We start from the raw sequence: 53857 nt of genomic DNA, 5'->3' as shown, positions 1-53857 counted from the left end.
GGCGAGCCGACCAGGTCGCCCGGGCGGGTCAGCTCCGCCGAGCCCTCGTACGTCGCGATCCCGAAGTCCAGCAGCACCGCCCGCCCGGTCCCGTGCTCCAGCAGCACGTTGGCCGGCTTCACGTCCCGGTGCAGCACGCCCAGCTGGTGGCCCCGGTGCAGCGCGGCCAGCACCTGGCCGCCCACCTCGGCGGCGGCGCGCGGCGGCAGCGTGCCGTCCTGGCTGATCACGTCGGCCAGCGAACGGCCGTCGACCAGCTCCATGACGATCCACGGCCGGCCGTCCTGCTCCAGCACGTCGTGCACGGTGATCACCCCGGGATGCTTGATCCGGGCGGCCGCGGAGGCCTCCCGCTTCATCCGGGCGTGCAGGATCTCCAGCTCCTCCTCCGGGAGGTGGCTGACGGTCAGCTCCTTGACGGCGACCTCGCGGTCCAGCATCCGGTCCCGGGCCCGCCACACGGTGCCCATCCCGCCGCGGCCCAGCCGCTCACCCAGCTCGTAGCGCCCGGCCAGTAGCCGCTCCGCCTCGGCCGAATCCGGCCGGTCCTGCGCGCCCATCCGCGACGCTCCCCCTCATCCACCTGCCGTCACCGCGACGGAGGGCCCGGCGCAGACCACTCGGTGCAGACCACTGAATCGAACAATCCCACGGACACATTAGGCGCCCCGGGCTCCCCCCGGTAATCTCCCCCACCCGCCACGGTGGCCGCCACCGTTCCACCGGCCCCGTCAGCCTGCGAACAGCACCACGGCCGCCACCCCGAGGAGCAGCAGCAGGAACACGCCGCCGACCAGCAGCGGGCCCAGCATCGCCGGCGGGATCCGCGGCGGCCGGGCCGGCCCGGACTGCTCCGCCCGCCCCGCGCCCGCCGCACCGCGGCGCTCCGCCGCACCGCGCTTCCCGGCCGCACCGCGCCTGCCGGCCGGGCGCCGTGGCTCCGGCAGCGGCGCCACCGGCTCGCCGGCCACCGGCTCCGGCGCGCCCGCCAGCAGCTCCGCCAGCTCCGCGCGGACCTCCGCCGCCGTCGGCCGCCGCGCCGGATCGGGCTGCACCAGCCGCTCCACCAGCGGCCCCAGCGGACCGCACGCCTCCGACGGCACCCGCCGGCCCTCCCGCACCGCCGTCACCAGCTCCGGCACCCCGCTCTCCGGGTACGGCGCGCGGCCGGTCGCCATCCGGTGCAGCAGCACCCCGAGCGCCCAGCAGTCACCGGCCGGGCCGCCGTCCAGCGGCCAGCGCTCCGCCACCGCGCCGACCAGCTCGGCCCGGATCTCGTAGCGGCGCCGCCCACCGGGGCCGCCCAGCTCCTCGGCCAGCACCTCCTCGGCCACCCCCGGGAGCAGCCCGCCCAGCAGCGCCGCGCCGTCCTCGCAGACCAGCACCGACCCGGCGGTCAGGTTCCCGTGCGCCAGCCCCGCGTCGTGCAGCGCCCGCAACGCCGCGGCGAGGTCCGCCGCGACCTCGGCGGCCCGGTACGGCGGCAGCGGGCCCTCCGCCAGCAGCGCTTCCAGCGGCCGGCCGGCCGGCCGCTCCTCGACGGTCCAGAGCAGCTCGCCCTCGACGAACGCCCCGGCGCCCTGCAACAGCCGCGGGTGCCGCGGCGCGGCGGCGCCGACCGCCGCCACCCGGCGCACCAGCCGCTCGCCCTGCACCGGTTCCCCGGCGTCCGGATCCCGCCCCCCGGTCAGCGCCGCGGGCAGCTCCCACCCGCGCAGCCGGACGACGTCCCCGCTCCCTTCGTCCACGGCGAACGCGTCCGGCGTCTCCGGACGGTCCGTCAGCCGGTAACGCCCCGCCAGCACCTGCCCCGGGCCCGCTCGCATGCGTGTTCCTCTCCGCTCACCGTCGCCAAGCCTAGGGCCTGGGCGCGGCCGACACGGCGTACGTGCCCCGGATTACCCTCGGTCCCATGGACTGGACCGATCTGATCGACGCGGCCTTCGACGTGGCCGGCAACAGCAGCAGTGACAACCGGGCGGCGGCCCTGCGCACCGTCGAGGCGAACGTCGCCGCCGACGAGAAGCCCGTCGCCTCCACGGCCGGACGCCACCCCGACCACTTCCGCAAGGGCGTCCTGGTCCTGACCACCCGTCGGCTGCTCTTCCTCAAGGACGGCAAGCCCCCGGTTCCGGTTCCGCTGGACGCGGTCACCGACGCGACCGTCACCCGGACCAGGATCAACGGCGAGGTGCTGCTGGTGGTCGCACTGACCGGCTCGCACCGCTTCGAGGACGTGGTCAAGGCCGAGGTCTTCGCCGAGCAGGTGCGCGCCACCGCCCGGCTGGTCCGCGAGGCCGCCTCCCGGCAGGCCCTCGCCGCCCCGGCGCCCGCCGGCCCCGCCCCCGCGGCCTCCTCCGGCGCCGAGCTGCTGGACCAGCTGGAGCGGCTGACCGCCCTGCACACCGCCGGCGCCCTCACCGACGAGGAGTTCACCCGGGCGAAGCAACGCCTCATCGGCTGACGGCCCGCCGTCCCGTTCGTCAGCCCGCGGGCTGGAAGGTGTCGAACGCGATCTGCCGGGCCTCGGCGTTCTGCGGCGCGGCCCAGTCCGCGTCCGGCGTCGTCCAGTAGATGGCGTAGCCGTACTTGGCCGGGGAGCCGGTGACGAAGCCGCGGTTCAGCGAGTGCGTCCGCGAGCTGCCGCTGATCCACTCCCAGTCGGCCGCGTTGGTCCACTCCCGGTAGGCGACGGACTGCAGCTGCACCCGCTGGTAGTTGGTCACCTGGCCGCGCAACCCGGGCTCGGCCTCCTGCCAGTCGGCGAGCGCGCTCGCGCCCGGTGTGGTCGTCCACTCGATCCGCAGGGTGCTGCCGTTGCCCTTGAAGGTCCGGCGGATCGACTCCGAGCCCGACGGCTGCAGCCAGTCGGGCAGCACGATCGAGAAGCCGGCCGGGTCCTTGTACTCGTGGTACCCGGCCGGCACGACCGTCCCGGTGGCCGTCGGCGCCGGGGTGGTGGGCGTGGGGGTCGGGGTCGGCGTCGGGGTGGGCGTCGGCGTCGGGGTCGGGGCGGGCTCGGGGGCGGCGCTCTCCGCCGGGGCGGAGGTCTCCGGGGCCGTCTCCGGGGCCGTCTCCGGAGCCGTCTGCGGGCCGGTCTCCGGCGCCGCGCCGCCCGCGGCGGTGTCCGTGACCGCCACCACCGGAGCGGTGCCGCCCGCGCCGGAGGCCGTGCCGTCCCCGGAGCCGCCCAGCGCCTGGACCAGCGCGACCACGCCCGCGATCAGCAGCAGCACCACCACGACCGTCGCCACCGCCAGCCGCCGCCGTCCGGTGCGCGGGTCCGCCCCGGCCGCCTGGGTGGCGCCCAGCGTCCATTCACTGGTCACCGGGCGGGCCGCCTCGGTCTCCTCGCCCGGCGCCCCCGACGGCGCCGACGGCGCCGCCGCACCGGACGCCCCGGACGGCTTCGCGGACGCCGCCGCCCCCTCGGGCCCCGGCACCGCCGGCGCCGCCGGCGACTCGCCGCTGCCGGCGTCCCCGGCCAGGCTGCCCACCCGGACCGTCCCGAGCAGCCCGCCGACCGGCGGCTTCCCACCGCGCTCCGCGACCGGCACCGCCTGCTCGGTGGTCGACTCGGCCCGCGCGGTCGCCTCCGCGACCACCCGCTTCAGCATCGACCGGGTCTGCGAGGCGGTCAGCCGCTGCGCCGGGTCCTTGGCCAGCAGCCCCTCGATCACCGGCAGCAACGGCCCGGCGTTCGCCGGGGCGGCCAGCTCCTCCGTCATCACCGCGGTCAGGGTGGCCAGCGCCGAGCCCCGGTCGTACGGGGGACGTCCCTCGACCATCGCGTACAGCGTGCCGCCCAGCGACCACAGGTCGGCCGGCGGCCCGGGCTTCTGCCCCTGGGCCCGCTCCGGGGAGATGTAGGAGGGCGCGCCGACCAGCATGCCGGTGGAGGTCACCGAGGTGTCGCCCTCCACGCTGGCGATGCCGAAGTCGGTGAGCACCACCCGGCCGTCCTCGCCGATCAGCACGTTGGACGGCTTGACGTCACGGTGCAGGATGCCGAGCGCGTGCGCGGCGCTCAGCACGCCGAGGACGTCCAGCGCGATCTCCGCCGCCCGGGCCGGCGCCAGCGGGCCGTCCTCGCGGACCACGTCGGCCAGCGACCGGGACTCGACCAGCTCCATGACGATCCACGGCCGGTCGTCCTCCTCGACCACGTCGAAGACGGTGACCGCCGAGTTGTGCCGGATCCGCGCCGTCGCCTTGGCCTCGCGCAGGGTGCGGACAATGAGCCGGTGCTTCTCGTCCTCGTCCACGCTGGCGTTCATCCGCAGTTCCTTGACCGCGACCGTCCGGCCCAGCATCTCGTCCTCGGCGCGCCAGACGGTGCCCATGCCGCCGCGCCCGAGCACCGCGTTCAGCCGGTAGCGTCCGGCCAGGAGGCGGCCGGTGGAACCCTGCGCCTGGGTCATTCGGAACGTTCCCCCATGTGCTGCGGCGGTCGTGGTGACGGCACGTCGGACCGGCGTCGGGCCCGAACGCCCAAGCCTCCATCATCCCCTGTCACGCGCGCCCCCGACCACCCGGCCCCCGGCCACCCTGGCACGCCCCCCGGCCGGGGGCGGCGCTCCGTGCCCGATCTGTGATCGAAAACTCTGTCGGCCCCGCTCCGGACCCTGCTACCGTGCGGCAGCTCACCGTCTTTCCGGGGGGAACACGACGTCCATGACCGCATCCGCACCGGGCGCTGACGGCCAGTCGGGCCGCCCGCCCACGGCCCCGCACTTCTCGGTCGCGCCGGAACCGGAGACCCCGGAGGGGTACGTGGCCCCCGGCATGCCCGGTGCCCCGGTGGCCGGTTACCGCCCCGCCGCCCCGGGAGAGCGCCGCCGCCGGAACCGGACGGGTGCGGCCGTCGCGCTGGCCGTCCTCGCGATGCTGGCCGGCGCCGCGGCGTTCGGCTGCGCTCCGGCCCGCGCCGAGCCCACCGTCGGCTGGCTGGCCATCGCCCCCGCGGCGGCGGTCGCCCTGCCGCTGGGACGGCTCGGCGGTCCGGGCCGGCTGCTGCCGCCGCTGGGCGCCGTGCTGGCGGCCGGCGCGCTGTTCCTCGGCCAGCTGCTCGGGCAGCTCCGCCGGCTGCACCACCTGGCCGGCACCGGGTACGGAGAGCTGCTGCGCGACGCCCTCCCGCTGTGGCGCGACGACCGCCGCCCGCTGGACCTGGTCTTCTACGGCATCGCGCTGATCGGCGGCTTCCTGCTGACCCGCCGCGCCGCCGCCCGGCAGTAGCCCGGGTACGGCGCGGGCCCCCGTCGCGGCGCGCGACGGGGGCCCGGGGCGGGCGGCGGCCGGGACGGCTCAGCGGTGGTTGAGCGCCGGGTTGACGGTCACCTCGACCCGCTGGAACTCCTTGAGCTCGGTGTAGCCGGTGGTCGCCATCGCCCGGCGCAGCGCGCCGAACAGGTTCATGGTGCCGTCGGGGGTGTGCGACGGGCCGGCGAGGATCTCCTCGGTGGTGCCGACGGTGCCGAGGTCGACCCGCTTGCCGCGCGGCAGCTCCTCGTGGACGGCCTCCATGCCCCAGTGGTAGCCCTTGCCGGGCGCGTCGGTGGCACGGGCCAGCGCGGCACCGATCATCACCGCGTCGGCGCCGCAGGCGACCGCCTTCGGGATGTCGCCGCTGTAGCCGACGCCACCGTCCGCGATGACGTGCACGTAGCGGCCGCCGGACTCGTCCATGTAGTCGCGGCGGGCGGCGGCCACGTCGGCGACGGCGGTGGCCATCGGCACCTGGATGCCGAGCACGTTGCGGGTGGTGTGCGCGGCGCCGCCGCCGAAGCCGACCAGCACGCCGGCCGCACCGGTGCGCATGAGGTGCAGCGCGGCGGTGTAGGTGGCGCAGCCGCCGACGATGACCGGGACATCCAGCTCGTAGATGAACTGCTTCAGGTTGAGCGGCTCGGCCGCGCCGGAGACGTGCTCGGCGGAGACGGTGGTGCCGCGGATGACGAAGACGTCGACCCCGGCGTCCACGACGGCCTTGGAGAACTCGGCGGTGCGCTGCGGCGAGAGCGCGGCGGCGGTGACCACGCCGGAGTCGCGGACCTCCTGGATCCGCTGCTTGATCAGCTCGGCCTTGATCGGCTCGGCGTAGATCTGCTGCAGGCGGCGGGTCGCGGCGGCCTCGTCGGAGATCGCGGCGATCTCGTCGAGCAGCGGCTGCGGGTCCTCGTAGCGGGTCCAGAGGCCTTCCAGGTTCAGCACGCCCAGGCCGCCGAGGCGGCCGATGGTGATGGCCTGCTGCGGGGAGACCACGCTGTCCATCGGCGCGGCCAGGAACGGCAGCTCGAAGCGGTAGGCGTCGATCTGCCAGGCGATCGAGACCTCCTTCGGGTCACGCGTACGGCGGCTGGGGACGACGGCGATGTCGTCGAAGGAGTACGCCCGGCGGCCGCGCTTGCCTCGCCCGATCTCGATCTCAGTCACTTCGAGCCCTTCTGGTGGTGTTGCTCATGCCCGCCGGGTCACCCCGGCCGCCCCCCAGTATCCCGCACCCGCCCGCCGTCGCACGGCGCCGCCCGCCCGCGCTCCCCCGGCGGGCGGGCGCCGGACAGCCCGCGGGGCCCGCCACCGAGGGTGACGGGCCCCGCGACCGGGTGCCGGGATCAGCGGCGGGCGCTGTAGTTCGGCGCCTCGACGGTCATCTGGATGTCGTGCGGGTGGCTCTCCTTGAGGCCCGCCGAGGTGATCCGGACGAACCGGCCCTTGCTCTCCATCTCGGCGACGCTGGCGGCGCCGACGTAGCCCATGGTCTGGCGCAGGCCGCCGACCAGCTGGTGCAGCACCGCGGCGAGCGGGCCGCGGTAGGGCACCTGGCCCTCGATGCCCTCGGGGACCAGCTTGTCGTCCGAGGCGACCTCGGCCTGGAAGTAGCGGTCCTTGGAGTAGGAGCGGCCCTGGCCGCGGGACTGCATGGCGCCCAGCGAGCCCATGCCGCGGTAGGACTTGTACTGCTTGCCGTTGATGAACAGCAGCTCGCCCGGGGACTCCTCGCAGCCGGCCAGCAGCGAGCCCAGCATCACGGTGTCGGCACCGGCGGCGAGCGCCTTGCCGATGTCGCCCGAGTACTGCAGGCCGCCGTCGCCGATGACCGGCACGCCGGCCGCCTGACAGGCCAGCGCAGCCTCGTAGATCGCGGTGACCTGCGGGACGCCGATGCCGGCGACCACGCGGGTGGTGCAGATGGAGCCCGGGCCGACGCCGACCTTGACGCCGTCCACGCCGGCGTCGATCAGCGCCTGGGCGCCGTCACGGGTGGCGACGTTGCCGCCGACCACGTCGACCTTCACGGCCGACTTGATCTTCTCGATCCAGGCCAGCGCGTTGTGGCTGTGGCCGTGCGAGGTGTCGACGACCAGGAAGTCCACGCCCGCCTCGACCAGGGCCTGGGCGCGGTCGAACGCCTCGGCGCTGGCGCCGACGGCCGCGCCGACCAGCAGCCGGCCCTCGGCGTCCTTGGCGGCGTTCGGGTACTGCTCGGCCTTGACGAAGTCCTTGACCGTGATGAGGCCCTTGATCCGGCCGTCGTCGTCGACCAGCGGCAGCTTCTCGATCTTGTGGCGGCGCAGCAGCGCCATCGCGTCGACGCCGGAGATGCCGACCTTGCCGGTGATCAGCGGCATCGGGGTCATGATCTCGCGGACCTGGCGGGTGCGGTCCGTCTCGAAGGCCATGTCACGGTTGGTGACGATGCCGAGCAGCTTGCCGCTCTCGTCGGCGATCGGCACGCCGGAGATCCGGAACTTGGCGCAGAGCGCGTCGGCCTCCGCGAGGGTGGTCTGCGGGCCGACCGTGATCGGGTCGGTGACCATGCCGGACTCGGAGCGCTTCACCAGGTCGACCTGGTTGGCCTGGTCCTCGACCGACAGGTTGCGGTGCAGGACGCCGACGCCGCCCTGACGGGCCATCGCGATCGCCATCCGCGACTCGGTGACCTTGTCCATCGCCGCGGAGAGCAGCGGGATGTTGACGCGCACGTTGCGGGAGACCCGCGAGGAGGTGTCGACCTGGTTCGGCAGCACCTCGGACGCCCCCGGCAGCAGCAGGACGTCGTCGTACGTGAGTCCGAGCATCGCGAACTTCTCGGGTACGCCTGCGGCGTTGTAAGACATTTCGGGGGTACCTTCCGTGGCCGGCTCGATCAGCTCGCGCCCTGGGGGTGAGGGGCGCTGTCATCGGCTCACTCGCTCGGACCGCCTAAAGCGCGGTGGCTTTTCGGAGGATCCTCCAGGGGATCCCCGCGCACACCGTCGAATCTTTGGCGACCCGCCCAGGCGCCGATACCCCATGGTACTGGCACCGCGAATGCGCTCTCGTGTGCCCTTGACAACACAGCCCGGCCGTGGCCCATTCCGGGTTCTAGGACGACTCCTCCGCGAGCGCCCGCAGCCGGCTGAGCGCACGGTGCTGGGCGACCCGGACGGCCCCCGGCGACATCCCCAGCACCTCGCCGGTCTCCTCCGCGGAGAGCCCGGCGGCCACCCGCAGCAGCACCAGCTCGCGCTGCCGGGCCGGCAGGTTGGAGAGCAGTTCCTTGGCCCAGGCCGCGTCGCTGCTGAGCAGCGCGCGCTCCTCCGGGCCGAGCGCGTCGTCCGGCACCTCCGGCAGGTCGTCCTGCGGGATCACCGTCGAGCCGGGTCCGCGCATCGCGGCCCGCTGCAGATCGGCGATCTTGTGCGCGGCGATCCCGTAGACGAAGGCTTCGAAGGGGCGGCCCTGGTCCTTGTACCGGGGAAGCGCGCAGAGGACCGCCACGCAGACCTCCTGCGCGATGTCGTCCACGTGGTGCCGGGCACCGCCGGGCAGCCGGACCAGCCGGCCGCGGCAGTACCGCAGGGCCAGCGGGTGGACGTGGGCGAGCAGCGCGTCGATCGCGGGTCCCTCGCCGCGGACGGCGGCCGCGACCAGTTCGGCGAGCGCGCCGGGTCCGCCGTCCGGTTCCGCGTACGCCGGGCCGGGCCCGGGCGCGGAGGGCTCGGCCTCCACCGGGTCCGCCTCACCGGGAGCCCCGGTCACGTCGTCACGCATCGGTCCATGGTGCCTGGTCGCGCGGGAAAACGCGGCACCGCGTCCGGAGTTGTGCACCGGAACGTTATGCGGTGCCGTACCGGTCCGCACCACCGGCCCCTCCTGCACCGTCCCGCCTCCCGCCCCGCCGCTCCGGGCGGTCCCGTCCGCGGCGCCGTCCGCCGAGTCTCCTGCGGCTGCGTGGTTCGCCGCAGTTCCTGCCCGCTGGTCCCCGAGGTGCTCCACTCCTCCATGGTGCAACCTCGGGACCGTAACGTCACACGCCCCGGCACGGACAATCGCGCGGAGCGTGCCGGAACCGGCGACGCCGGCGGCGGTCAGCGGACCAGGCCCCAGCGGAAGCCCAGCGCCACCGCGTGCGCGCGGTCCGAGGCACCGAGCTTCTTGAACAGCCGTCGGGCGTGGGTCTTGACGGTGTCCTCGGAGAGGAACAGCTCACGGCCGATCTCGGCGTTGCTGCGGCCGTGGCTCATGCCTTCGAGCACCTGGATCTCACGCGCCGTCAGGGTCGGCGCCGCGCCCATGTCCGGGCTGCGCAGCCGGCGCGGGGCGAGCCGCCAGGTCGGGTCGGCGAGGGCCTGGGTGACGGTGGCCCGCAGTTCGGCGCGCGAGGCGTCCTTGTGCAGGTACCCGCGGGCGCCCGCGGCGACCGCGAGGGCGACGCCGTCGAGGTCCTCGGCGACGGTGAGCATGATGATCCGCGCGCCGGGGTCGGCGGAGAGCAGTCGCCGGACCGTCTCCACCCCGCCGAGGCCGGGCATCCGGACGTCCATCAGGACGAGATCGGAGCGGTCGGCCACCCAGCGGCGGAGGACCTCCTCCCCGTTCGTCGCGGTGGTGACCCGGTCGACACCGGGTACGGTCGCGACCGCGCGGCGAAGCGCCTCGCGGGCGAGCGGGGAATCGTCGCAAACGAGAACGGAAGTCATGACCGTCGTCCTCCGCAGCTGATCCGCGTCACGTTGAGCCTCCTGGCTGGTACGAACCTCTTCGACACGGCCGATCGGCGTCAGACTCCGTGCTGATCGCCTGAGATTCCCCGCGATCGTTCCCGACGTCCGGCGTCCGCTAACCGCCTCCGCACTTCCAACGACCGTCACCCGAATGAGTTACGGCCTTCGGAGCCATCTCCACCACTGTACGTGGCCGACCCGTTACCGATCAGCCGCATCGCGGTGCACACGCCGCACTTTTGCGCAGCTCGCGCGCGGTCGGCGTACAACCCGCACACCCGCGCGGGTCCGCGCGCGCCCGTCGGCCACCCGATTGCCCCATCCGCGCCCGGCGGTCGCCGACCGGGACGCCACGCCCACTTTGCCCGTTTTTAGAGCTTTTGTATGGTCATTGACTGTTGTGCCACTCTGTGGGTGACTTGTCCATGGAGTTGCCGTAAGTCATATTTCCAGGTGTCCACACCGCGCCGGACGCCCCGCCGTGCCGCCGCCGACGCAACCCGCCGGCGACCGGCCCGCGGTCGACGACCTCTGAAGGGAATGAGCCATGGCAGATTTCTCCCGACTCCCCGGCCCCAACGCGGACCTCTGGGACTGGCAGCTCTCCGCGGCCTGCCGCGGCGTGGACAGCTCGCTCTTCTTCCACCCCGAGGGCGAGCGCGGCGCGGCCCGCAGCTCGCGCGAGGCGAGCGCCAAGGAGGTCTGCATGCGCTGCCCCGTGCGCACCGAGTGCGCCGCCCACGCGCTCGCGGTCCGTGAGCCGTACGGCGTCTGGGGAGGCCTGACCGAGGACGAGCGCGAGGAGATGATGGGCCGTTCGCGTCACCGCCTGGTGGAGGTGCCGCTCGCCGCACCGGGCGCGGCCCAGCAGTAGCACGGCGACTCCGCCTCCCGGGAAGAAACGTTTCTTCTCGGCATGAGGCCTGCCCGGGGCCGCCACCACCCCGGGGCCACCACCGGCCCGCGCCGGCCGGTCAGCGCCCGGCCGCGGCCCCCGCCAGCCGCTCCAGCATCAGCGCCACCGCCGGCACCTCGGCGAGGTCCGGCAGGGTCAGCGCGACCACCTGCCGCACCGCCGGCGCCCCCGACACGGCGTGCACCGCCACCGGCACCACCCCGTCCGGGCGCACCGACTCCAGCGCCAGCCCGGGCAGCACCGCCACCCCGAGCCCGGCGGCCACCAGCCCGACCACCGCCGGGTAGTCGTCCGTCGCGAAGTCGATCCGCGGCTCGAAGCCGGCACCCGCACAGAGCTCCACCAGGTGCCCGCGGCACTGCGGGCAGCCCGCGATCCACTGCTCCCCCGCCAGCTCGCCCAGCTCCACCGGCCCGCCGCGCCCGGCCAGCCGGTGCCCGACGGGCAGCAGCCCGACCAGCGGGTCGTCCAGCAGCGGGGTGGCCACCAGATCGGACCAGTCGGCCCCCGCGCTCAGCTGCTGGGCCTCCAGATTGGCCTCGGCGCGCGCCTCCCTGGGGGTGCCGTGCGCGGGCGCCGGCGCCGGCGCGAGGGCGGATCCGGGGGCCTGCGGGTAGCGGAAGGCGAGCGCGATCTCGCACTCGCCGCCGCGCAGCATCGCCAGCGACTCCGGCGGCTCCGCCTCGACCAGCGACACGCGCACGCCCGGATGGCTGTCCCGCAGCCGGGCGACCGCCGGCGGCACCAGGGTCGAGCTGGCGGTCGGGAAGGACACCAGCCGGACCCGTCCGGCCCGCAGTCCGGCGATCGCCGCCACCTCCTCCTCGGCGGCGGAGAGCCCGGCGAGGATCCCGGTGGCATGCTTGAGCAGGACCCGGCCGGCCTCGCTCAGCTGCATCCCGCGGCCCGAGCGGACCACCAGCGGGGTGTCCACGGACTTCTCCAGGGCCTTCATCTGCTGGCTGATGGCGGGCTGGGTGCAGCCCAGCTCGCGGGCGGCCGCGGAGAAGGAGCCGGTGCGGGCGACGGCACGCAGGACGCGCAGGTGGCGGGCCTCGATCATGCCTTCAAGATATAAGGGATTCTTTGCTGCATGCAAAATTCAACTGATAGTTGAAGTCTGGAGCACGCCGCAGGCCCGGCCCGCCACCCCTCGCGGGGCGCGGACCGGGCCTGCGGTCATCAGTGCCTGCGGCCTCAGTGCGAGTGGCCGTGACCGCCGTGCGAGTGGCCGTTGTCGGCCTCCTCTTCCTTCTTCTCCACCACGAGGGTCTCGGTGGTGAGCAGCAGGGAGGCGATCGAGGCGGCGTTCTCCAGGGCGGAGCGGGTGACCTTGACCGGGTCGATGACGCCGGCCTTCACCAGGTCGCCGTACTCGCCGGTGGCGGCGTTGTAGCCCTGGCCCTGCTCCAGCTCGGCGACCTTGGAGGTGATGACGTAGCCCTCCAGGCCGGCGTTCTGGGCGATCCAGCGCAGCGGCTCGTGCAGCGCCTTGCGGACGACCGCGACACCGGTGGCCTCGTCGCCGGACAGGCCCAGGCCGTCGTTCAGCACCTTGGCGGCGTGGACCAGGGAGGCGCCACCACCGGCGACGATGCCCTCCTCGACCGCGGCGCGGGTCGCCGAGATGGCGTCCTCCAGGCGGTGCTTGCGCTCCTTGAGCTCCACCTCGGTGGCGGCACCGACGCGGATGACGCAGACGCCGCCGGCCAGCTTGGCCAGGCGCTCCTGCAGCTTCTCGCGGTCCCAGTCCGAGTCGGTGTTGGCGATCTCGCCCTTGATCTGGGCGACGCGGCCGGCCACGGCCTCCGACTCGCCGGCACCGTCGACGACGATCGTCTCGTCCTTGGTGACGGTCACGCGGCGGGCCGAGCCCAGCACGTCCAGACCGGCCTGGTCGAGCTTGAGGCCGACCTCCTCGGAGATCACGGTGCCGCCGGTCAGGACGGCCAGGTCGCCGAGGATCGCCTTGCGGCGGTCGCCGAAGCCCGGGGCCTTGACGGCCACCGCGTTGAAGGTGCCGCGGATCTTGTTCACCACGAGGGTGGACAGCGCCTCGCCGTCGACGTCCTCGGCGATGATCAGCAGCGGGCGGGAGGAGCCGCCCTGCAGGATCTTCTCCAGCAGCGGCAGCAGCTCCTGGATGGAGGAGATCTTGCCCTGGTTGATCAGGATGTACGGGTCCTCCAGGACCGCCTCCTGCCGCTCCGCGTCGGTGACGAAGTACGGCGACAGGTAGCCCTTGTCGAACTGCATGCCCTCGGTGAAGTCCAGCTCCACGCCGAAGGTGTTCGACTCCTCGACGGTGATGACACCGTCCTTGCCGACCTTGTCGATCGCCTCGGCGATCAGCTCGCCGACCTGGGCGTCCTGCGCGGACAGGGTGGCGACGGCGGCGACGTCGTCCTTGCCCTCGATCTCACGGGCGACCGACAGCAGGTGCTCGGAGACGGCGGCGACGGCCTTGTCGATGCCCTTCTTCAGGGCGGCCGGGCCGGCGCCGGCGGCGACGTTGCGCAGACCCTCGTTGACCAGGGCCTGGGCCAGCACGGTGGCGGTGGTGGTGCCGTCACCCGCGACGTCGTTGGTCTTGGTGGCGACCTCCTTGACGAGCTGCGCGCCAAGGTTCTCGTACGGGTCGTCGAGCTCGACCTCACGGGCGATGGTGACGCCGTCGTTGGTGATGGTCGGGGCGCCGAACTTCTTGTCGATGACGACGTTGCGGCCCTTGGGGCCGATGGTCACCTTGACGGTGTCGGCCAGCTTGTTGACACCGCGCTCCAGCGAGCGGCGGGCGTCCTCGTCGAACTGCAGGATCTTCGCCATGTTCCCTATTCCCTCGGGGGTGCGGCCGTCGCGGCGGCCGCCGACTACGTGAACCAACAGCCACGCCCCGGTCCCCTGTCGCTAGGGACACGGATCCGGGGCGTGGCTGGACGCTTTACTTCTCGATGATGGCGAGAACGTCGCGGGCGGAGAGCACCAGGTACTCCTCGCCCTGGTACTTCACCTCGGTGCCGCCGTACTTCGAGTACAGGACGATGTCACCGACGGCGACGTCGAGCGGCAGACGCTGGCCGTCCTCGAAGCGGCCCGGGCCGACGGCCAGGACGACGCCCTCCTGGGGCTTCTCCTTGGCGGTGTCCGGGATAACCAGGCCGGAGGCCGTGGTGGTCTCGGCGTCGAGCGGCTGGACCACGATGCGGTCCTCGAGCGGCTTGATGGCAACCTTGCTGCTGGTGGTCACGTCCGAGCTCCCCTTCGGAGATTACGGGGCTTTCTAACGGGTAGGGGCGAGCTCGCGCATCTGCCGTCGCGGGGGTCAGACACGCACTGTCGCGTTAGCACTCCCCCGGTGGGGAGTGCTAGTGACGACCATAGGCCGCGGTTAGCACTCAGTCAACCAGAGTGCCAACGACGCGCCCGTCGGTCCCACGCCGCGGACGCGCGACCGCACGCGTGTGCGAGCCGGCCGGTCCGGCCGGCCCTCCCGTGACCGGTGAGAATGGGCCCGTGGAGAACGACGACCTGCGGCCCCTGCTGACCGACCGGGGCCAGGCCCTGCTCGCCGAACTGCGCGACTTCGCGCCCGGGGAGGAACTGGCGCTGGCCACCCGGCTGCGCAGGGAGCACCCGGCCGAGCTGGTGTCGGCGGCCTTCGGGCAGGCCCGGCTGCGGCAGCGGGCCCGGGCCAAGTTCGGCGCCGACGCCGACCTCATGTACTTCACGCCCAACGGCGTCGAGCAGTCCACCCGGCGCGAGGTCGCCGAGTGGCGGGCACGGCGGTTCGCGGACCTCGGCGTGAAGCGGCTGGCCGACCTCTGCTGCGGGATCGGCGGCGACGTGCTGGCGCTGGCCCGGGCCGGCGTCGAGGTGCTCGCCGTCGACAAGGACCCGGCCGCCTGCGCCGCCACCGCCGCCAACGCGGCCGCCCTGGGCCTGGCCGACCTGGTCGAGGTGCGCTGCGCGGACGTCGCCGACGTCGACGTCACCGGCTTCGACGCGGTCTTCACCGACCCGGCCCGGCGCACCTCGCGCGGCCGGGTCTTCGACCCCGAGGCCTACGCGCCGCCGCTGTCCTGGGCGATCGAGGCCGGCCGGCGCACCCCGGTCGGCGCGCTCAAGGTGGCCCCCGGCATCCCGCACGAGGCGGTGCCGGCCGACGCGGAGGCCGAGTGGGTCTCCGACCACGGCGACGTCAAGGAGGCGGTGCTCTGGTTCGGCACCCGGGCGGAGCACCCGCACCGCGCCACCCTGCTGCCGCAGCGGGCCAGCCTCGGCGGCGGGGACCTGCCCGACCCGCCGGCCGGCCCGGTCGGCCGCTACCTCTACGAGCCGGACGGCGCGGTGATCCGCGCCCACCTGGTCGCCGAGGTGGCGCAGCGGGTGAACGGGCGGCTGATCGACCCCAAGATCGCCTACGTGACCTCGGACGAGCTGGTCGACACCCCCTACGCGCACGGCTTCGAGCTGACCGACGTGCTGCCGTTCCACATCAAGAAGCTGAAGGCGCTGCTGCGCGAGCGCGGCGTCGGCACGGTGGTGATCAAGAAGCGCGGGATGGCGATCACCCCGGAGGAGCTGCGCCGTCAGCTCAAGCCGGCCGGCCCGAACACCGTGACGGTGATCCTCAGCCGCACCGACCACGGGCCGCTGATGATGCTCGGCCGGCCGGTGACCGGCCCGGCCGCGGCCGTTCAGGCGGCCGGCACCTCGATGTAGTCCTCCAGCCGGGCCACCGTGAAGCCCTGCTCCTGGATCCGGGCCAGCAGTTCGCCGAACATCTGCGTCATCGTCTCGCCCTTGAGGTCCTTCGGGCCGCGGAAGTGCGCGAGCACGATGTCGCCGGGCCGCAGCTTCTTGTCCGCCGCCTGGTACTGCATGTCGTGGATCTGCATCGACTCGCGCCACAGCACGATCGCCCGCGGCCCGCACTGCTGCACCGCGGAGTTGACCGCCGGGGTGTTGGCGCCGTCGCCGTACGGCGGGCGGAACAGCAGCGGCGGGGTGCCGTACTGCTGGGTGAGCGCGGCCTGGGCGTCGCAGATCTCGGACTTCTGCTTCTCCGGCGCCGCCCTGCTCAGCTGGGCGTGGTCCACGGTGTGGTTGTGGACGTGGTTGCCGAGCGCCTGGAGCCGCTTGAAGTAGCCGTAGTCGTCCTTGACGATGTCGCGGGTCAGGAACATCGAGACCGGCACCTTGAGGTCGGTCAGCATCTCGACGAAGGCCGGGTCCTTCTCGGCGCCGTCGTCGATGGTGACGAAGACGACCTTGTCGGTGGTCCGCACCTCGCTGAACACCGGGACCGGGCCGGTCCGCTGGAGCTTCACCGGCTTGTCGGCGGGCGCCCGGGGCGCCGGCGGCAGCGGGGTCAGGTGCCACTTCGCCCAGGCGGCGGCGTCGCCGGCGGCCGGGGCGGGGGGCGCGGGCGGCGCGGTGGCCGTGTCCCGTCCGGGCGGCGCGGCGGACCCGGCCGGGGCGGTGGTGGTGCTCGGCGCCACCAGGGCGGCGGACGCGGCGCCGCTGTCGCCCCCGCCCGCGCACCCGGTGGCGGCGGCCAGCAGGACCACCGCCCCCGCCGCGTACGCCGTCGTCCTGCTCCACCCGTGCCTGTTCACCGCGCCGTGCTCCCCGTTCCCGTTCAGCGATCTCGCTCGCTAGCACGGTAACGGTCGGACGTTCGGTTCCCGGTCGGGCGTGCGAACGGCTGCCGGGGGCTACTCCACGTGCTCGCTGGTGAAGGACCAGCGGTGCACCGGACGGCCCAGCAGCGCGGCGGGCGGCTCGGCCACCGGCACCGGCTCGCCGGACCACCAGGTGATCAGCAGCACGCGCTCGCCGGGAGCGGCGAACAGCTCGCTGCGCAGCAGCCCGGGACGGCCGCGCAGCGCGGGCAGCGCGCTCTCCCGCACCCACGCGGAGAGCTCGGCGCCGCGCCCGTCGGCGGCCCGGGCCTCCCACATCGCGGCGGTGGTGGTCACCGCCCGCCGCCCAGCGCCCGGTAGGCCTCGCCGTGGACGTCGGTGTGCGGAACGTGGACCTCGGTGACGGGCAGCGAGGAGTCCGCCGACAGGTCGAAGGAGGACGGCGCGCGGTCGCGCCAGACCATCTCGGAGCCGAGCGCGGCGACCATCGCGCCGTTGTCGGTGCACAGGCCCGGACGCGGCACCCGCAGCCGGATGCCGGCCCGGTCGCAGCGCTGCTGGGCCATCTCGCGCAGCCGGGAGTTGGCCGCCACGCCGCCGCCGATCATCAGGTGGTCGACGCCGTTGTCCTTGCAGGCCTTGACCGCCTTGCGGGTCAGCACGTCGGTGACCGCCTCCTGGAAGGACGCCGCGACGTCGGCGACCGGCACGTCCTCGCCGGCCCGTCGCTTCGCCTCCACCCAGCGGGCGACGGCGGTCTTCAGGCCGGAGAAGGAGAAGTCGTACTCCGGGTCCTTGGGGCCGGTCAGGCCGCGCGGGAAGGCGATCGCCTTGCGGTCGCCCTCGCGGGCGGTGCGGTCCACCACCGGGCCGCCGGGGAAGCCCAGCCCGAGCACCCGGGCCACCTTGTCGAAGGCCTCGCCGGCCGCGTCGTCGATGGTGGCGCCGAGCGGGCGGACGTCGCTGGTGATGTCCTCGCTGAGCAGCAGCGAGGAGTGCCCGCCGGAGACCAGCAGGGCCATCGTCGGGGACGGCAGGCGGCCGTGCTCCAGCTGGTCCACGCAGATGTGCGAGGCGAGGTGGTTGACGCCGTACAGCGGCTTGTCCAGGGCCCACGCGTACGCCTTGGCGGCGCTCACGCCGACCAGCAGCGCGCCGGCCAGGCCGGGGCCCGCGGTGACGGCGATGCCGTCCAGGTCGCCCGCCTTGACGCCCGCGGTGTCCAGGGCGCGCTGGATGGTGGGGACCATCGCCTCCAGGTGCGCGCGGCTGGCGATCTCGGGGACGACGCCGCCGAAGCGGGCGTGGTCGTTGACGCTGGACGCCACCGCGTCGGCGAGCAGCGTGGTGCCGCGCACGATGCCGACGCCGGTCTCGTCGCAGGAGGTCTCGATGCCGAGGACGAGCGGTTCGTCAGCCATGGGGGGTGTCCTTCTTCACGTCCGGTCGCGGGTGGCCCGCGGGTTCGTCGAGGTCTTCGGGGGCGGCGGCGCCGTCGACGGCGGCGGCCGCGAGGTCGAGGCGCATCACCAGCGCGTCGATGCCGGCGGGCTGGTAGTAGCCGCGCCGGATGCCGACCGGCTCGAAACCGAAGCGCTCGTAGAGCCGCTGGGCGCGGGCGTTGTCCACCCGCACCTCCAGCAGCAGGTCCGCGCAGCCGCGCCGGGCGGCCTCCCGGACCAGGTCGGCGAGCAGCGCCGCGCCGAGTCCGGTGCCCTGGTGGCGGCCGTCGACGGCGATGGTCTGGACGTCGCCCTCGCCGGCCACCGCCATCAGCCCGGCGTAGCCGACGAGCGTGCCGTCCGGGGTGACGGCGACGGTGTAGTGGCGGGTGCCGCCGGGGCGGGCCTCGGCCAGCTCGGACCAGAACATGCCGGCGGACCAGGCGTCCTCGGGGAACAGCTCCTGTTCCAGCGCCAGCACCGGGGCGAGGTCCCACCAGCGCATCGGGCGCAGGGCGGCGGCGGGGACGCCGGTGCGCACGGCCCCGTCGGTGCTCGGGCCGGTCACGCCGGGAGCACCGCCTTGTAGCCGGCCGGCACCTGGGCGTCCGGGCGGCGCAGGTAGAGCGGGGCGTTGGGCAGCAGGGCCCGGCCGGCGGCCAGCTCGGCGGCGGCGAAGTCGGCGAGCGCGCCGGCCGAGACGTGCTCGGGGCCGTGCGCGCCGGGGAAGGCGTCCGGGTAGAGCAGCGCACCGGCGCCGACCGAGCGCGCCGGCGGCGTCAGGTCGCCCGGGCGGTCCACCGAGGGGCCCTCGGTCCGGCGGCCCTCGGCGTCGTAGGCGGCCCAGTAGACCTCCTTGCGGCGCGCGTCGGTGGCCACCGTGAACGGCTCGCCGGCCAGGCCCTCGGCGCGGGCCCGGTGGGCGATCGCGTCCAGGGTGCAGACGCCGTGCACCGGCAGGTCCAGGGCGTGGCCCAGCGCGGCGGCGGTCACCAGGCCGACCCGCAGGCCGGTGTACGGGCCCGGGCCGACGCCCACGGCGATGCCGGTCAGCCGGTGCTTGTCGACACCGGCCGCCCGCAGCACCTGGTCGATCGCGGGCAACAGGAGTTCGCCGTGGCGCCTGGCGTCGACCTGGTCGGTCTCGGCGAGGACGGCCGTGCCGTCGTGGACGGCGGCGGTGACGGCGGGGGTAGCGGTGTCGAACGCGAGCAGCAGCACGGGTCAAGGTTAGACCGGTCGGGCGGTGACCGGTCCTGCGGCGACCGGCGGGGCGCGCTCCCGCCCCGCCGCCGGTGTGCGCCGCACGACCGAAAACCCGCAGCATGGCGGAACACACGTCCGACGAGATGCGGACCGGACGGGCGAACCTGGCACGATGGGGCCGACGGTTTCAGGGACGGCGGTGGGAGCACACGTGGCGAAGATGGGTCCTGGAGTGGTGGTCACGGGGCTGACCCTGGGGGCCCTGGCGGTGGTGAGCCTGCTGGCCTTCCAGGCCAACGGCGCGCAGGACCGCGCGGTCGCCGCCGATCCCGGCGCGAGCACCTCCGCCCCGTCCACCGGGCCGGCCGCCTCGGCCACCCCGACCACCACGCCGACGCCGACCGCCCCGGCGCTGCCCACCGCGGGCACCGGCACCGGCCTGCGGGTCGTCTACTCGGTCAGCGGGCACTACGTCTGGCTGATCGACCCGAAGAAGACCCCCCAGGTGGTGGCCGCCTTCCCGGTCACCCCGGGCACCGTGGAGCCGGCCCCCGGCAGCTACCCCGTCTACAGCCGCACCCAGTCCGGCACCGGCACCGACGGCAAGCAGATCGAGCACGTGGTGCGGTTCGCCCAGCAGAACGGCGTGGTGTTCGGCTTCAGCGCGGCCGTCGACGGTGCCACCGGCACGCCGGCCGCCGCCCCGACCGCGTCCGCGTCCGCGTCGGGAACGCCCTCCGCGATCGGGGGCGGCGACTCGAAGGCCAAGACCGGCGGCATCCGCAGCAGCCGGGCCGACGGCCAGCTGCTCTGGGACTTCGCGCCGAAGGACACCAAGGTCGTCGTGATCGCCTGACCCCGGCCGGGGGGGCGGGCGGGCGCTGCGGTGGCTACGCGGCGCGGCGGGTGTCGTGCGCGCCGCCGTCCGCCGGTTCCCCGGGCCGCGGGCTCCCCGCCGGGCGGCGTCCGGGCGGGGTGGAAACCGCTTCCGCCGCCGCACAGGCGGCCAGCAGGGCCCGCATCGGCTCGCCCTCGGCACGTCGGTCGGGCCCCTCGGCCCCGGTCCCGCGCGGTTCGCGCTCCGGGGCGGGCGTGGTGCTCGGCATGGCGCCTCCTAGTTAGGCAGACCTAACCTCAGAACCCATCCCACCACGCCCGGGACCCCGACCGCAACATCTTCCCGACGGACTGTCGGCAAACCGTGACCCGGGCCGGGCGGCTCCCTCAGGCCAGCACCGACAGGTCGACGCCGGCCCAGCGCGGGCCGATGCCGGTCAGCCGGACCCGGCGCGGGTCCAGGTCGCCCTCCGCCGCCGCCTCGGCGCCGACGGCCCGCTCGATCCGGACCTCCAGGCGGTCCTCCGAGAGCCGCTCGACCTTGCCCTCGCCCCACTCGACCACCACCACCGACTCGGGCAGCGAGACGTCGAGGTCGAGGTCCTCCATCTCGTCGAGGTCCCCGCCCAGCCGGTAGGCGTCGACGTGCACCAGCGCCGGGCCGCCGACCAGCGACGGGTGCACCCGGGCGATCACGAAGGTCGGCGAGGTGACCGCGCCGCGCACCCGGAGCCCCTCGCCGAGGCCCCGGGTCAGCGTGGTCTTCCCCGCGCCCAGCTCGCCGGAGAGCAGCACCAGGTCCCCCGGGCGCAGCAGCGCGGCCAGCTCCCGGCCGAGCCGGCCCATCCGGTCGGGGGTGGCGGCGGTGAGAGTGGCGTGCGAGCCCATGCGTGAATCAAGCCCTTCGGTCCGTACGGCGGCGCACCGGCTCTCGGGCGCCCCCGCTACCGTGCCACATCGCCGGCCCCGGCCGCGCCGGGCGTCCGCCGGCCGCCGCCCGCCGGGCGCGCTACGGCTCGCCGACCGCCGGGGGCGCCGGCGGGACGACGGCACCGCGGAAGCGGGCGGCCCGTTCGAACAGCGCGGCCAGCCGGCCGTCGACCGCGTCGGGGCGCTCCAGCATCACCAGGTGCCCGGCGTCCTCGACCAGGACCAGTTCGGCGCCCGGCAGCTGTTCGGCCATCACCTCGCCGTGGCCGGGCGGGGTGAGCAGGTCCTTGGTGCCGGTCAGCACCAGCACCGGGATGCCGCGCAGCGCGGCGAGGGCCGCGGTCTTCTCGTGCGCCGAGAACACCGGGTAGAACTCGGCCACCACGTCGATCGGGGTGGCGTCCAGCATCTGCTCGGCGAACCGGGCCACGCCCGGGTCGACGTCCTTCGCGCCGAAGGAGAACCGCCGGTAGAAGACGGCGCTGACGTCCGAGCCCAGCCGGCGGGTGGCCTCCACCAGGTCCGTCTGACGGCCGAGCAGCTTCATCATGCCCGGCGCGACCCGGCGGAACAGCCGGGCACCCGCCTGGGGCAGGCCGAAGGTGACGGCGTCCCAGTTCCCGGCCAGGGTGCCGATCAGCGCCACGCCGGCGACCCGCTCGCGGAACAGCTCGGGGTGCTGGTCGGCCAGCGCCATCACCGTCATGCCGCCCATCGAGTGGCCGACCAGGACCAGCGGGCCGGTCGGCGCGACGGCGTCGATCACCGCCTTGAGGTCACCGCCCAGCTGGTCGATGCCGGCGGGCTCGCCGGCCAGGAAGGAGCGGGAGCGCTCGGAGCGGCCGTGGCTGCGCTGGTCCCAGAAGACCAGGCGCGGACCGTCGCGGAAGGCGGCGCGCTGGAAGTGCCAGCTGTCCTGGTTGAGGCAGTAGCCGTGGCAGAAGACCACGGTCAGCGGCTCGGGCGCACCCGCCGCACCGGCTCCGTCCGGCTCCGGTCCGTCCAGCTCGACGTACAGCTCGGTGCCGTCCGCGGCGGCGACGGTGCGGGGGCGGCCGCGCAGCGAGCCGTACGGGGCCTTGGCGTCCAGCTCGGCGCGGGCCCGGCGGCGCATCGTCCGCCCGACCGTCAGCCGTTCGATCGCCACGCCCGCGGCGGCGCCGGCCGCGAGCACACCGACCGAGATGCCGATCAGACCGGCCCGGCTCACCCCGGTGGCCGTCCCGGCCGCCTTGACGGCGCGGGCCACGCCGCCGACCGCCCCGGCCGCATCGGCTCCGGGCTGCCCGCTCATCCGAGCGGGTCCTCGTCCAGGCCGCCGACGTAGCGGCGCGGCACCCGGGAGCCGATCCGGGTCACGATCTCGTAGGAGATGGTGCCGCAGGCGCGGCCCCAGTCCTCGGCGGTCGGCTCGCCGCGGTCGCCGTTGCCGAAGACGAGCACCTCGTCGCCGATCTCCGGGGTGTCGCCGCCGAGGTCGACGACGAACTGGTCCATCGCCACCCGGCCGGCCACGGTGCGCCACTTGCCGTCGATCTGCACCGGGCCGATGCCGCTGGCGTGCCGGGGGACGCCGTCGCCGTAGCCGAGCGGGACGAGGCCCAGCGTGGTCGGGCCGGGGGTGGTGTAGTGGTGGCCGTAGCTGACGCCGTGGCCGCCGGGGACGTGCTTGACCAGGGCCAGCCGGGCGGTCAGCGACATCACCGGGCGCAGGCCGAAGTCGGCCGGCGAGCCGACCTCCGGGACCGGCGAGAGCCCGTACATCGCGAGGCCGGTGCGGACCATGTCGAAGTGCGACTGCGGGAGCAGCAGGGTGGCGGGCGAGTTGGCCAGGTGCCGCACCTCGGGCCGCAGGCCGGCCGCCTCGGCGGTGGCCAGGGCGGCGCGGTAGGCGTCCAGCTGGGCCTGGATGGAGGGGTGGCCGGGCTCGTCGGCGGCGGCGAAGTGCGACCAGACGCCGACCACGGTGAGCAGGCCGTCCAGCTCGGCGCGGCGGGCGGCGGCGACCAGCTCGGGCCAGTCGTGCGGCTGGCAGCCGTTGCGGCCGAGGCCGGTGTCGGCCTTGAGGTGGACCCGGGCCGGGATGCCGGTGGCGCGCACGGCGGCGAGCAGTTCGGTGAGCGCCCACCGGCCGCTGACCGAGATGTCGAGGTCGGCGAAGAGGGCCTCGCGCCAGGGGCCGCCGGGGGTCCACAGCCAGCACAGGATGCGGGCCCGGTCCGGCCCGATGCCGGCGGCGCGCAGCGCGAGCGCCTCCTCCGGCGTCGCGGTGCCCAGCCAGCGGACCCCTGCCGCGACCGCCTCCCGGGCGCACCGGACGGCGCCGTGCCCGTAGGCGTCCGCCTTGACCGCGGCCATCACCGAGGCGCCGCCGACCCGCTCGCGCAGCGCGTCGAGGTTGCCGCGCAGGGCGGCGAGGTCGATGGTCGCCTCGGCCCGCGCGCCTTCGGTGAGCGTGGGCATCACGGTCGTCTTCGCAGTTGTCATCAGGGTCAGTCTCCCAGACGTCCCAGGGTCCTCGCCGAACGGCCCGTCGGCGCACCGCTCCCCCCGCAACCCCCACCCCCCTCCGGACGCCCACGCGTCACCCCCGGTTCCCTCCCGGGCCCGGCCCCGCCCGCCATGTACGGACCGGTCCGGCGCCCCGCCCCGGGACGTCCCGGGCGGACGGCTCCGGCGCCGCCGTGCGGACGTCGTTCCAGGCGGCGGGGAGGGCGGCCGCCACGTCGAGGGCGGTCACGGGGGCGCCGGGAGCGGCCGCGGCGCGGCGGGCGGCGAGGCCGTGCAGGTAGGCGGCCACCGAGGCGGCGTCCAGCGGGGACAGGCCCGCGGCGAGCAGCGAGCCGGCCAGGCCGGCCAGGACGTCCCCGCTGCCGGCCGTCGCCAGCCAGGAGGTGCCGGTCGGGTTCACCCGCACGGCGCCGCCCGGATCGGCGACCACCGTGGTCGAGCCCTTCAGCAGCACCGTCGCCCGGTACGCCGCCGCGAGCCGCCGCGCCGTGGCCAGCCGGGCGGCCGCCAGCTCCTCGGCGGCCGGCGGCCGGGCGGCGCCCCCGCCGCCCCCGCCGTCCGCCCCGGCGAGCAGCCGGGCGGCCTCGCCCGTGTGCGGGGTCAGCAGCGTCGGCGCCGTCCGCCCCGCCAGCGCGTCCGGCCCGAGCCGGGCCAGCTCGGTCAGCCCGTCCGCGTCCACCAGCACCGGCACGTCGGCCGCCAGCGCCTCCGCGAGCGCCCGCCCGGCCCCCTCGCCGCCGCCCGGCCCGACCACCCAGGCCTGCACCCGCCCCGCCCCGGCCGGCCCGCCCTCGGTGACCAGCGCCTCCGGGAAGCGCCGCACCACCTCCTCGGCAGCCGTCCCCACGTACCGCACCGCGCCCGCGCCGCCGCGCAGCGCCCCGGCGACCGCCAGCAGCGCCGCCCCCGGGTAGCGCGCCGACCCGGCCGCCACCCCGACCACCCCGCGCCGGTACTTGTCGCTCTCCGCCCCCGGCACCGGCAGCAGTGCGGCCACGTCCGCGTGCTGCGGCGCCAGGACCTCCGCCGCCGGCAGCTCCAGCCCGATCCCCACCAGCTGCACCGCCCCGGCGTACGAGGCCCCCGGATCGATCAGCAGCCCGGGCTTGTACGTACCGAAGCAGACCGTCACGTCAGCCCGCAGCGCCACGCCCGCGACCTCGCCGGTGTCGGCGTCCACCCCGCTGGGCACGTCGACGGCCACCACCGCCCCGGACCGCACGGCCCGCGCGTACGGCTGGGCCTCCGGCCGCAGCCCGCCCTTCCCCCCGATGCCGACGATGCCGTCCAGCACCAGGTCCGCGCGCGAGAAGTCGGCCAGGCCGGCCTCCTGCTCCGCGACCACCCGCCCGCCGGCCGCCCGCAGCGCCGCGAGCCCGGCGGCGTGCGCCCGCGCCGGGGCGAGCAGCACCGCCGACACCCGCGCCCCGCGCCGCGCCAGCGCCGCACCCGCGTACAGTGCGTCACCCCCGTTGTCCCCGCTGCCCGCCAGCACCACCACCCGGCTGCCGTACACCCGCCCACGACGGCCGGTCAGCAGCCGCGCGCAGGTCGCGGCGAGCCCGACGGCGGCCCGCTGCATCAGCGTCCCTGCGGGAAGCCTGGCCATCGCCGCGGCCTCGGCGGCCCGGACGACTTCGACGCGATGGGCGTGACGCATGCGGGGACTCCTTCAGCGGTCGGCTACCGCCGACGCTAGGTCCTCTCGTCCGGATCACGCCAGGCGGCCGCCGCCGGAGCACGCACCTCGCCGGCTGGTCGTCGGCCGCCGACGGCCCCCGGCCCGGCGGCCGGGAGGCACCCCCACCGGTCCGGGCCGCCCGGCCTGCCCGCGCCGTTCGCGTTCACGCCCGACACGGCGCCCCTGCGCCGGCACGCAGCCACCGCAGGGGCACCGGGCGGACTACTCGACGGTGACCGACTTCGCGAGGTTGCGCGGCTGGTCGACCTCGTGGCCCTTGGCCGTGGCGAGCTCGCAGGCGAAGACCTGCAGCGGCACGGTGGAGACCAGCGGCTGCAGCAGGGTCGGCGTGACCGGGATGCGGATCAGGTGGTCGGCGTACGGGACGACCGCCTCGTCGCCCTCCTCCGCGATCACGATGGTCCGCGCACCGCGGGCCCGGATCTCCTGGATGTTGGAGACGATCTTGTCATGCAGGATCGAACGGCCGCGCGGCGACGGCACGACGACCACGACCGGCAGCCCCTCCTCGATCAGCGCAATGGGCCCGTGCTTCAGCTCGCCGGCCGCGAAGCCCTCGGCGTGCATGTAGGCGAGCTCCTTGAGCTTGAGCGCGCCCTCCAGGGCCACCGGGAAGCCGACGTGCCGGCCCAGGAACAGCACCGAGCGCGCGTCCGCCAGGGAGCGGGCCAGCTCGCGCACCGGCTCCATGGTCTCCAGCACCTGCTCGACCTGCTTCGGCGCGTCGCCGAGCTCCTTGATGACGGCGAGGATCTCGTCGCCCCACTTGGTGCCGCGCACCTGGCCCAGGTACAGCGCCACCAGGTAGCAGGCCACCAGCTGGGTCAGGAACGCCTTCGTGGAGGCGACGGCCACCTCGGGACCGGCGTGGGTGTACAGCACCGCGTCCGACTCGCGCGGGATGGTCGAGCCGTTGGTGTTGCAGATCGCCAGCACCTTGGCGCCCTGCTCGCGCGCGTGCCGCAGCGCCATCAGGGTGTCCATGGTCTCGCCGGACTGCGAGATGGCGATGACCAGCGTGCCCGGCCCCATGATCGGGTCGCGGTAGCGGAACTCGGAGGCGACCTCCACCTCGCACGGGATCCGGGTCCAGTGCTCGATCGCGTACTTGGCGATCATGCCCGCGTGGAAGGCGGTGCCGCAGGCGACGATGACGACCTTGTCGACCGAACGCAGGTCGGTGTCGGACATCCGCAGCTCGTCGAGGGTGAGCCGGCCGTCGGTGCCGATCCGGCCGAGCAGGGTGTCGGCGACGGCCTTCGGCTGCTCGGCGATCTCCTTGAGCATGAAGTAGTCGTAGCCGCCCTTCTCGGCGGCCGAGGCGTCCCAGTCGACGTGGTACTCGCGCACGTCGGCGGGGGTGCCGTCGAAGTTGGTCACCGTCACGCCGTCCCGGCGCAGCTCGACGACCTGGTCCTGGCCCAGCTCGACCGCCTCGCGGGTGTGCGCGATGAACGCGGCGACGTCGGAGGCGAGGAAGTTCTCGCCCTCGCCGCGCCCGACCACCAGCGGCGAGTTGCGACGGGCGCCGACCACCACGTCCGGGGCGTCGGCGTGCGCCGCGACCAGGGTGAAGGCGCCCTCCAGCCGGCGGCAGACCGCCCGCATGGCCTCCGCCAGGTCGCCCCGGAACTCCTCGCCGAGCAGGTGCGCGACGACCTCGGTGTCGGTCTCCGAGCGCAGCGTGTGGCCGCGCTCGGCCAGCTCGGCGCGGAGCTGGGCGAAGTTCTCGATGATGCCGTTGTGGACGACCGCCACCCGGGCGGCGTCGTCCAGGTGGGGGTGGGCGTTGGCGTCCGTCGGACCGCCGTGGGTGGCCCAGCGGGTGTGGCCGATGCCGGTGGTGCCGCCGGGAAGAGGGGTCTCGGCGAGCGACTTCTCCAGGTTCGCGAGCTTGCCGGCCCGCTTGTCGGTGGCGAGGCTCCACTGCCCGTCGGAGCCCTGCACCTGCACCGCGACACCGGCCGAGTCGTAACCCCGGTACTCCAGTCGCTGCAGGCCTGCGATTACTACGTCAAGGGCGGGCTGGGAGCCCACGTATCCAACAATTCCGCACATGCGTGCCAGCATAAGGGCGCCCCGTGCGCCCGTTTCGCACGGTTCGCCCGCGGGCCGTGACCGACACCACAACCACCCCGAACGGCGCTACGGCCCACAATGGAGCATGTGCTGACCGAACTCTGTACGCGGGGCGACACCACGCCCGGCCCTTCGCCGTCCCCCTACGTGGACCTCAGCCGGGCCGAGTGGAGCGCACTGCGCGAGCGTACGCCGCTGCCGCTGACCGCCGAGGAGGTGGAGCGGCTGCGCGGTCTCGGCACCGCCCTCGACCTCGACGAGGTCCGGGACGTCTACCTGCCGCTGTCGCGGCTGCTGAACCTCTACATCCACGCCACGCACGAGCTGCGCGGCGCACTGGGCACCTTCCTGGACACCCCGGACACCGAGCGCACCCGCACGCCGTTCATCATCGGCGTGGCCGGCTCGGTCGCGGTCGGCAAGTCCACCACCGCCCGCCTGCTGCAGGCCCTGCTGGCCCGCTGGCCGGAGCACCCCCGGGTCGAGCTGGTCACCACCGACGGCTTCCTGCTGCCCAACGCCGAGCTGCGCCGGCGCGGCCTGATGGCCCGCAAGGGGTTCCCCGAGTCCTACGACCGCCGGGCGCTGATGCGCTTCGTCGCGGACGTGAAGGCCGGCAAGGAGCGGGTCACCGCGCCGGTCTACTCCCACCTGGTGTACGACATCGTGCCGGACCGCCGGCTCACCGTGGAGCGCCCGGACATCCTCATCGTCGAGGGCCTGAACGTGCTCCAGCCGGCCCTGCCCGGCACCGACGGCCGCACCCGCCTCGCGGTGGCCGACTACTTCGACTTCTCCATCTACGTCGACGCCCGCACCGACGACATCGAGAGCTGGTACCTGGACCGCTTCCGCAAGCTGCGGCAGACCGCCTTCCAGGACCCGAACTCCTACTTCCGCCGCTTCACGGAGGTGCCGGAGGAGGAGGCGATGGAGTACGGCCGTCAGGTCTGGCGCACCATCAACCGGCCCAACCTGCTGGAGAACGTGCTGCCGACCCGCGGCCGGGCCACCCTGATCCTGCAGAAGGGCGCGGACCACAAGGTCCGCCGCGCGCTGCTGCGCAAGCTCTGAGCGGACGACGGCAGGGCCCCCGCCGCGCGCGTGCGCGGCGGGGGCCCTGCCGTTGCGGGACCGGTCAGCCCAGGTAGGTGCGGACCGCGGTGGCCAGCGTCTGCGCGACGGACTGCGCCTGCACCTCGTCGGCCGCCTCGACCATCACCCGGACGAGCGGCTCGGTGCCCGAGGGGCGCAGCAGGACCCGGCCGGTGGCGCCCAGCTCGGCCTCGGCCGCCGAGACCGCGGCGGACAGCTCCACGCAGGTCGCGACCCGGGCCTTGTCGACGCCCTTGACGTTGATCAGCACCTGCGGCAGCCGGGTCATCACGGCGGCCAGGTCGGCCAGCGGCTGCTTGGTCGCCGCCAGCCGGGCACCCAGCATCAGGCCGGTCAGGGTGCCGTCGCCGGTGGTCGCGTGGTCCAGCAGGATGACGTGGCCGGACTGCTCGCCGCCCAGCGCGAAGCCGTGCTCCTTCATCGCCTCCAGCACGTACCGGTCGCCGACGGCGGTCTCCACGAGTTCGACGCCCTCGCGCTCCATGGCCAGCTTGAAGCCCAGGTTGGACATCACGGTGGCAACCGCGGTGTTGCGGCGCAGCGTGCCGGCCTCCTTCATGGCGACGGCCAGGATCGCGATGATCTGGTCGCCGTCGACCTCGTTGCCGTCCGCGTCGGCGGCCAGGCAGCGGTCGGCGTCGCCGTCCAGCGCGATGCCGAGGTCGGCCGCGTGCTCGCGCATGGCGACGCGCAGCCGGTCCAGGTGGGTGGAGCCGACGCCGTCGTTGATGTTGAGGCCGGTGGGCTCGGCGCCCAGGGTGTGCACGACCTCGGCGCCGGCCCGGGCGAAGGCCTCGGGGGCGACGTACGCGGCCGCGCCGTGCGCGCCGTCGATGACGACCCGGATGCCGTCCAGGCGGTTGGGCAGCACGCCGATGAGGTGGGCGACGTACTTGTCGAAGCCCTCGGTGTACTCCCGGACCCGGCCGACGGCCGCGCCGGTCGGGCGGTTCCACTCCTCGCCGCCCGCCGCGTGCTTGTGGTAGTGGGCCTCGATGGCGTCCTCGATCCGGTCGTCCAGCTTGTGGCCGCCGCGGGCGAGGAACTTGATGCCGTTGTCCGGCATGGCGTTGTGGCTGGCGGAGAGCATCACGCCGAAGTCGGCGCCGAGCGCGCCGGTGAGGTACGCCACCGCCGGGGTGGGCAGCACACCGACCCGCAGGACGTCGACACCCGCGCTGGCCAGGCCGGCGATGACCGCGGCCTCCAGGAACTCGCCCGAGGCGCGCGGATCGCGGCCGACCACCGCGACCGGCCGGTGACCGTCGAAGGCCCCCGCCTCGCCGAGCACGTGCGCCGCCGCGACGGACAGGCCGAGCGCCAGCTCCGCCGTCAGTCCCTCGTTGGCCACACCGCGTACGCCGTCCGTACCGAAGAGTCGTCCCACTGTCCCGTCCTCCATCGCCGCAATGCCTTGCAGTGAATCCGATCGAATCCCCGGGCTCCGCACAATGGCCGGGGAACACGACGCCCCGGAGTACACGGGGTACTCCGGGGCGTGTAGAGCGCATCCAGGGGCGTGCACCACCAGGGCGGTACGCACCCCCGGGGGCGCAATTAGCGCTTGCTGTACTGCGGCGCCTTGCGGGCCTTCTTCAGACCGGCCTTCTTGCGCTCGACGGCGCGGGCGTCACGGGTCAGGAAGCCGGCCTTCTTGAGGGCGCCGCGGTTGTTGTCCACGTCGGCCTCGTTCAGGGCACGGGCCACGCCGAGGCGCAGCGCGTAGGCCTGGCCGGACACGCCGCCGCCGGTGATGCGGGCGACGACGTCGTAACGGCCGTCCAGCTCCAGGAGCTTGAAGGGCTCGTTCACGGTCTGCTGGTGCACCTTGTTGGGGAAGTAGTTCTCCAGGGTGCGACCGTTGATCTTCCACTGCCCGGTGCCCGGGACGATGCGCACGCGGGCGATCGCCTCCTTGCGACGGCCGAGGCCGGCGCCGGGGACGGCCTCGCCGAAGCGGCCGGCCAGGGACTCGGAGGTGTAGCTCTCCTCGGAGGTGTACTCGCCCTCGACGACGGTCTCGTCGAAGTCGACCTCAAGGGTTTCGGTGGTCTCGGCCACGGTGTTCCTCAGCTCTTTTCAGTGATGGGGGGCTTGGTGGCCGGAATTACTGCGCGACCTGGGTGATCTCGAACGGCACCGGCTGCTGGGCAGCGTGCGGGTGCTGGTCGCCCGAGTAGACCTTCAGCTTCGAGAGCATCTGACGGCCCAGGCTGTTCTTGGGGATCATGCCCTTGATGGCCTTCTCGACGGCCTTCTCCGGGTTGTTGGCCAGGAGGTCGTCGTAGCGGACCGAGCGGAGACCGCCCGGGAACCCGCTGTGGCGGTACGCCAGCTTCTGGGTCTTCTTGTTACCCGACAGGTGCACCTTGTCCGCGTTGATGATGATGACGAAGTCACCAGTGTCAACGTGCGGCGCGTAGATCGCCTTGTGCTTGCCCCGGAGGAGGTTGGCGGCCTGGGAGGCCAGGCGGCCGAGCACGACGTCGGTCGCGTCGATGACGTGCCACTGACGCTGGACGTCGCCGGGCTTGGGGCTGTACGTACGCACGGTCGTAGCCTTCGCTTTTCAGTGAGTGAGTCCTGACAGGAGCACCTGGAGGAGGGATCAGCCTGGCCGCCTTGGACGCAATTCAAGGGGGAGCCGCTGGTCGTCGACCCGATGTCTCCGGCGTACCGACCTCTCACGTGAGATAGAGCGAGCCAATACGCACATCAAGCGCCCAGGTTACCGGCAGGCGAGGGGAGGGTCAAAATTCCTCAGCGATCCCGCTCGACCCGGGTGACGTCCCAGACCGGCTCGGCCGACTCGTAGACCCGCCCGTCGGCGCCGAACACCAGGAACCGGTCGAAGGTCTTCGCGAACCAGCGGTCGTGGGTGACGCACATCACCGTGCCGTCGAAGGCCTCCAGACCGGCCTGCAGCGCCTCGGCGCTCTCCAGGTCCAGGTTGTCGGTCGGCTCGTCGAGCAGCAGCGCGGTGACACCGGACAGCTCCAGTTTGAGGATCATCAGCCGGGCCTGCTGGCCGCCGGAGAGCGACTCGAACTTCTGCTCCTCCTGCCGGTCCAGCTCGTAGCGGCGCAGCGCGCCCATCGCGGCGCCGCGGCTGAGCGCGTGCTCCTCCTCGACGATCGAGCGCACGGTGCGGCCGAGCAGCTCGGGGTGGGCGTGGGTCTGCCGGAAGTGACCGGGCACCACGCGGGCGCCGAGCTTCCAGCTGCCGGTGTGCGCGACCGTCTCGTCGCCGGAGAGCAGCCGCAGCAGGTGCGACTTGCCGGCGCCGTTGGCACCGAGCACACCGATCCGCTCGCCGTAGAAGACCTCCAGGTCGAAGGGCTGCATCAGGCCGGTGAGCTCCAGCCGCTCCATGGTGAAGGCGCGCACCCCGGTGCGCCCGCCCTTGAGCCGCATGGTGATGTTCTGCTCGCGCGGCGGCGCCTCCGGCGGGCCGGCGTCCTCGAACTTCTTGAGCCTGGTCTGCGCGGCCGCGTACCGGGAGGCCATCTCGTGGCTCACCGCGGCGGCCTGGCGCAGGGTGACCACCAGCTTCTTGAGCTTGGCGTGCTCCTCGTCCCAGCGGCGGCGCAGCTCCTCGAACCGCTCGAAGCGGGCCTTGCGGGCCTCGTGGAAGGTGTCGAAGCCGCCGCCGTGCACCCAGACGCTGGAACCGGCCGCGCCGGACTCGACGCTGATGATCTTCTCGGCGGTGCGGGAGAGCAGCTCGCGGTCGTGCGAGATGAACAGCACCGTCTTCGAGGTGGCCTTGACGGCTTCCTCCAGCCAGCGCTTGCCCAGGACGTCCAGGTAGTTGTCCGGCTCGTCGAGGAGCAGCACCTCCTCGGGGCCGCGCAGCAGCGCCTCCAGGACGAGCCGCTTCTGCTCGCCGCCGGAGAGCGTGTTCAGGCCGCGCCACTGGGCCTTGTCGAAGGGCACGCCGAGGGCCGCCATGGTGCAGACGTCCCAGTCGGTCTCGTAGTCGTAGCCGCCGACGTCGGCCCAGTCGGAGAGCGCCTGGGCGTAGGCCATCTGCGTCTTCTCGTCGTCCTGGGCGATCATCGCCAGCTCGGCGGCGTCGACCGCGCGGGCCGCCTTGGCGATCCGCTCGGGGGCGACCGAGACCAGCAGGTCACGGACCGAGGCGTCGGCGGGCAGCGGGCCGGGGCCGGACTGCTCGTCGCCGGGCCGGCGCTGCTCCTCGCGGCCGGTGGTGCCGACGAACTGGCGCATCACGCCGAGCCCGCCGCTGATCGTCACCGAGCCGCCGTGCGGCTGGAGGTCGCCCGCGATCATGCGCAGCAGCGTGGTCTTCCCGGCGCCGTTGGCCCCGACCAGCGCGACCGCCGCGCCCTCCCCCACCCGGAAGGAAGCGTCGTCGAACAGCACCCGCCCGTCCGGCAGGTAGTACTCCAGGTGCGAAATCTCGACGTGTCCCATGGAGCCGATTGTCCCAAGGCGCCGCCCCGGACCAAAACCGATTAATCGACGGCCGGCTCCACGGCGCCCGCAGGGGCGGCGGCGCCCGGCAGGGTGCGCATCCGGCGGGCGGCCCGGCTGCGCTCGGCGAGCAGGTCGTCCGCCGGGTAGCCGACCTCCTCCAGGGTCAGCCCGTACGGCCGGATCACGTTGACGGCGGAGTTGCGCACGCCGCCGGCCAGCACCTCGCCGGGGAACTCCACCGGGCGGTGCCCGTCGCCGACCAGCAGCATCGCGCCGACCAGCGCCCGCACCATGTTGTGGCAGAAGGCGTCGGCCCGGACGGTGGCGACCGCCAGCGAGCCCTCCTGGGCGGCGTACGCGTCCACCGGCACCCGGTCCCAGCGCAGCTCCAGCAGGGTGCGGATGGTGGTCGCGCCCTCGCGCTTCTTGCAGTACGCGGCGAAGTCGTGCTCGCCGAGCAGCAGCCGCGCGGCGGCGTTCATCTTCTCCAGGTCCAGCGGCCGGTCGTGCCAGAGCACGTGGCCGCGCAGCAGCGGGTCGACGCCGCCGGGGTGGTCGGCGACCCGGTAGGCGTAACGGCGCCAGACGGCCGAGAAGCGGGCGTCGAAGCCGGCCGGGGCCTCGGCCGCCCGGTAGATCCGGACGTCGCCGGGCAGCCGCCCGGCCAGCCGGCGGAGCAGCTTCTCGCCGTGCTGGGCCCAGAGTCCGTCCGGCAGGTCGACGTGGGCGACCTGGCCGCGGGCGTGCACCCCGGCGTCGGTGCGCCCGGCCACGGTGAGCGGGAAGAGCTCGGAGCTGCGGGTGACGACCTGCAGGGCGGTCTCGATCTCCTCCTGGACCGTGCGGCGGCCGCCCTTCTGGCGGGCCCAGCCCGAGAAGTCGGCGCCGTGGTAGGCGAGGTCGAGCCGGATCCGGACGTACCCGTCGGCCGGACCGTCCTTGACCGGGGGCCGCTCGGCGCAATCGTTGAGCACTGCTCTCCACTCCCTGGACATGAGGAACGGGCCCGCTCCCCCACGGATGGGGAAGCGGGCCCGTGACACACCTCGTGGTGTCAGGCCTGCTCGGCGGCCTCGGCCTCGTCGGCCTTGGTCTCGGTGGCCTCGGCCTTGGCGTCGGCCTCCTTGACGGCACGCTTGGTGGCGGCCTCGGCCTCGCCGACGGCGGTCTGCGCGACGGTCAGCGCCTCGACCAGCTCGATCACGGCCATCGGGGCGTTGTCGCCACGACGGGGACCGATCTTGGTGATGCGGGTGTAGCCACCCGGGCGGTTCTCGTAGCGCGGCGCGATCTCGGTGAAGAGGGTGTGCAGCACCGACACGTCGGTGATGGTCTTGCGCACCAGGCGACGGTTGTGGATGTCGCCCTTCTTCGCCTTGGTGATCAGCTTCTCCGCCAGCGGGCGCAGGCGGCGGGCCTTGGCCTCGGTGGTGGTGATGCGGCCGTACTGGAACAGCTCACGGGCCAGACCGGCGAGCAGCAGGGGCTCGTGGTGCGGGCCGCCGCCGAGGCGGGCACCCTTGGTGGGACGCGGCATGGAATTACTCCTCGAATCTCCGACTGCGGCCGTACCAGGTACCGCAGCGGGCGTACGGGCACGGTGCCCGTACGGCTTTCACGACGACGGGGGCGGTTCCGGGGAACCGCCCCCGTGGTCAAGTCTCTCAGTACTGCTCGGTCTCCGCGTAACCCGCGTCGTCCAGGTCGTCGGCGCCGAAGGCGTCGGCGGCGGCGGTCGGGTCGAACCCGGGCGGGCTGTCCTTGAGGGCCAGGCCCATGCCGGCCAGCTTCGCCTTGACCTCGTCGATCGACTTCGCACCGAAGTTGCGGATGTCGAGCAGGTCGGCCTCGGAGCGGGCGACGAGCTCACCCACGGTGTGGATGCCCTCGCGCTTGAGGCAGTTGTAGGAGCGGACGGTGAGCTCCAGCTCCTCGATCGGCAGCGCCAGGTCGGCGGCCAGGGCGGCGTCCGTCGGGGACGGGCCCATGTCGATGCCCTCGGCGTCGATGTTCAGCTCGCGGGCGAGGCCGAACAGCTCCACCAGGGTCTTGCCGGCCGAGGCCATGGCGTCGCGCGGACGCATGGCGGGCTTGGTCTCGACGTCGACGATCAGCTTGTCGAAGTCGGTCCGCTGCTCGACACGGGTGGCCTCGACCTTGTAGGTGACCTTCAGCACGGGGCTGTAGATCGAGTCGACCGGGATGCGGCCGATCTCCTGGCCGGACGCCTTGTTCTGGACGGCGGAGACGTAGCCGCGACCGCGCTCGACGGTCAGCTCCATCTCCAGCTTGCCCTTGCCGTTCAGGGTGGCGAGGACGAGCTCGGGGTTGTGCACCTCGACACCGGCCGGCGGCGCGATGTCGGCGGCGGTGACCACACCCGGGCCCTGCTTGCGCAGGTACATCACGACCGGCTCGTCGTGCTCCGAGGAGACGACCAGCTGCTTGATGTTGAGGATGAGGTCGGTGACGTCCTCCTTGACGCCCGGCACGGTGGTGAACTCGTGCAGGACGCCGTCGATGCGGATGCTGGTGACAGCGGCACCCGGGATCGACGACAGGAGCGTGCGGCGCAGGGAGTTGCCGAGGGTGTAGCCGAAGCCCGGCTCCAGCGGCTCGATCACGAACCGCGAGCGGAACTCGTCGACGACCTCTTCGGTCAGCGAGGGACGCTGAGCGATAAGCATGGGGAAGAATCCTCCGGTTGTCTTCGGCACCCACTATTTGATGCCGACAGGACCAAGCGTACGGGCTCCCGCGAGAAACGGGAGCCCGTACGAGGTGTGAAGCAGAACCCGCGTGCCCGAAGGCGCTGCGTCAGACGCGGCGGCGCTTCGGCGGCCGGCAGCCGTTGTGCGGGGTGGGGGTGACGTCCTGGATCGAGCCGACCTCCAGGCCGGTGGCCTGGAGCGAACGGATCGCGGTCTCGCGGCCGGAGCCCGGACCCTTCACGAAGACGTCGACCTTGCGCATGCCGTGCTCCTGCGCGCGACGGGCAGCGGCCTCAGCGGCCATCTGCGCGGCGAACGGGGTGGACTTGCGCGAGCCCTTGAAGCCGACGTGGCCGGCGGAGGCCCAGGAGATCACGTTGCCCGACGGGTCGGTGATCGAAACGATGGTGTTGTTGAACGTGCTCTTGATGTGCGCGTGGCCGTGAGCGACGTTCTTCTTTTCCTTGCGGCGGATCTTCTTCGCGCCGGCAGCCTGACGACCCTTGGGGGGCATAAGTCTGTTCTCCTACTGAGGTGGTCGGTCCGCTGACCCGCGGGCCGGAGGGATGTCCGGTGACGGGACGGACTACTTCTTGCCCGGCTTCTTCTTACCGGCGATCGCGCGACGCGGGCCCTTGCGGGTACGCGCGTTGGTGTGGGTGCGCTGACCGCGGACCGGCAGGCCGCGGCGGTGACGCAGACCCTCGTAGCAGCCGATCTCGACCTTGCGGCGGATGTCGGCGGCCACCTCGCGGCGGAGGTCACCCTCGACCGTGAAGTTGGCGTCGATGTACTGGCTCAGCTTGACCAGGTCTTCCTCGGCGATGTCGCGAACGCGGACATCCGGGTTGACGCCGGTCTCGGCGAGGGTCTGCTGGGCGCGGGTACGGCCGATGCCGTACACGTAGGTGAGGGCGATCTCGATCCGCTTCTCACGGGGGAGATCAACGCCGGCGAGGCGTGCCATTCATGGCTCCTGTGGTTCTTCAGAGGTCTGGCGTGCCACCTACTCCGACACCTCACGGTGAGGGAGCCCCGGCCTCTGACCGGGGGCGGCAGTCCGTCCCTGGGACGGATCGGGTGGCCCGCTTATGACGTTTTCGCGTCGCGCGAAGTACTACGAGAAATGCTGGGGAGAGATCAGCCCTGGCGCTGCTTGTGGCGCAGGTTGTCGCAGATCACCATGACCCGGCCGTGACGGCGGATCACCTTGCACTTGTCGCAGATCTTCTTGACGCTCGGCTTGACCTTCATCGTTCAGGTTCTCCGGGTCTAGATCTGACGTTCTTACTTGTAGCGGTAGACGATCCGGCCGCGCGTGAGGTCGTAGGGGCTGAGCTCCACCACGACCCGGTCGTCCGGCAGGATGCGGATGTAGTGCATGCGCATCTTGCCACTGATGTGCGCGAGGACCTTGTGACCGTTCTGCAGCTCGACCTTGAACATCGCGTTCGGAAGAGACTCGATCACGGTGCCCTCGATCTCAATGGCGCCTTGCTTCTTAGCCATGAACTGCGAGATCCACCTTCCGGGACCGGCTACCGTATGCGGAACGCTCGTGCGAACCTGGGTCCACCCCGACCCCGACGAGGGGGAAGAGGGCGTGCTGGAGCACGCTACGAGTGAGCCGACGGTCCATCCTACGCCAGGGCGAAGGATGGACCAAAACGGGGGTACCCGATCAGCGGGCGGCCGGCGCGGCGAGCGGCTCGACGTGGGCGGTGCAGGCCGAGCAGCGGCGGGCGGCCTCGGGGATCTCGGTCAGGCACTCGGGGCAGGGGCGCTTCGGGGTCTTCGGCTTCTTCGGCATGTAGCGGGCGGTGGCCTTGGTCACCGGCAGCACGACGCAGAAGTAGAGCACGGCCGCGGTCATCAGGAACGCGATCAGCACGTTGAGGAACTGCCCGTACGGGAAGGTCACGCCGGCGATCGTCGCCTTGTAGGAGCCGAAGTCGCCCGCGGCTCCGACCACCACACCCACCAGCGGGGTGAGGAAGGCGGAGACGAAGCCGGTGACCACCGCGGTGAACGCGGCGCCGATCACCACACCGACCGCCATGTCGACCACGTTGCCGCGCATCATGAAGTCGCGGAATCCCTTGAGCACTGCTCTCTCCTGCCGATCGAAGCCACTACCGGCGCATAAAAATAGGACAAAAGCCCTGGAAGTCCAAACCTCCAGGGCCCTGATCCCTTGTCAGCAGCGGAAGTTGGCTGCTCCGGGGAGTTTCCGCGGCACTACGCCAGCGGGTCCGGCGCGGCCGTCACACCCAGCTTGGCCAGCATCTCCCGGCCGCCGTCGAAGGCGGTCAGCACGACCGGACCCTGCTCGGTGACGGCCACCGAGTGCTCCCAGTGCGAGGCCCAGGTGCCGTCGTTGGTCACGACGGTCCAGTCGTCCTCCAGCACGGTGGTGTGCGGGGTGCCCAGCGACACCATGGGCTCGATGGCCAGCACGGTGCCGGGGATCAGCTTCGGGCCCTTGCCGCGGCCGCGCTCGACGTAGTTCAGCACGTGCGGCTCCATGTGCATCGCGGTGCCGATGCCGTGGCCGCCGTAGCCCTCGGTGATGCCCCACTTGCCCTTGGGCGGCAGCGGCTGGCGGCGGATGAAGCCCTCGATCGCCTTGGAGACGTCGACCAGGCGGTTGCCCTTCTTCATCTGGGCGATGCCGGCCCACATTGAGCCCTCGGTGACCCGGCTCAGCATCTCCACCTCCGGGGCGACCTCGCCGACCGCGACGGTGATCGCCGCGTCGCCGTGCCAGCCGTCCAGGATCGCGCCGCAGTCGATCGAGATGAGGTCGCCCTCCTGCAGCACCCGCTCCCCGGGGATGCCGTGGACGACCTCGTTGTTCACCGAGGCGCAGATCACGCCCGGGAACCAGAGGCCGCCGTGGTGGGCCCGGAAGTTCGAGGTGGCGCCGTGGTCGGTGATGACCTTGTCGGCGATGTCGTTGAGCTCCTGGGTGGTGATTCCCGGGGCGACCGCCTCGCGGCACGCCTTGAGCGCCTCGGCGACGACCAGCCCGGCCGCTCGCATCTTCGCGATCTGCTCGGGGGTCTTGATCTCCACCATCTGGTCACGCCTTCCTTGGGTTCCCGCCCGGTCCTTGCCGCGCGGCCGTGCACTCGTTCCACCGTACGGCACCACTGAAAAATCAGCTGTCCTGCTTCAGCGCCTCGATCGCGCGCGCGGTGACCTCGTCGACCTTGCCGAGGGCCGGGATCGTGGCGATCAGGCCCTGCTGGCGGTAGTAGTCGATGATCGGCTCGGTCTCCGTGTGGTAGACCTCCAGCCGGGTCCGCACGGCCTCCTCGGTGTCGTCCGAGCGCTGGTACAGCTCACCGCCGCACTCGTCGCAGACGCCCTCGACCTTCGGCGCGTTGTAGTCCACGTGGAAGACGTGGCCGCCGTCGTTGCGGCACAGCCGGCGGCCGGCGATCCGGCGGACGACCTCGTCCTCGGGGACCTCCAGGTCGAGCACGCCGTCGAGCTCGATGCCCTGCTCGGCGAGGAACTCGTCCAGCGCCTTCGCCTGGCCCAGGTTGCGCGGGAAGCCGTCCAGCAGGAAGCCGTTGGCGGCGTCCTCCTGGAGCATGCGGTCCTTGGCCATCCCGATGGTGACCTCGTCGGGCACCAGGCGGCCCGCGTCCATGTAGCTCTTGGCCTCGACGCCCAGCGGGGTGCCCTGGCCGATGTTGGCGCGGAACAGGTCGCCGGTGGAGATGTGGGGGATGGACAGGGTCTTGGCGAGCAGGTGCGCCTGAGTACCCTTCCCGGCCCCGGGGGGTCCGACGAGGACGATACGCATCAGCGGAGGAACCCTTCGTAATTGCGCTGCTGGAGCTGGCTCTCGATCTGCTTCACAGTTTCGAGTCCGACGCCGACGACGATGAGGACGCTGGTGCCGCCGAACGGGAAGTTGGTCTGCTGTCCGAACGCGACGAGGGCGATCATCGGGATCAACGCGATCAGGCCCAGGTAGAGCGAACCCGGCCACGTGATGCGGGTGAGCACGTAGTTCAGGTACTCGGCCGTCGGACGGCCGGCCCGGATACCCGGGATGAACCCACCATACTTCTTCATGTTGTCGGCAACTTCTTCGGGGTTGAAGGAGATGGCGACGTAGAAGAAGGCGAAGAAGACGATCAGCAGGAAGTAGGTGGCCATGTAGATCGGGTGGTCACCGCGCACGAAGTGCTGGTTGATCCACACCGCCCAGCCGGCCTGGCTGTTGGTCAGCTGGACCACGAGGGCTGGGATGTACAGCAGCGACGAGGCGAAGATGACCGGGATGACACCGGCCTGGTTCACCTTGAGCGGGATGTAGGTCGAGGTGCCGCCGAAGGCCCGGCGGCCGATCATCCGCTTCGCGTACTGGACCGGGATCCGGCGCTGCGCCTGCTCGACGAAGATGACGAGCATCACAACGATGACGCCGATCGCGATGACCGAGAGGAACTCGACCCAGCCGCCGCCGATGGTGCCGGACTGCTTGATCGCCCACATCGAGGTGGGGAACTGGGCGGCGATCGAGGTGAAGATCAGCAGCGACATGCCGTTGCCGATGCCGCGGTCGGTGATCAGCTCACCGAGCCACATGATCACCGTGGTGCCGGCGGTCATGGTCAGGACCATGACGGCGATCCGGAACACGCCGGTGTCCGGCACGATCTGGTTGGCGTAGACGCAGCCCGAGAACAGGGCGCCGCTGGACGCGGTCGCCACGATGCCGGTGCCCTGGAGCACCGCCAGCGCGATCGTCAGGTACCGGGTGTACTGGGTGATCTTCGCCTGTCCGGACTGACCCTCCTTCTTCAGCGCCTCCAGTCGCGGGATCACGACCGTGAGGAGCTGGAGGATGATGCTCGCCGTGATGTACGGCATGATGCCGAGGGCGAAGATCGTCAGCTGGAGCAGGGCTCCGCCGGAGAACAGGTTCACCAGCCCGAAGAGGCCGTTGTTCTTGGTCTCCTTGATGCAGGCGTGTACCGCCTCGAAGTCGACCCCTGGTACGGGAACGTGCGAGCCCAGCCGGAACAGCACCATGATGCCCAGCGTGAACAGCAGCTTCTTGCGCAGGTCGGGCGTCTGGAACGCCCGCGCGAACGCACTGAGCACGGTGCCTCCTGCGCCTCCCGCGCGTCGTCGGCGGGAGGGTCGGTCCTGAATGGGGAGTTTGCGGATCGGGCTCCGTTACAGACGGCACAGGCGAGCCTATGCGCAGCCTACAAGGGAACTCCACGGACTCTAACAGTGCACGGCCGCTCGAAAGAAGCGTGTACCGCCCCTCCCCCACTCACGGGGTACGGGATGCCCGGTTTTGCCACACAAAAGAACGAGGGCCCCGTCGCCCCCGTGCGGACGGCCGCCCGCCGGAGGATCCGGAAAAAGGCGCGAGCCCCGCGCCTCCCGGAGCGGGAGACGCGGGGCTCGCGGAGTCAGCGGGCTCAGACGAGCTCGGTGACGGTACCGCCGGCGGCGGTGATCTTCTCGGCGGCCGAGCCGGAGACGGCGTCCACCGTCACCTGCAGGGCGACCGAGATCTCGCCGGTGCCGAGCACCTTGACGAGGGAGTTCTTGCGAACCGCGCCCTTGGCGACCAGGTCCTCGACCGTGACCTCGCCACCCTGCGGGTAGAGCTCGGCCAGCTTGTCGAGGTTGACGACCTGGAACGTGATCTTGAACGGGTTCTTGAAGCCCTTCAGCTTCGGCAGACGCATGTGGAGCGGCATCTGGCCACCCTCGAAGCGCTGCGGAACCTGGTAGCGGGCCTTGGTGCCCTTGGTACCACGACCGGCGGTCTTACCCTTGGAGCCCTCACCACGACCCACGCGGATCTTGTCGGTCTTGGCACCCGGGGCGGGACGCAGGTTGTGGATCTTGATCGGGTTGTCGCCCATGATCAGTCCACCTCCTCAACCGTCACCAGGTGACGGACCGTGTGGGCCATCCCGCGGATCTCGGGACGGTCCTCCTTCACCACGACGTCGTGCATCCGCTTGAGACCAAGCGAGCGCAGGGTGTCACGGTGGTTCTGCTTGCTGCCGATGTACGACTTGGTCTGCGTGATCTTCAGGCGAGCCATCAGGCGCTCACCCCAGCAGCAGCCCGAGCGCGGAGCAGACCGGCCGGAGCCACGTCCTCGAGCGGCAGACCGCGACGGGCGGCCACCTCCTCGGGGCGCTGGATCTGCTTGAGCGCGGCAACGGTGGCGTGCACGATGTTGATCGCGTTGTCCGAGCCGAGCGACTTCGACAGGATGTCGTGAACGCCGGCGCACTCCAGGACGGCGCGCACCGGGCCACCGGCGATAACACCGGTACCGGGGGCGGCCGGCTTCAGCAGCACGACGCCCGCGGCCTTCTCACCCTGGACGGGGTGAGCGATGGTGCCCTGGATACGGGGGACCTTGAAGAAGTTCTTCTTGGCCTCCTCAACGCCCTTGGCGATGGCGGCCGGAACCTCCTTCGCCTTCCCGTAACCGACACCCACGGTGCCCTCGCCATCGCCCACCACGACCAGCGCGGTGAAGCTGAAGCGACGACCACCCTTGACAACCTTGGCGACACGGTTGATCGCGACGACGCGCTCGACGTAAGCGGTCTTCTCGACGGCGGGGGCGTTGCCCCGGTCGTCACGCTTACGGTCGCGCCGCTCGCCACCGGTGCCGCCGCCGGCGCCGCTACCGCGGCGCTGGGGTCCAGCCATTGGAATTACCTCTCTCGATTACGTCCGCCGACAGAGTCGACGAGCGGCTTAGAAGTCGAGCCCGGCCTCACGGGCCGCGTCCGCCAGGGCGGCGATGCGGCCGGCGTACCGGTTGCCCGCGCGGTCGAAGACGACCGACTCGATGCCGGCAGCCTTGGCGCGCTCGGCGACCAGGCTTCCGACCTTCTTGGCCAGCTCGGTCTTGTCGCCCTCGGCGCCCTTGATGGACACGTCGAGGGTGGACGCCGACGCCAGGGTGTGACCCTTGGCGTCGTCGATGACCTGGGCGACCATGTGGCGGTTCGAGCGCGTCACGACGAGACGCGGACGCACCTCGGTGCCGACGATGCGCTTGCGAACGCGGATCGCGCGGCGCTTGCGAGCGGCGCTCTTGTAGGCGTTGCCCTTGCCGATCTTGACAGAGACACTCATCGCTTACTTACCACTCTTTCCGACCTTGCGGCGGATGACCTCGCCCGCGTACTTGACACCCTTGGCCTTGTACGGGTCCGGCTTGCGCAGCTTGCGGATGTTCGCGGCGATCTCGCCGACCTTCTGCTTGTCGATGCCGTCCACGTGGAACTTGGTGGGCGACTCGACGACGAAGGAGATGCCCTCCGGCGCGGTGACCAGGATGGGGTGGCTGTAGCCGAGCGAGAACTCCATGTCGGAGCCCTTCGCCGCGACACGGTAACCAACACCGCTGATCTCCAGCGACTTGCGGTAGCCCGCGGTCACGCCGGTGATCATGTTCGCCACCAGCGTGCGGGTCAGGCCGTGCAGGGCCTTCGAGCGACGCTCGTCGTTCGGGCGGGTGACGACAACGGTGCCGTCCTCGCCCTTGCCGATCTCGATCGGCTCAGCGACGACGTGGGTGAGCGAGCCCTTGGGGCCCTTCACCGAGACCGCCTGGCCATCGATGGTGACGTCCACACCAGCGGGAACCTGGATGGGCAGCCGTCCAATGCGCGACATTGCTGTACCTCCCTTTCCCGAATTACCAGACGTAGGCGAGAACTTCTCCGCCTACGCCCTTCTTGGCGGCCTGCTTGTCGGTGAGGAGACCCGAGGACGTGGAGATGATCGCCACGCCCAGGCCGCCGAGCACCTTCGGCAGGTTGGTGGACTTTGCGTAAACGCGCAGACCCGGCTTGCTGATGCGCTTGATGCCGGCGATGGAGCGCTCACGGTTGGGGCCGAACTTGAGCTCGATGGTCAGCTTCTTGCCGACCTCGCCCTCGACGGGCTCCTCAACCTTGTAGGAGGAGATGTACCCCTCCTGCTGCAGGATCTCGGCGACGTGCGCCTTGATCTTGCTGGCCGGCATCGCCACGGAGTCGTGGTACGCCGAGTTCGCGTTACGCAGACGCGTGAGCATGTCTGCGATGGGGTCGGTCATGGTCATGATGGCCTCAGGCCTCTCTCGCCGTGGTTTCTCCGCACCAGGTCCCCCTGTCGCACTCCGGGGAGTCCGTCAGGGGCACAAGCGCAGGGGACCTGCGACGTAGTAAGACTGGGATGCGAGCCCTCCCTCGCGGGGAAGGGCCACGGCTGTCCATGGAGACGCCGTGACAGGGGGCCCGACCCCACTACCTTACGGGATTCCGTACGGCAGCCCAAAAACGGGCGGTGTGGGATCGGGCACCTCTGTGTCGCTGGTGTGCCTAGGGCTGCTGGATTACCAGGAGCTCTTGGTCACGCCCGGCAGCTCGCCGCGGTGCGCCATCTCACGGAGGCAGACACGGCAGAGGCCGAACTTGCGGTACACCGAGTGCGGACGGCCGCAGCGCTGGCACCGGGTGTAGGCCCGGACGCCGAACTTCGGCTTGCGCTCGGACTTCGCGATGAGGGACTTCTTCGCCATTGGCTCACGCCTCCTTGAACGGGAAGCCCAGAGCGCGCAGCAGCGCCCGGCCCTCGTCGTCGGTCTGAGCGGTGGTCACGACGGTGATGTCCATACCGCGCTGACGGTCGACCTTGTCCTGGTCGATCTCGTGGAACATAACCTGCTCGGTCAGACCGAAGGTGTAGTTGCCACGGCCGTCGAACTGCTTCGGGGAGAGGCCACGGAAGTCACGGATACGCGGCAGGGCCAGCGACACCAGACGGTCCAGGAACTCCCACATGCGGTCACCGCGGAGGGTGACGTGCGTGCCGATCGGCTGGCCCTCGCGCAGCTTGAACTGCGCGATGGACTTACGAGCCTTGGTCACGGCCGGCTTCTGACCGGTGATCGCGGTCAGGTCGCGGATCGCGCCCTCGATCAGCTTGCTGTCACGGGCGGCCTCGCCGACACCCATGTTGACGACGACCTTGACCAGGCCCGGCGTCAGCATGACGTTCTCGTACGAGAACTGCTCCTGCAGCTGGCCCTTGACCTCGGAGTTGTACTTCTCCTTGAGGCGGGGGGCCACCTTCTCAACAGACGTCTCAGACATCAGATGTCCTCACCGGTTCGCTTGGCAACGCGGATCTTGTTGCCCTCGTCGTCGAAGCGGTAGCCAACGCGGGTGACGACCTTCTTGCCGTCCTTCTCCACGACCAGCTGGACGTTGGAGACGTGCACCGGGGCCTCGACGGTGACGATGCCACCCTGAGTGCCCGGACCCGGCTTGGTGTGCTTCTTGACCCGGTTCACACCCTCGACCAGGACCTTGTTCTCGGCCGGCAGGGCCTGGATGACCTTGCCCTGCTTGCCCTTGTCCTTGCCGGTGATGACCTGAACCAGGTCACCCTTCTTGATCTTCATGCTGTTCGCCATGGGTTAGAGCACCTCCGGCGCCAGCGAGATGATCTTCATGAACTTCTTGTCGCGCAGCTCGCGGCCCACCGGGCCGAAGATGCGGGTACCGCGGGGGTCACCCTCGGTGTTCTTGAGGACGACGGCGGCGTTCTCGTCGAACCGGATGTAGGAACCGTCCGGACGACGGCGCTCCTTCACGGTGCGGACGACGACGGCCTTGACCACGTCACCCTTCTTCACCGAACCACCGGGGATCGCGTCCTTGACGGTCGCGACGATGACGTCCCCGATGCCGGCGTAGCGGCGACCGGAGCCACCGAGAACACGGATGCAAAGGATCTCCTTGGCACCAGTGTTGTCGGCAACACGCAGTCGCGACTCCTGCTGGATCACAACGTTCTCCTGATCGTCAACGAGAGTCGACGGGCCGGCCGCTGCTCACACCGGCGCCCGCGCGGGGCCCGTTGCACATACGGCCGTACCTCATCGGCTTCGTTACTTGGCCTTCTCGAGGATCTCGACGACGCGCCAGCGCTTCGTCGCGGACAGCGGCCGGGTCTCCATGAGGAGGACACGGTCGCCGACACCGCACGCGTTCTGCTCGTCGTGCGCCTTCAGCTTGTTCGTACGGCGGATGACCTTGCCGTACAGAGCGTGCTTGACGCGGTCCTCGACGGCGACGACGACGGTCTTGTCCATCTTGTCGCTGACGACGAGACCCTCACGGGTCTTGCGGAAACCGCGCGTCTCGTTGGTGTTCTCAGTCATCAGGCGTTCTCCACCGTCTCGATGCCCAGCTCGCGCTCGCGCATCAGGGTGTAGATCCGCGCGATGTCCTTACGGACGAGCTTGAGCCGTCCGTGGTTGTCGAGCTGCCCGGTCGCCGCCTGGAAGCGGAGGTTGAACAGCTCCTCCTTGGCCTCACGCAGCTTGGCAACGAGCGCCTCGTTGTCCAGCTGGCGGAGGTCAGCAGCCTTGGTAGCGGCCGACATCAGCTCTCACCGTCCTCGCGCCGGACGATCCGGCACTTCATCGGCAGCTTGTGGGCGGCGCGGGTGAGCGCCTCACGAGCAACCTTCTCGTTCGGGTACGACAGCTCGAACATGACCCGACCCGGGTGCACGTTCGCGATCCACCACTCCGGCGAACCCTTACCGGAACCCATGCGGGTCTCGGCCGGCTTCTTGGTCAGCGGACGGTCCGGGTAGATGTTGATCCAGACCTTGCCGCCACGACGGATGTGACGGGTGATCGCGATACGAGCGGACTCGATCTGACGGTTCGTCACGTAGGCCGGGGTCACGGCCTGGATGCCGAACTGGCCGAACGCCAGCTCGGTGCCACCCTTGGCAGCGCCGCGGCGCTTCGGGTGGTGCTGCTTGCGGTGCTTGACCCGACGGGGGATCAGCATTGCGGTCAGGCCTCCGTTCCGGTGTTCTCGGCAGCCGGAGCCTCGACGGCCGGGGCCGCGGGGGCCTCGGCAGCGGCGGGACGACGGCCACGGCCACCGCGCTCGCCACCACGACGCTCGCCACCGCGGGCGGGACGACCACCCTCGGGACGGGCCGGGCGGTTGCCCGAGCGGGCAGCGGCGTTCTCAGCGCGGACCTCGGCGATGTTCTTGACGTCGCCCTTGTAGATCCAGACCTTCACGCCGATGCGGCCGAAGGTGGTCTTGGCCTCGAAGAAGCCGTAGTCGACGTTCGCGCGCAGGGTGTGCAGCGGCACACGGCCCTCGCGGTAGAACTCCGAACGGCTCATCTCGGCGCCGCCGAGACGACCGGAGCACTGGACCTTGATGCCCTTGGCGCCGGACTTCATGGTGCCCTGCATCGACTTGCGCATGGCACGGCGGAAGGAGACGCGGGAGGACAGCTGCTCCGCGACGCCCTGAGCCACGAGCTGGGCGTCCAGCTCGGGGTTCTTGACCTCAAGGATGTTCAGCTGGACCTGCTTACCGGTCAGCTTCTCCAGGTCGCCGCGGATGCGGTCGGCCTCGGTGCCGCGGCGGCCGATGACGATGCCGGGGCGAGCGGTGTGGATGTCGACGCGGACGCGGTCGCGGGTGCGCTCGATCTCGACCTTGGAGATGCCGGCGCGCTCCATGCCCTTCGTCATCATGCGACGAATGGCAACGTCTTCCTTGACGTAGTCCTTGTACAGCTTGTCGGCGTACCAGCGGGACTTGAAGTCCGTGCTGATGCCGAGGCGGAACCCGTGCGGGTTAACCTTCTGGCCCATTACCGGGTCCCTTCCTTGCTGCTGACGACCACGGTGATGTGGCTGGTCCGCTTGCGGATCCGGTAGGCACGGCCCTGGGCACGCGGACGGAACCGCTTCAGGGTCGGACCCTCGTCAACGTACGCCTCGGAGATGTAGAGGTCGTCCACGTTGGAGTGGTTGTAGTTGTGCGCGGCGTTGGCAATGGCGCTGTCGAGCACCTTGCCGACCGGCACGGTGGCGGCCTGCGGAGCGAAACGCAGGACCGCCTGGGCCTCCGTGGCCGGCAGGCCGCGGATGAGGTCCACCACGCGGCGGGCCTTCATGGGCGTCACGCGGATGTACCGCGCCTGAGCCCTGGCTTCCATGGTTGTCCCCTTAATGGAGTAAGTCATTGAGTCGGTCTGGCGGTGAAGCTCAGGCGACTAGCGACGCTTCGACTTGCGGTCGTCCTTGACGTGGCCGCGGAAGGTGCGGGTCGGAGCGAACTCGCCCAGCTTGTGGCCGACCATCGACTCGGTGACGAACACCGGGACGTGCTTGCGACCATCGTGAACCGCGATCGTGTGGCCGAGCATGCTCGGGGAGATCACGGAGCGACGGGACCAGGTCTTGATGACGTTCTGCGTGCCCGCCTCGTTCTGCGCGTCCACCTTCTTGATGAGGTGGCCGTCGATGAAGGGGCCCTTCTTGAGACTGCGCGGCATCTGACCTGCTCCTAGCGCTTCTTGTTGGTCTTGCGGCGGCGCACGATGAGCTTGTCCGACGCCTTGTTCGGGCGACGGGTACGGCCCTCGGGCTTACCCCACGGCGAGACCGGGTGGCGACCACCGGAGGTCTTACCCTCACCACCACCGTGCGGGTGGTCGATCGGGTTCATGGCCACACCACGCACGGTCGGGCGGACGCCCTTCCAGCGCATACGGCCGGCCTTGCCCCAGTTGATGTTCGACTGCTCGGCGTTGCCGACCTCGCCGACGGTCGCGCGGCAGCGCGCGTCCACCAGGCGGATCTCGCCGGAGGGCATGCGCAGGTGCGCCATCTTGCCCTCACGCGCCAGCAGCTGGATGCCGGAACCGGCCGAGCGGGCCAGCTTGGCACCGCCACCGGGACGCAGCTCCACCGCGTGGATGGTGGTACCGACCGGGATGTTGCGCAGCGGCAGGTTGTTGCCCGGCTTGATGTCGGCGCCAGCGCCGTTCTCGATCCGGTCACCCTGCGCGATGCCGCGCGGCGCGATGATGTAGCGCTTCTCGCCGTCCGCGTAGTGCAGGAGCGCGATGCGCGCGGTGCGGTTCGGGTCGTACTCGATGTGCGCGACCTTGGCCGGCACGCCGTCCTTGTCGTGACGACGGAAGTCGATCACGCGGTAGGCGCGCTTGTGACCGCCACCCTGGTGGCGAGCGGTGACACGACCGGCGTTGTTACGGCCGCCCTTGCTGTGCAGGGGGCGAACCAGCGACTTCTCCGGCGTGGACCGCGTGATTTCGACGAAGTCGGCCACGCTGGAGCCACGACGGCCCGGCGTAGTCGGCTTGTACTTGCGGATACCCATTTTCGTCCTCGTCTTGATCGACGATCACGGCCTCCGTCAGGAGGTCGGACCACCGAAGATGTCGATGCGGTTGCCCTCGGCCAGCGTCACGATGGCGCGCTTGGTGTCCTTGCGCTTGCCGAAACCCGTCTTGGAGCGCTTGCGCTTGCCCTGACGGTTGATCGTGTTGACAGCCTCGACCTTGACCGAGAAGACGGCCTCGACGGCCTGCTTGATCTGGGTCTTGTTGGCGCCCGGCGACACGATGAACGTGTACTTGTTCTCGTCGAGAAGGCTGTAGCTCTTCTCGGAGATGACCGGCTTCACCAGGACGTCACGGGGGTCCGTGAACGTCTTGCTCGTAACGTCGCTCATCAGGCGGCGCTCCCTTCGAGCTCGCCCTCAGCGGCAACGGCCTTGGCGGACGCGGCCGGACCGGCCACGAAACGCTCGAAGGCGGCCTGGGTGAAGACCACATCGTCGGAGACGAGCACGTCGTAGGTGTTCAGCTGACCGGCGTCCAGGATGTGGACGTTCGGCAGGTTGCGAGCGGACTTCAGGCCCAGCTCGTCCGCACGCTCGACGACCAGGAGGACGTTCTTGCGCTCGGTGATCTTGCCGAACAGGCTCTTGGCGGCCTTGGTCGACGGCGCCTCGGTCGCGGTCACGCCGGTGACGACGTGAATGCGGTTGTGGCGGGCCCGGTCGGTGAGCGCACCGCGCAGGGCGGCGGCGATCATCTTCTTCGGGGTCCGCTGCGAGTAGTCGCGCGGCACGGGACCGTGCACGACGCCACCGCCGGCGAACTGCGGCGCACGGGTCGAGCCCTGACGGGCGCGGCCGGTGCCCTTCTGGCGGTACGGCTTCTTGCCGCCACCGCGGACCTCGCCGCGAGTCTTGGTCTTGTGGGTGCCCTGACGGGCCGCAGCGAGCTGCGCCACGACGACCTGGTGCATCAGCGGAACGCTGACCTTCGCGTCGAAGATCTCGGCCGGCAGCTCGATGCTGCCGGTCTTGTCGCCAGCCGGCGACAGGATGTCAATGGTGCTCATATCCTTCACAGCCCCTTCGCCGCGGTGCGGACGAGGACGAGGCCGCCGTTCGGGCCCGGGACGGCGCCCTTGATGAGCAGCAGACCCTTCTCCGCGTCGACCGCGTGCACGGTCAGGTTCTGGGTGGTCACACGCTCGTGGCCCATCCGACCCGCCATGCGCAGGCCCTTGAACACGCGGCCCGGGGTGGCGCAGCCACCGATGGAACCGGGCGAGCGGTGCTTGCGCTGGGTGCCGTGACCGGCGCCGAGGCCCTTGAAGTTGTGACGCTTCATGACACCGGCGAAGCCCTTGCCCTTGGAGGTGCCGGTCACGTCGACCTTGACACCCGCCTCGAACAGCTCGGCGGTGATCTCCTGGCCCAGGGTGTACTCGGACGCGTCCGAGGTACGGATCTCGACCAGGTGGCGGCGCGGGGTGACACCGGCCTTGGCGAAGTGACCCGCGAGGGGCTTGTTCACCTTGCGGGGGTCGATCTCGCCGAAGCCGAGCTGGACGGCGCTGTAGCCGGCCGCGCTGTCGGCGGTGTGGACCTGGGTCACGACATTCGGCCCGGCCTTGACGACGGTCACCGGGACGACCCGGTTGTTCTCGTCCCAGACCTGGGTCATGCCGAGCTTCTCGCCCAGGATGCCCTTAATCTGCTTAGCCATCTTCGGTGCGCCTCTCAGAGCTTGATCTCGATGTCGACACCGGCCGGCAGGTCGAGACGCATCAGCGAGTCAACCGTCTTCGGCGTGGGGTCGAGGATGTCGATCAGACGCTTGTGAGTGCGCATCTCGAAGTGCTCGCGCGAGTCCTTGTACTTGTGCGGCGAGCGGATGACGCAGTACACGTTCTTCTCAGTGGGCAGCGGCACCGGGCCCGCGACCTGCGCACCAGTACGGATCACCGTCTCGACGATCTTCTTCGCCGAGGAGTCGATGACCTCGTGGTCGTAGGCCTTGAGCCGGATGCGGATCTTCTGTCCCGCCATGGCTACTTTGTAGTCCTTTGTCCTAGTCACTGCACGACCCCCGCTCCGACCCCCGCGCTCGGGCGTGTCGCACTCGCGCTTGCAAAAAACCGGCGATGGACTCGTCGGTTTCGAACTTTCGGGGTGGGGGGAGCCGGGTCGAGGCCCCGCACACGCTTCCCGGAAGATTCCCGTACGTCCGCCCCGCAGCTGCCGTGGCGTAACACTCACGCTTGACGGCCATCACGGGAACGACGAGTACGTGGGACTCGCTTCCGGTCCTCCCGGCGGGAGGCGCGCAGCATCGGCAACTCAACCGAGCAACTTGGACATACTGCCACAGGCGGGAGCCGGAAAGCCAATCGGGGCCGGTGAGGCATCCCTCACCGGCCCCGACGGGACGGTCCTGCCGGCCCTCGCGGACCTGCTACTTCTGCGGGCCGTTGTCCCACGGCGCGCGGCGGCCGCAGACCTCCAGCCAGTCCTCGGTCGCGACGCCGGCGCACCAGACGAACTTCTTGTCGTCCTTGTCCGGCTCCCAGTCCTTGGTGATGATGCCCGCGCAGTCGGAGACCGGCGCGTACTTCGGGCAGCTGCCGTCGGCCTTCTTGATCGTGTGCGCCCGCCAGGCGTCCAGGCCCATCCGCCCGTACTTCTCGTGCTCGGGCATGTAGCGGTTGACCGACCAGGAGGCGCCCATGGTGCCGAACAGCGCGAGCGCACAGACCAGGCCGGCGGCGAGCTGGCGCGTCGCCCGGCCCGACAGCACCGTGGTGCCGGCCGGCGCGTCGTCCTTGCGCAGCACCCGCTCCAGCCAGCCGCTGCCGCGGTGGTAGGCGGCCATCAGTCCGAGCACGGCGAGGATCATCAGGCAGTAGAGGATGATCCAGGTGGTCCGGGGGTACAGCGCGACGGTGCCGCTCTGCGCCATCTTCCCGGCGAAGGTGAACCGCATCAGCCAGGCCCCGGCCAGCACCGCGGCGGCCGTGCGCACCGCGAGGTTGCGCAGCCCCAGTCCGATGCCCAGGCCGACGCCGGCGAGCAGCAGCAGGGTGAAGCCGGTCTGGCCCGCGAGGTCCCCGGTGTCCGGGTAGTCGTGGTAGGTGGTCGTGCCGACCCGGTCCGACAGCCAGCCCATCACGTAGGCCGGGTCGGTGTAGGTCATGATGTAGCCGTACCGGTCCGGGACGTCCGCGCCCACCTTGACCAGCTGGTAGAGCAGCGGCGCGCCGACGATCCCGGCGCTCACCACGGTGGTGGCGAGCAGGCCGAGCCCGTTGCGGACCGCGGTGCGGCCCTGGCGCCAGGGGAAGACGAAGAGCGTCAGCACGGCGATGCCGGGGGCCGACCACAGGTACCAGCCGGAGTACCAGAGGAACAGCAGACCGAAGACGACGCCGAAGCCGGTCCCGCGCAGCAGGGCCGAGCGCAGCGGGAGATCGCCGGCGCGCCGCAGCTCGCGCAGGACCGCGGTCAGCAGCGGCACCAGGATGATCATCACCACGTGGCTGTACGGGCGGATCGGGTCCAGGAAGACCACGGCGGCCGGGATCGCGATCAGCAGGGCCCAGAACGGGCGCAGCAGCAGCCGCCAGGCCAGGTAGCTCATCGGGCCGACCAGCGCGCTGAAGAAGATCTGCAGGTCGTGCAGGGCGAAGCCCTCGCTGCCGACGCCGTTGTAGCGGTACTTCGCCCAGAACGCGATCAGTGCCGGGAAGCCGGGCGGGTAGACGCCGGGCAGGCCCTTGTCGTCCAGGAACCCGGTGGCCATGTGGACCAGCACACTCGGGTCGCCCTCCTGTCCGCCGAGCGGCCACGGGGTCCCGTGCAGGGCCACCACGACGCCGCCGGCCACCACGCCGGTGGACAGGCCGGCCAGTGCGGAGCAGACCAGCCGCTGGGTCAGCCGGTGCCGGCGCAGGGTGCCCCGGTAGGCGGTGAACAGCAGCGCGGCGAGCAGCGGCAGACCGATGATCGTGACGTACTGCTGGATCTTGGCGAGGCCGCTGACCTGGCCGATCCGGTTCAGCGGATTGACGTCGATCCGGGTGCAGAGCAGCGTGAAGCCCAGCGCCGCGACGACGCCGACGACGACCTCCGCGGTGATCTGGGCCCAGCGGCGGGTCAGCAGTGCGGGCTTCTCCGCGTCCGGTGCCGCCGGCGCCGCTGCGGCTCCGGCTTCGCGTGAGGGGCCCTTCTCGCGGACCACGTCCGGGGCCAGATCAGTCATCTCGGTCCACTTCCGTCAGGCGGCGCCGCCACGTCCGGGGGGCGCCGGCCGCAGGTGCGTTCCACTGCGGCGTTCGGTTGGATCAGGCTACGGGGGCGTCGTGCCCCGAGGCGTTCGGGATTCTTCCACGCCGCACAACACCCGTGCCAACCGCAGATCCTCCGCCGAATCCTCACAGGGCGGGTGCCGTTGCTAGCCGCACTTGCCTTCCGGGGCAAACTTCGGGCACTTGCCGTCCGGCAGCGGGGTGGTGTGCGCGAACCACGCGAACGAGCCCCAGGAGCCCTGGTTGGCGGGCATGAAGCGGTCGACCGTGGAGGAGCCGGCCATCGAGAAGAAGAAGGCGAGCGCGCAGAGCACCGCTCCCCCGGTCCGCAGGGCCGGGGTCGCGACGGCGCGGCCGGAGGACTCCGCCGTCCCGGTCCCCTCGCGGGTGGCGAACTTGCGGCTGAGCAGGTAGCAGGCCATGCCGAAGAGCACGATGCCGCAGTAGAGCAGCTCGGCCGAGGTGCGCGGGTAGAGCTGCACCAGCTGGTCGCGCTCCATGTGCGAGGCGAACCAGTAGCGCATCAGGAAGGCGCCGAGCATGCAGAAGGCGGCGACCTGGACCACCGGCAGGGCCGCGCCGAGCCAGAGCGCGGCGCCCACGCCGACGATCAGCAGCAGCACGAACACGCCGACACCGCCGAGCTCGCCCGGCAGCGGCCAGGCGCCGTTGGCGATCACGCCCGGCGAGTCGCCCTGCCACATCGCGAAGTACGCGGGGTCGACGTTGGTGTCGAAGTACATGTAGGTGTCGGGGGTGTCCGACCCGGCGAGCAGCCGCTGCAGGTAGACGCCGGCCACCAGCAGGAAGACCGCGGCGGTCGCGCCCAGCAGGGCGGC

General features: G+C 71.9%; 65 protein-coding genes (2 of these 65 running past the window's edge). 6 read left to right on the top strand and 59 right to left on the bottom strand.

The features are described from left to right. A protein-coding gene (locus tag ACFVVL_RS05880; protein ID WP_387671578.1) for a protein kinase crosses the window boundary here: on the bottom strand, positions 1 to 560 show its beginning. It extends 1195 nt beyond the left edge of the window; 560 of the gene's 1755 nt are visible here — the first part of the coding sequence; it begins with the start codon at positions 558 to 560; its stop codon lies off the left edge, out of view. A gap of 171 nt (positions 561 to 731) precedes the next feature. After that, positions 732 to 1826 carry a protein kinase gene (locus tag ACFVVL_RS05875; RefSeq protein ID WP_380422815.1) on the bottom strand — a complete coding sequence of 365 codons (1095 nt, stop codon included), beginning with the start codon at positions 1824 to 1826 and terminating at the stop codon, positions 732 to 734. Positions 1827 to 1912: 86 nt separating this feature from the next. Here ACFVVL_RS05875 and ACFVVL_RS05870 point away from each other — a divergent pair, with 86 nt between their 5' ends. Next, positions 1913 to 2464, top strand: coding sequence for an SHOCT domain-containing protein (locus ACFVVL_RS05870; protein WP_387671575.1), 552 nt, complete (start codon positions 1913 to 1915; stop codon positions 2462 to 2464). A 19-nt stretch (positions 2465 to 2483) separates the two neighbouring features. Here the strand turns inward: ACFVVL_RS05870 and ACFVVL_RS05865 are convergent, their stop codons facing one another. Continuing rightward, positions 2484 to 4421 (bottom strand): serine/threonine-protein kinase, encoded by a 1938-nt coding sequence (locus ACFVVL_RS05865; protein WP_387671573.1) that lies wholly within the window; start codon positions 4419 to 4421, stop codon positions 2484 to 2486. A 253-nt stretch (positions 4422 to 4674) separates the two neighbouring features. Between ACFVVL_RS05865 and ACFVVL_RS05860 the strand changes: the two genes are divergently transcribed. Continuing rightward, positions 4675 to 5238 (top strand): hypothetical protein, encoded by a 564-nt coding sequence (locus ACFVVL_RS05860; RefSeq protein WP_387671571.1) that lies wholly within the window; start codon positions 4675 to 4677, stop codon positions 5236 to 5238. Between the two features lie 69 nt (positions 5239 to 5307). On the opposite strand, the gene ACFVVL_RS05855 is transcribed toward ACFVVL_RS05860, so the two are convergent. The 4 genes from ACFVVL_RS05855 to ACFVVL_RS05840 form a co-directional block, all read right to left on the bottom strand. Next, the gene (locus tag ACFVVL_RS05855) at positions 5308 to 6435 is read right to left on the bottom strand and encodes a GuaB3 family IMP dehydrogenase-related protein (protein WP_380294361.1); all 1128 of its coding nucleotides are present in this window, start codon (positions 6433 to 6435) and stop codon (positions 5308 to 5310) included. A gap of 179 nt (positions 6436 to 6614) precedes the next feature. Then, the gene (gene guaB / locus ACFVVL_RS05850) at positions 6615 to 8120 is read right to left on the bottom strand and encodes an IMP dehydrogenase (RefSeq protein WP_380294362.1); all 1506 of its coding nucleotides are present in this window, start codon (positions 8118 to 8120) and stop codon (positions 6615 to 6617) included. A 247-nt stretch (positions 8121 to 8367) separates the two neighbouring features. After that, the gene (gene shbA, locus ACFVVL_RS05845) at positions 8368 to 9036 is read right to left on the bottom strand and encodes an RNA polymerase sigma factor ShbA (protein WP_380294363.1); all 669 of its coding nucleotides are present in this window, start codon (positions 9034 to 9036) and stop codon (positions 8368 to 8370) included. A gap of 317 nt (positions 9037 to 9353) precedes the next feature. Beyond that, a complete protein-coding gene (locus tag ACFVVL_RS05840) occupies positions 9354 to 9965 on the bottom strand; it encodes a response regulator transcription factor (RefSeq protein ID WP_014136228.1) in 612 nt (203 codons plus the stop codon). 571 nt (positions 9966 to 10536) lie between these two features. On the opposite strand from ACFVVL_RS05840, the gene ACFVVL_RS05835 reads away from it, so the two are divergent. Beyond that, a complete protein-coding gene (locus tag ACFVVL_RS05835; protein ID WP_380294364.1) occupies positions 10537 to 10863 on the top strand; it encodes a WhiB family transcriptional regulator in 327 nt (108 codons plus the stop codon). Positions 10864 to 10963: 100 nt separating this feature from the next. Here the strand turns inward: ACFVVL_RS05835 and ACFVVL_RS05830 are convergent, their stop codons facing one another. From ACFVVL_RS05830 to groES, 3 genes are all read right to left on the bottom strand, one after another. Beyond that, positions 10964 to 11968 carry a LysR family transcriptional regulator gene (locus tag ACFVVL_RS05830; RefSeq protein WP_387671568.1) on the bottom strand — a complete coding sequence of 335 codons (1005 nt, stop codon included), beginning with the start codon at positions 11966 to 11968 and terminating at the stop codon, positions 10964 to 10966. Positions 11969 to 12102: 134 nt separating this feature from the next. Next, positions 12103 to 13731 carry a chaperonin GroEL gene (gene groL / locus ACFVVL_RS05825; protein ID WP_380294366.1) on the bottom strand — a complete coding sequence of 543 codons (1629 nt, stop codon included), beginning with the start codon at positions 13729 to 13731 and terminating at the stop codon, positions 12103 to 12105. Positions 13732 to 13846: 115 nt separating this feature from the next. After that, complete coding sequence (groES, locus tag ACFVVL_RS05820) at positions 13847 to 14152, bottom strand: co-chaperone GroES (RefSeq protein ID WP_014136232.1); 306 nt, start codon at positions 14150 to 14152, stop codon at positions 13847 to 13849. A 245-nt stretch (positions 14153 to 14397) separates the two neighbouring features. On the opposite strand from groES, the gene ACFVVL_RS05815 reads away from it, so the two are divergent. Beyond that, complete coding sequence (locus ACFVVL_RS05815) at positions 14398 to 15627, top strand: methyltransferase domain-containing protein (protein WP_380294367.1); 1230 nt, start codon at positions 14398 to 14400, stop codon at positions 15625 to 15627. On the opposite strand, the gene ACFVVL_RS05810 is transcribed toward ACFVVL_RS05815, so the two are convergent. The 5 genes from ACFVVL_RS05810 to tsaB form a co-directional block, all read right to left on the bottom strand. After that, positions 15603 to 16523, bottom strand: coding sequence for a polysaccharide deacetylase family protein (locus ACFVVL_RS05810; RefSeq protein ID WP_387671565.1), 921 nt, complete (start codon positions 16521 to 16523; stop codon positions 15603 to 15605). The genes ACFVVL_RS05815 and ACFVVL_RS05810 overlap by 25 nt on opposite strands. Before the next feature lie 99 nt (positions 16524 to 16622). Then, positions 16623 to 16886, bottom strand: a complete 264-nt coding sequence (locus tag ACFVVL_RS05805; RefSeq protein WP_380294369.1) for a hypothetical protein — start codon at positions 16884 to 16886, stop codon at positions 16623 to 16625. After that, complete coding sequence (gene tsaD, locus ACFVVL_RS05800; protein ID WP_387671562.1) at positions 16883 to 17971, bottom strand: tRNA (adenosine(37)-N6)-threonylcarbamoyltransferase complex transferase subunit TsaD; 1089 nt, start codon at positions 17969 to 17971, stop codon at positions 16883 to 16885. The genes ACFVVL_RS05805 and tsaD overlap by 4 nt, the downstream gene beginning before the upstream one ends. Next, positions 17964 to 18497, bottom strand: coding sequence for a ribosomal protein S18-alanine N-acetyltransferase (rimI, locus tag ACFVVL_RS05795; protein ID WP_387671726.1), 534 nt, complete (start codon positions 18495 to 18497; stop codon positions 17964 to 17966). Before rimI ends, tsaD begins: the two co-directional genes overlap by 8 nt. 59 nt (positions 18498 to 18556) lie before the next feature. Then, complete coding sequence (tsaB, locus tag ACFVVL_RS05790; protein WP_380294371.1) at positions 18557 to 19213, bottom strand: tRNA (adenosine(37)-N6)-threonylcarbamoyltransferase complex dimerization subunit type 1 TsaB; 657 nt, start codon at positions 19211 to 19213, stop codon at positions 18557 to 18559. Between the two features lie 205 nt (positions 19214 to 19418). On the opposite strand from tsaB, the gene ACFVVL_RS05785 reads away from it, so the two are divergent. Continuing rightward, positions 19419 to 20054 carry a hypothetical protein gene (locus tag ACFVVL_RS05785; RefSeq protein WP_387671724.1) on the top strand — a complete coding sequence of 212 codons (636 nt, stop codon included), beginning with the start codon at positions 19419 to 19421 and terminating at the stop codon, positions 20052 to 20054. A gap of 34 nt (positions 20055 to 20088) precedes the next feature. Here ACFVVL_RS05785 and ACFVVL_RS05780 read toward each other — a convergent pair whose 3' ends face one another. The 6 genes from ACFVVL_RS05780 to glmS form a co-directional block, all read right to left on the bottom strand. Next, on the bottom strand, positions 20089 to 20304 hold the full coding sequence (locus ACFVVL_RS05780) for a hypothetical protein (protein ID WP_387671560.1): 216 nt from the start codon (positions 20302 to 20304) through the stop codon (positions 20089 to 20091). A 118-nt stretch (positions 20305 to 20422) separates the two neighbouring features. Beyond that, a complete protein-coding gene (tsaE, locus tag ACFVVL_RS05775; protein ID WP_380294372.1) occupies positions 20423 to 20923 on the bottom strand; it encodes a tRNA (adenosine(37)-N6)-threonylcarbamoyltransferase complex ATPase subunit type 1 TsaE in 501 nt (166 codons plus the stop codon). A gap of 121 nt (positions 20924 to 21044) precedes the next feature. After that, complete coding sequence (locus ACFVVL_RS05770) at positions 21045 to 22259, bottom strand: alpha/beta fold hydrolase (RefSeq protein WP_387671558.1); 1215 nt, start codon at positions 22257 to 22259, stop codon at positions 21045 to 21047. Further along, on the bottom strand, positions 22256 to 23428 hold the full coding sequence (alr, locus tag ACFVVL_RS05765; RefSeq protein ID WP_380294377.1) for an alanine racemase: 1173 nt from the start codon (positions 23426 to 23428) through the stop codon (positions 22256 to 22258). The genes ACFVVL_RS05770 and alr overlap by 4 nt, the downstream gene beginning before the upstream one ends. Positions 23429 to 23549: 121 nt before the next feature. Next, positions 23550 to 25136 (bottom strand): NAD(P)H-hydrate dehydratase, encoded by a 1587-nt coding sequence (locus ACFVVL_RS05760; RefSeq protein ID WP_387671556.1) that lies wholly within the window; start codon positions 25134 to 25136, stop codon positions 23550 to 23552. 243 nt (positions 25137 to 25379) lie between these two features. After that, on the bottom strand, positions 25380 to 27236 hold the full coding sequence (glmS, locus tag ACFVVL_RS05755; protein WP_380292262.1) for a glutamine--fructose-6-phosphate transaminase (isomerizing): 1857 nt from the start codon (positions 27234 to 27236) through the stop codon (positions 25380 to 25382). Between the two features lie 99 nt (positions 27237 to 27335). Between glmS and coaA the strand changes: the two genes are divergently transcribed. Beyond that, positions 27336 to 28331 (top strand): type I pantothenate kinase, encoded by a 996-nt coding sequence (gene coaA, locus ACFVVL_RS05750; RefSeq protein WP_380292260.1) that lies wholly within the window; start codon positions 27336 to 27338, stop codon positions 28329 to 28331. 64 nt (positions 28332 to 28395) lie between these two features. On the opposite strand, the gene glmM is transcribed toward coaA, so the two are convergent. From glmM to ACFVVL_RS05560, 38 genes are all read right to left on the bottom strand, one after another. After that, entirely contained in the window at positions 28396 to 29760 is a 1365-nt protein-coding gene (gene glmM, locus ACFVVL_RS05745) for a phosphoglucosamine mutase (protein ID WP_380292258.1), read from the bottom strand. Between the two features lie 170 nt (positions 29761 to 29930). Beyond that, complete coding sequence (gene rpsI / locus ACFVVL_RS05740; protein WP_030300426.1) at positions 29931 to 30434, bottom strand: 30S ribosomal protein S9; 504 nt, start codon at positions 30432 to 30434, stop codon at positions 29931 to 29933. 46 nt (positions 30435 to 30480) lie between these two features. Further along, on the bottom strand, positions 30481 to 30924 hold the full coding sequence (gene rplM, locus ACFVVL_RS05735) for a 50S ribosomal protein L13 (protein WP_030055846.1): 444 nt from the start codon (positions 30922 to 30924) through the stop codon (positions 30481 to 30483). 209 nt (positions 30925 to 31133) lie between these two features. Then, positions 31134 to 32810, bottom strand: coding sequence for an ABC-F family ATP-binding cassette domain-containing protein (locus ACFVVL_RS05730; RefSeq protein WP_387671553.1), 1677 nt, complete (start codon positions 32808 to 32810; stop codon positions 31134 to 31136). Positions 32811 to 32851: 41 nt separating this feature from the next. Further along, positions 32852 to 33787 (bottom strand): tRNA pseudouridine(38-40) synthase TruA, encoded by a 936-nt coding sequence (gene truA / locus ACFVVL_RS05725; protein WP_380292254.1) that lies wholly within the window; start codon positions 33785 to 33787, stop codon positions 32852 to 32854. 80 nt (positions 33788 to 33867) lie between these two features. Beyond that, positions 33868 to 34350: a 50S ribosomal protein L17 gene (gene rplQ / locus ACFVVL_RS05720; RefSeq protein WP_387671551.1), complete on the bottom strand. Its 483-nt coding sequence runs from the start codon at positions 34348 to 34350 to the stop codon at positions 33868 to 33870. Positions 34351 to 34477: 127 nt separating this feature from the next. Next, entirely contained in the window at positions 34478 to 35500 is a 1023-nt protein-coding gene (locus tag ACFVVL_RS05715) for a DNA-directed RNA polymerase subunit alpha (protein WP_030055844.1), read from the bottom strand. 130 nt (positions 35501 to 35630) lie between these two features. Then, positions 35631 to 36038, bottom strand: a complete 408-nt coding sequence (rpsK, locus tag ACFVVL_RS05710; RefSeq protein ID WP_014136257.1) for a 30S ribosomal protein S11 — start codon at positions 36036 to 36038, stop codon at positions 35631 to 35633. Between the two features lie 72 nt (positions 36039 to 36110). Then, positions 36111 to 36491, bottom strand: coding sequence for a 30S ribosomal protein S13 (rpsM, locus tag ACFVVL_RS05705; protein WP_344338008.1), 381 nt, complete (start codon positions 36489 to 36491; stop codon positions 36111 to 36113). Between the two features lie 173 nt (positions 36492 to 36664). Next, a complete protein-coding gene (gene rpmJ, locus ACFVVL_RS05700) occupies positions 36665 to 36778 on the bottom strand; it encodes a 50S ribosomal protein L36 (RefSeq protein WP_003956441.1) in 114 nt (37 codons plus the stop codon). Between the two features lie 33 nt (positions 36779 to 36811). Beyond that, positions 36812 to 37033 carry a translation initiation factor IF-1 gene (gene infA, locus ACFVVL_RS05695; RefSeq protein WP_003956442.1) on the bottom strand — a complete coding sequence of 74 codons (222 nt, stop codon included), beginning with the start codon at positions 37031 to 37033 and terminating at the stop codon, positions 36812 to 36814. A 172-nt stretch (positions 37034 to 37205) separates the two neighbouring features. Then, the gene (gene mscL, locus ACFVVL_RS05690; RefSeq protein ID WP_355358394.1) at positions 37206 to 37631 is read right to left on the bottom strand and encodes a large conductance mechanosensitive channel protein MscL; all 426 of its coding nucleotides are present in this window, start codon (positions 37629 to 37631) and stop codon (positions 37206 to 37208) included. Positions 37632 to 37762: 131 nt separating this feature from the next. Then, positions 37763 to 38602, bottom strand: a complete 840-nt coding sequence (map, locus tag ACFVVL_RS05685) for a type I methionyl aminopeptidase (RefSeq protein ID WP_380292249.1) — start codon at positions 38600 to 38602, stop codon at positions 37763 to 37765. 82 nt (positions 38603 to 38684) lie between these two features. After that, positions 38685 to 39338 (bottom strand): adenylate kinase, encoded by a 654-nt coding sequence (locus ACFVVL_RS05680; RefSeq protein ID WP_380292247.1) that lies wholly within the window; start codon positions 39336 to 39338, stop codon positions 38685 to 38687. Further along, the gene (secY, locus tag ACFVVL_RS05675; protein WP_376086151.1) at positions 39338 to 40648 is read right to left on the bottom strand and encodes a preprotein translocase subunit SecY; all 1311 of its coding nucleotides are present in this window, start codon (positions 40646 to 40648) and stop codon (positions 39338 to 39340) included. The genes ACFVVL_RS05680 and secY overlap by 1 nt, the downstream gene beginning before the upstream one ends. A 329-nt stretch (positions 40649 to 40977) precedes the next feature. After that, complete coding sequence (gene rplO, locus ACFVVL_RS05670; protein WP_255752515.1) at positions 40978 to 41430, bottom strand: 50S ribosomal protein L15; 453 nt, start codon at positions 41428 to 41430, stop codon at positions 40978 to 40980. Between the two features lie 2 nt (positions 41431 to 41432). After that, positions 41433 to 41615: a 50S ribosomal protein L30 gene (gene rpmD / locus ACFVVL_RS05665; RefSeq protein WP_030055835.1), complete on the bottom strand. Its 183-nt coding sequence runs from the start codon at positions 41613 to 41615 to the stop codon at positions 41433 to 41435. Beyond that, entirely contained in the window at positions 41615 to 42238 is a 624-nt protein-coding gene (gene rpsE, locus ACFVVL_RS05660; protein ID WP_350542294.1) for a 30S ribosomal protein S5, read from the bottom strand. The genes rpmD and rpsE overlap by 1 nt, the downstream gene beginning before the upstream one ends. Before the next feature lie 48 nt (positions 42239 to 42286). Then, positions 42287 to 42670 carry a 50S ribosomal protein L18 gene (gene rplR / locus ACFVVL_RS05655; RefSeq protein ID WP_350542295.1) on the bottom strand — a complete coding sequence of 128 codons (384 nt, stop codon included), beginning with the start codon at positions 42668 to 42670 and terminating at the stop codon, positions 42287 to 42289. A 3-nt stretch (positions 42671 to 42673) separates the two neighbouring features. Further along, complete coding sequence (rplF, locus tag ACFVVL_RS05650; RefSeq protein ID WP_350542296.1) at positions 42674 to 43213, bottom strand: 50S ribosomal protein L6; 540 nt, start codon at positions 43211 to 43213, stop codon at positions 42674 to 42676. A 22-nt stretch (positions 43214 to 43235) separates the two neighbouring features. Next, positions 43236 to 43643 carry a 30S ribosomal protein S8 gene (rpsH, locus tag ACFVVL_RS05645; RefSeq protein WP_030055831.1) on the bottom strand — a complete coding sequence of 136 codons (408 nt, stop codon included), beginning with the start codon at positions 43641 to 43643 and terminating at the stop codon, positions 43236 to 43238. Positions 43644 to 43916: 273 nt separating this feature from the next. Continuing rightward, entirely contained in the window at positions 43917 to 44102 is a 186-nt protein-coding gene (locus ACFVVL_RS05640; RefSeq protein WP_030055830.1) for a type Z 30S ribosomal protein S14, read from the bottom strand. A gap of 4 nt (positions 44103 to 44106) precedes the next feature. Next, on the bottom strand, positions 44107 to 44676 hold the full coding sequence (rplE, locus tag ACFVVL_RS05635) for a 50S ribosomal protein L5 (protein ID WP_350561921.1): 570 nt from the start codon (positions 44674 to 44676) through the stop codon (positions 44107 to 44109). Next, entirely contained in the window at positions 44676 to 44987 is a 312-nt protein-coding gene (gene rplX / locus ACFVVL_RS05630) for a 50S ribosomal protein L24 (RefSeq protein ID WP_100892787.1), read from the bottom strand. Before rplX ends, rplE begins: the two co-directional genes overlap by 1 nt. A gap of 15 nt (positions 44988 to 45002) precedes the next feature. Continuing rightward, complete coding sequence (gene rplN, locus ACFVVL_RS05625) at positions 45003 to 45374, bottom strand: 50S ribosomal protein L14 (RefSeq protein ID WP_196949334.1); 372 nt, start codon at positions 45372 to 45374, stop codon at positions 45003 to 45005. Between the two features lie 102 nt (positions 45375 to 45476). Further along, positions 45477 to 45749: a 30S ribosomal protein S17 gene (rpsQ, locus tag ACFVVL_RS05620; protein WP_014136278.1), complete on the bottom strand. Its 273-nt coding sequence runs from the start codon at positions 45747 to 45749 to the stop codon at positions 45477 to 45479. Continuing rightward, on the bottom strand, positions 45749 to 45973 hold the full coding sequence (gene rpmC, locus ACFVVL_RS05615; protein WP_209414070.1) for a 50S ribosomal protein L29: 225 nt from the start codon (positions 45971 to 45973) through the stop codon (positions 45749 to 45751). The genes rpsQ and rpmC overlap by 1 nt, the downstream gene beginning before the upstream one ends. Then, positions 45973 to 46392, bottom strand: coding sequence for a 50S ribosomal protein L16 (rplP, locus tag ACFVVL_RS05610; protein ID WP_030232476.1), 420 nt, complete (start codon positions 46390 to 46392; stop codon positions 45973 to 45975). The genes rpmC and rplP overlap by 1 nt, the downstream gene beginning before the upstream one ends. 5 nt (positions 46393 to 46397) lie before the next feature. Beyond that, positions 46398 to 47222: a 30S ribosomal protein S3 gene (gene rpsC, locus ACFVVL_RS05605; RefSeq protein ID WP_097237487.1), complete on the bottom strand. Its 825-nt coding sequence runs from the start codon at positions 47220 to 47222 to the stop codon at positions 46398 to 46400. Continuing rightward, a complete protein-coding gene (rplV, locus tag ACFVVL_RS05600; RefSeq protein WP_095874452.1) occupies positions 47222 to 47569 on the bottom strand; it encodes a 50S ribosomal protein L22 in 348 nt (115 codons plus the stop codon). The genes rpsC and rplV overlap by 1 nt, the downstream gene beginning before the upstream one ends. Positions 47570 to 47626: 57 nt before the next feature. After that, a complete protein-coding gene (gene rpsS, locus ACFVVL_RS05595; RefSeq protein WP_035848164.1) occupies positions 47627 to 47908 on the bottom strand; it encodes a 30S ribosomal protein S19 in 282 nt (93 codons plus the stop codon). Positions 47909 to 47919: 11 nt separating this feature from the next. Continuing rightward, a complete protein-coding gene (rplB, locus tag ACFVVL_RS05590; RefSeq protein ID WP_030232466.1) occupies positions 47920 to 48756 on the bottom strand; it encodes a 50S ribosomal protein L2 in 837 nt (278 codons plus the stop codon). Between the two features lie 36 nt (positions 48757 to 48792). After that, positions 48793 to 49110 (bottom strand): 50S ribosomal protein L23, encoded by a 318-nt coding sequence (rplW, locus tag ACFVVL_RS05585; RefSeq protein ID WP_030300381.1) that lies wholly within the window; start codon positions 49108 to 49110, stop codon positions 48793 to 48795. Further along, the gene (gene rplD, locus ACFVVL_RS05580) at positions 49110 to 49787 is read right to left on the bottom strand and encodes a 50S ribosomal protein L4 (RefSeq protein ID WP_207810336.1); all 678 of its coding nucleotides are present in this window, start codon (positions 49785 to 49787) and stop codon (positions 49110 to 49112) included. Before rplD ends, rplW begins: the two co-directional genes overlap by 1 nt. A gap of 5 nt (positions 49788 to 49792) precedes the next feature. Beyond that, positions 49793 to 50440, bottom strand: coding sequence for a 50S ribosomal protein L3 (gene rplC, locus ACFVVL_RS05575; RefSeq protein WP_030280762.1), 648 nt, complete (start codon positions 50438 to 50440; stop codon positions 49793 to 49795). Positions 50441 to 50454: 14 nt separating this feature from the next. Then, positions 50455 to 50763 (bottom strand): 30S ribosomal protein S10, encoded by a 309-nt coding sequence (gene rpsJ, locus ACFVVL_RS05570; protein WP_012785157.1) that lies wholly within the window; start codon positions 50761 to 50763, stop codon positions 50455 to 50457. Between the two features lie 406 nt (positions 50764 to 51169). Further along, on the bottom strand, positions 51170 to 52972 hold the full coding sequence (locus tag ACFVVL_RS05565; protein ID WP_380292239.1) for a hypothetical protein: 1803 nt from the start codon (positions 52970 to 52972) through the stop codon (positions 51170 to 51172). Between the two features lie 192 nt (positions 52973 to 53164). Next, positions 53165 to 53857, bottom strand: the 3' portion of a protein-coding gene (locus tag ACFVVL_RS05560; protein ID WP_387671543.1) for a hypothetical protein. Its footprint extends 924 nt past the window's final position; only the last 693 of its 1617 coding nucleotides appear in the window; its start codon lies off the right edge, out of view; it ends in the stop codon at positions 53165 to 53167.

Source organism: Kitasatospora sp. NPDC058115 (assembly GCF_042884635.1).
In the GTDB taxonomy this organism is placed as follows: Bacteria; Actinomycetota; Actinomycetes; order Streptomycetales; family Streptomycetaceae; genus Kitasatospora.
The sequence above is the reverse complement of the archived record's forward strand: the minus strand, read 5'-3'. Positions and strand labels throughout refer to the sequence as shown.

Coding starts and splice junctions, on each gene's coding strand:
- ACFVVL_RS05875 (WP_380422815.1), bottom strand. CDS start 1,826: ATGCGAGCGGGCCCGGGGCAGGTGCTGGCGGGGCGTTACCGGCTGACG.
- ACFVVL_RS05870 (WP_387671575.1), top strand. CDS start 1,913: ATGGACTGGACCGATCTGATCGACGCGGCCTTCGACGTGGCCGGCAAC.
- ACFVVL_RS05865 (WP_387671573.1), bottom strand. CDS start 4,421: ATGACCCAGGCGCAGGGTTCCACCGGCCGCCTCCTGGCCGGACGCTAC.
- ACFVVL_RS05860 (WP_387671571.1), top strand. CDS start 4,675: ATGACCGCATCCGCACCGGGCGCTGACGGCCAGTCGGGCCGCCCGCCC.
- guaB (WP_380294362.1), bottom strand. CDS start 8,120: ATGTCTTACAACGCCGCAGGCGTACCCGAGAAGTTCGCGATGCTCGGA.
- shbA (WP_380294363.1), bottom strand. CDS start 9,036: ATGCGTGACGACGTGACCGGGGCTCCCGGTGAGGCGGACCCGGTGGAG.
- ACFVVL_RS05840 (WP_014136228.1), bottom strand. CDS start 9,965: ATGACTTCCGTTCTCGTTTGCGACGATTCCCCGCTCGCCCGCGAGGCG.
- ACFVVL_RS05835 (WP_380294364.1), top strand. CDS start 10,537: ATGGCAGATTTCTCCCGACTCCCCGGCCCCAACGCGGACCTCTGGGAC.
- ACFVVL_RS05830 (WP_387671568.1), bottom strand. CDS start 11,968: ATGATCGAGGCCCGCCACCTGCGCGTCCTGCGTGCCGTCGCCCGCACC.
- groL (WP_380294366.1), bottom strand. CDS start 13,731: ATGGCGAAGATCCTGCAGTTCGACGAGGACGCCCGCCGCTCGCTGGAG.
- tsaD (WP_387671562.1), bottom strand. CDS start 17,971: ATGGCTGACGAACCGCTCGTCCTCGGCATCGAGACCTCCTGCGACGAG.
- rimI (WP_387671726.1), bottom strand. CDS start 18,497: ATGCGCTGGTGGGACCTCGCCCCGGTGCTGGCGCTGGAACAGGAGCTG.
- ACFVVL_RS05785 (WP_387671724.1), top strand. CDS start 19,419: ATGGGTCCTGGAGTGGTGGTCACGGGGCTGACCCTGGGGGCCCTGGCG.
- ACFVVL_RS05780 (WP_387671560.1), bottom strand. CDS start 20,304: ATGCCGAGCACCACGCCCGCCCCGGAGCGCGAACCGCGCGGGACCGGG.
- tsaE (WP_380294372.1), bottom strand. CDS start 20,923: ATGGGCTCGCACGCCACTCTCACCGCCGCCACCCCCGACCGGATGGGC.
- ACFVVL_RS05770 (WP_387671558.1), bottom strand. CDS start 22,259: ATGAGCGGGCAGCCCGGAGCCGATGCGGCCGGGGCGGTCGGCGGCGTG.
- alr (WP_380294377.1), bottom strand. CDS start 23,428: ATGCCCACGCTCACCGAAGGCGCGCGGGCCGAGGCGACCATCGACCTC.
- ACFVVL_RS05760 (WP_387671556.1), bottom strand. CDS start 25,136: ATGCGTCACGCCCATCGCGTCGAAGTCGTCCGGGCCGCCGAGGCCGCG.
- glmS (WP_380292262.1), bottom strand. CDS start 27,236: ATGTGCGGAATTGTTGGATACGTGGGCTCCCAGCCCGCCCTTGACGTA.
- coaA (WP_380292260.1), top strand. CDS start 27,336: ATGGAGCATGTGCTGACCGAACTCTGTACGCGGGGCGACACCACGCCC.
- ACFVVL_RS05730 (WP_387671553.1), bottom strand. CDS start 32,810: ATGGGACACGTCGAGATTTCGCACCTGGAGTACTACCTGCCGGACGGG.
- rplQ (WP_387671551.1), bottom strand. CDS start 34,350: ATGCCGCGTCCCACCAAGGGTGCCCGCCTCGGCGGCGGCCCGCACCAC.
- ACFVVL_RS05715 (WP_030055844.1), bottom strand. CDS start 35,500: ATGCTTATCGCTCAGCGTCCCTCGCTGACCGAAGAGGTCGTCGACGAG.
- rpsK (WP_014136257.1), bottom strand. CDS start 36,038: ATGCCCCCCAAGGGTCGTCAGGCTGCCGGCGCGAAGAAGATCCGCCGC.
- rpsM (WP_344338008.1), bottom strand. CDS start 36,491: ATGGCACGCCTCGCCGGCGTTGATCTCCCCCGTGAGAAGCGGATCGAG.
- rpmJ (WP_003956441.1), bottom strand. CDS start 36,778: ATGAAGGTCAAGCCGAGCGTCAAGAAGATCTGCGACAAGTGCAAGGTG.
- infA (WP_003956442.1), bottom strand. CDS start 37,033: ATGGCTAAGAAGCAAGGCGCCATTGAGATCGAGGGCACCGTGATCGAG.
- map (WP_380292249.1), bottom strand. CDS start 38,602: ATGGTGGAGATCAAGACCCCCGAGCAGATCGCGAAGATGCGAGCGGCC.
- ACFVVL_RS05680 (WP_380292247.1), bottom strand. CDS start 39,338: ATGCGTATCGTCCTCGTCGGACCCCCCGGGGCCGGGAAGGGTACTCAG.
- rplO (WP_255752515.1), bottom strand. CDS start 41,430: ATGGGCGACAACCCGATCAAGATCCACAACCTGCGTCCCGCCCCGGGT.
- rpmD (WP_030055835.1), bottom strand. CDS start 41,615: ATGGCTCGCCTGAAGATCACGCAGACCAAGTCGTACATCGGCAGCAAG.
- rpsE (WP_350542294.1), bottom strand. CDS start 42,238: ATGGCTGGACCCCAGCGCCGCGGTAGCGGCGCCGGCGGCGGCACCGGT.
- rplR (WP_350542295.1), bottom strand. CDS start 42,670: ATGAGTGTCTCTGTCAAGATCGGCAAGGGCAACGCCTACAAGAGCGCC.
- rplF (WP_350542296.1), bottom strand. CDS start 43,213: ATGTCGCGCATTGGACGGCTGCCCATCCAGGTTCCCGCTGGTGTGGAC.
- rpsH (WP_030055831.1), bottom strand. CDS start 43,643: ATGACCATGACCGACCCCATCGCAGACATGCTCACGCGTCTGCGTAAC.
- ACFVVL_RS05640 (WP_030055830.1), bottom strand. CDS start 44,102: ATGGCGAAGAAGTCCCTCATCGCGAAGTCCGAGCGCAAGCCGAAGTTC.
- rplE (WP_350561921.1), bottom strand. CDS start 44,676: ATGTCTGAGACGTCTGTTGAGAAGGTGGCCCCCCGCCTCAAGGAGAAG.
- rplX (WP_100892787.1), bottom strand. CDS start 44,987: ATGAAGATCAAGAAGGGTGACCTGGTTCAGGTCATCACCGGCAAGGAC.
- rpsQ (WP_014136278.1), bottom strand. CDS start 45,749: ATGACTGAGAACACCAACGAGACGCGCGGTTTCCGCAAGACCCGTGAG.
- rpmC (WP_209414070.1), bottom strand. CDS start 45,973: ATGTCGGCCGCTACCAAGGCTGCTGACCTCCGCCAGCTGGACAACGAG.
- rplP (WP_030232476.1), bottom strand. CDS start 46,392: ATGCTGATCCCCCGTCGGGTCAAGCACCGCAAGCAGCACCACCCGAAG.
- rpsC (WP_097237487.1), bottom strand. CDS start 47,222: ATGGGCCAGAAGGTTAACCCGCACGGGTTCCGCCTCGGCATCAGCACG.
- rplV (WP_095874452.1), bottom strand. CDS start 47,569: ATGGAAGCCAGGGCTCAGGCGCGGTACATCCGCGTGACGCCCATGAAG.
- rpsS (WP_035848164.1), bottom strand. CDS start 47,908: ATGCCGCGCAGTCTCAAGAAGGGCCCCTTCATCGACGGCCACCTCATC.
- rplB (WP_030232466.1), bottom strand. CDS start 48,756: ATGGGTATCCGCAAGTACAAGCCGACTACGCCGGGCCGTCGTGGCTCC.
- rplW (WP_030300381.1), bottom strand. CDS start 49,110: ATGAGCGACGTTACGAGCAAGACGTTCACGGACCCCCGTGACGTCCTG.
- rplD (WP_207810336.1), bottom strand. CDS start 49,787: ATGAGCACCATTGACATCCTGTCGCCGGCTGGCGACAAGACCGGCAGC.
- rplC (WP_030280762.1), bottom strand. CDS start 50,440: ATGGCTAAGCAGATTAAGGGCATCCTGGGCGAGAAGCTCGGCATGACC.
- rpsJ (WP_012785157.1), bottom strand. CDS start 50,763: ATGGCGGGACAGAAGATCCGCATCCGGCTCAAGGCCTACGACCACGAG.
- ACFVVL_RS05565 (WP_380292239.1), bottom strand. CDS start 52,972: ATGACTGATCTGGCCCCGGACGTGGTCCGCGAGAAGGGCCCCTCACGC.